Origin of the sequence: Bradyrhizobium sp. CCBAU 45384 (assembly GCF_028128665.1) — a bacterium.
GTDB classification, from domain to species: Bacteria; Pseudomonadota; Alphaproteobacteria; order Rhizobiales; family Xanthobacteraceae; genus Bradyrhizobium; species Bradyrhizobium manausense.
The window spans coordinates 225,186-281,662 of record NZ_LBIZ01000120.1; the positions used below are offsets into that span (position 1 = coordinate 225,186).

53 protein-coding genes and 1 other RNA gene (1 of these 54 only partly in view) are annotated in these 56,477 nt (G+C 64.5%); 21 read left to right on the forward strand and 33 right to left on the reverse strand.

All coding sequences use genetic code 11. The annotated features are described in order from the left end of the window. Positions 1-24 precede the first annotated feature (24 nt). From XH80_RS40815 to XH80_RS40825, 3 genes are all read right to left on the reverse strand, one after another. Positions 25-519, reverse strand: a complete 495-nt coding sequence (locus XH80_RS40815) for an HPr kinase/phosphorylase (protein WP_271603501.1) — start codon at positions 517-519, stop codon at positions 25-27. Continuing rightward, positions 516-2,306 (reverse strand): sensor histidine kinase, encoded by a 1,791-nt coding sequence (locus XH80_RS40820; protein ID WP_271603502.1) that lies wholly within the window; start codon positions 2,304-2,306, stop codon positions 516-518. Before XH80_RS40820 ends, XH80_RS40815 begins: the two co-directional genes overlap by 4 nt. Positions 2,307-2,418: 112 nt before the next feature. After that, the gene (locus XH80_RS40825; RefSeq protein WP_027535781.1) at positions 2,419-3,120 is read right to left on the reverse strand and encodes a response regulator transcription factor; all 702 of its coding nucleotides are present in this window, start codon (positions 3,118-3,120) and stop codon (positions 2,419-2,421) included. A gap of 239 nt (positions 3,121-3,359) precedes the next feature. Here XH80_RS40825 and XH80_RS40830 point away from each other — a divergent pair, with 239 nt between their 5' ends. From XH80_RS40830 to XH80_RS40840, 3 genes are all read left to right on the forward strand, one after another. Then, positions 3,360-4,106, forward strand: coding sequence for a HugZ family pyridoxamine 5'-phosphate oxidase (locus XH80_RS40830; RefSeq protein WP_271603503.1), 747 nt, complete (start codon positions 3,360-3,362; stop codon positions 4,104-4,106). A gap of 78 nt (positions 4,107-4,184) precedes the next feature. Further along, entirely contained in the window at positions 4,185-6,779 is a 2,595-nt protein-coding gene (locus XH80_RS40835; protein WP_271603504.1) for a CHAT domain-containing tetratricopeptide repeat protein, read from the forward strand. A gap of 280 nt (positions 6,780-7,059) precedes the next feature. Beyond that, positions 7,060-8,676: a phosphoenolpyruvate carboxykinase gene (locus tag XH80_RS40840; protein WP_271603505.1), complete on the forward strand. Its 1,617-nt coding sequence runs from the start codon at positions 7,060-7,062 to the stop codon at positions 8,674-8,676. Positions 8,677-8,850: 174 nt separating this feature from the next. Here the strand turns inward: XH80_RS40840 and XH80_RS40845 are convergent, their stop codons facing one another. After that, positions 8,851-9,666: an acyl-CoA thioesterase gene (locus XH80_RS40845; RefSeq protein ID WP_271603506.1), complete on the reverse strand. Its 816-nt coding sequence runs from the start codon at positions 9,664-9,666 to the stop codon at positions 8,851-8,853. Positions 9,667-9,859: 193 nt separating this feature from the next. After that, complete coding sequence (locus XH80_RS40850) at positions 9,860-12,385, reverse strand: glycogen/starch/alpha-glucan phosphorylase (protein ID WP_271603507.1); 2,526 nt, start codon at positions 12,383-12,385, stop codon at positions 9,860-9,862. 218 nt (positions 12,386-12,603) lie between these two features. Between XH80_RS40850 and XH80_RS40855 the strand changes: the two genes are divergently transcribed. Continuing rightward, a complete protein-coding gene (locus tag XH80_RS40855) occupies positions 12,604-12,837 on the forward strand; it encodes a hypothetical protein (protein ID WP_271603508.1) in 234 nt (77 codons plus the stop codon). Between the two features lie 63 nt (positions 12,838-12,900). Here the strand turns inward: XH80_RS40855 and XH80_RS40860 are convergent, their stop codons facing one another. Continuing rightward, a complete protein-coding gene (locus XH80_RS40860) occupies positions 12,901-13,194 on the reverse strand; it encodes a GIY-YIG nuclease family protein (RefSeq protein ID WP_271603509.1) in 294 nt (97 codons plus the stop codon). A 175-nt stretch (positions 13,195-13,369) separates the two neighbouring features. Between XH80_RS40860 and XH80_RS40865 the strand changes: the two genes are divergently transcribed. Next, a complete protein-coding gene (locus XH80_RS40865; RefSeq protein ID WP_057744520.1) occupies positions 13,370-13,801 on the forward strand; it encodes a hypothetical protein in 432 nt (143 codons plus the stop codon). A 112-nt stretch (positions 13,802-13,913) separates the two neighbouring features. On the opposite strand, the gene XH80_RS40870 is transcribed toward XH80_RS40865, so the two are convergent. Beyond that, entirely contained in the window at positions 13,914-14,675 is a 762-nt protein-coding gene (locus XH80_RS40870) for a DUF2865 domain-containing protein (protein WP_271603510.1), read from the reverse strand. 148 nt (positions 14,676-14,823) lie between these two features. Next, complete coding sequence (gene pyrE / locus XH80_RS40875) at positions 14,824-15,387, reverse strand: orotate phosphoribosyltransferase (RefSeq protein ID WP_057744523.1); 564 nt, start codon at positions 15,385-15,387, stop codon at positions 14,824-14,826. Between the two features lie 199 nt (positions 15,388-15,586). On the opposite strand from pyrE, the gene XH80_RS40880 reads away from it, so the two are divergent. Next, positions 15,587-16,213, forward strand: coding sequence for a glutathione S-transferase family protein (locus tag XH80_RS40880; RefSeq protein WP_057744525.1), 627 nt, complete (start codon positions 15,587-15,589; stop codon positions 16,211-16,213). A gap of 123 nt (positions 16,214-16,336) precedes the next feature. Here XH80_RS40880 and XH80_RS40885 read toward each other — a convergent pair whose 3' ends face one another. The 3 genes from XH80_RS40885 to XH80_RS40895 form a co-directional block, all read right to left on the reverse strand. Continuing rightward, positions 16,337-16,972, reverse strand: coding sequence for a LysE family translocator (locus XH80_RS40885; protein WP_271603511.1), 636 nt, complete (start codon positions 16,970-16,972; stop codon positions 16,337-16,339). A gap of 290 nt (positions 16,973-17,262) precedes the next feature. After that, a complete protein-coding gene (gene polA / locus XH80_RS40890) occupies positions 17,263-20,325 on the reverse strand; it encodes a DNA polymerase I (protein WP_271603512.1) in 3,063 nt (1,020 codons plus the stop codon). Positions 20,326-20,406: 81 nt separating this feature from the next. Next, positions 20,407-21,249: a LysR family transcriptional regulator gene (locus XH80_RS40895; protein WP_271603513.1), complete on the reverse strand. Its 843-nt coding sequence runs from the start codon at positions 21,247-21,249 to the stop codon at positions 20,407-20,409. A 96-nt stretch (positions 21,250-21,345) separates the two neighbouring features. Between XH80_RS40895 and XH80_RS40900 the strand changes: the two genes are divergently transcribed. Next, on the forward strand, positions 21,346-22,317 hold the full coding sequence (locus XH80_RS40900; RefSeq protein ID WP_271603514.1) for a quinone oxidoreductase family protein: 972 nt from the start codon (positions 21,346-21,348) through the stop codon (positions 22,315-22,317). Between the two features lie 107 nt (positions 22,318-22,424). Here the strand turns inward: XH80_RS40900 and XH80_RS40905 are convergent, their stop codons facing one another. Beyond that, positions 22,425-23,492: an acyltransferase family protein gene (locus XH80_RS40905; RefSeq protein ID WP_271603515.1), complete on the reverse strand. Its 1,068-nt coding sequence runs from the start codon at positions 23,490-23,492 to the stop codon at positions 22,425-22,427. A 193-nt stretch (positions 23,493-23,685) separates the two neighbouring features. Between XH80_RS40905 and XH80_RS40910 the strand changes: the two genes are divergently transcribed. The 6 genes from XH80_RS40910 (at position 23,686) to XH80_RS40935 (ending at position 30,569) form a co-directional block, all read left to right on the forward strand. Next, complete coding sequence (locus XH80_RS40910) at positions 23,686-25,002, forward strand: UDP-glucose dehydrogenase family protein (RefSeq protein ID WP_271603516.1); 1,317 nt, start codon at positions 23,686-23,688, stop codon at positions 25,000-25,002. A gap of 118 nt (positions 25,003-25,120) precedes the next feature. Beyond that, on the forward strand, positions 25,121-27,595 hold the full coding sequence (hrpB, locus tag XH80_RS40915) for an ATP-dependent helicase HrpB (RefSeq protein WP_271603517.1): 2,475 nt from the start codon (positions 25,121-25,123) through the stop codon (positions 27,593-27,595). A gap of 130 nt (positions 27,596-27,725) precedes the next feature. Further along, positions 27,726-28,226 carry a TIGR02281 family clan AA aspartic protease gene (locus XH80_RS40920; protein WP_442868651.1) on the forward strand — a complete coding sequence of 167 codons (501 nt, stop codon included), beginning with the start codon at positions 27,726-27,728 and terminating at the stop codon, positions 28,224-28,226. Positions 28,227-28,286: 60 nt separating this feature from the next. Beyond that, positions 28,287-28,583, forward strand: coding sequence for a nucleotidyltransferase family protein (locus tag XH80_RS40925; protein ID WP_271603519.1), 297 nt, complete (start codon positions 28,287-28,289; stop codon positions 28,581-28,583). After that, entirely contained in the window at positions 28,573-28,914 is a 342-nt protein-coding gene (locus tag XH80_RS40930; RefSeq protein WP_271603520.1) for a HepT-like ribonuclease domain-containing protein, read from the forward strand. Before XH80_RS40925 ends, XH80_RS40930 begins: the two co-directional genes overlap by 11 nt. Before the next feature lie 155 nt (positions 28,915-29,069). Further along, on the forward strand, positions 29,070-30,569 hold the full coding sequence (locus tag XH80_RS40935; protein WP_271603521.1) for a phosphomannomutase/phosphoglucomutase: 1,500 nt from the start codon (positions 29,070-29,072) through the stop codon (positions 30,567-30,569). A 183-nt stretch (positions 30,570-30,752) separates the two neighbouring features. Here the strand turns inward: XH80_RS40935 and XH80_RS40940 are convergent, their stop codons facing one another. The 9 genes from XH80_RS40940 to XH80_RS40980 all read right to left on the reverse strand — a co-directional run bounded on the left by XH80_RS40940 (position 30,753) and on the right by XH80_RS40980 (position 38,195). Further along, positions 30,753-31,262 carry an Lrp/AsnC family transcriptional regulator gene (locus tag XH80_RS40940; RefSeq protein WP_271603522.1) on the reverse strand — a complete coding sequence of 170 codons (510 nt, stop codon included), beginning with the start codon at positions 31,260-31,262 and terminating at the stop codon, positions 30,753-30,755. A gap of 99 nt (positions 31,263-31,361) precedes the next feature. Next, complete coding sequence (locus XH80_RS40945; RefSeq protein ID WP_271603523.1) at positions 31,362-32,282, reverse strand: sugar kinase; 921 nt, start codon at positions 32,280-32,282, stop codon at positions 31,362-31,364. Positions 32,283-32,290: 8 nt separating this feature from the next. Beyond that, positions 32,291-33,229 (reverse strand): NAD(+) diphosphatase, encoded by a 939-nt coding sequence (gene nudC, locus XH80_RS40950; RefSeq protein WP_057748375.1) that lies wholly within the window; start codon positions 33,227-33,229, stop codon positions 32,291-32,293. An 11-nt stretch (positions 33,230-33,240) separates the two neighbouring features. Beyond that, positions 33,241-33,660, reverse strand: coding sequence for an HIT family protein (locus XH80_RS40955; RefSeq protein WP_057748378.1), 420 nt, complete (start codon positions 33,658-33,660; stop codon positions 33,241-33,243). Positions 33,661-33,895: 235 nt separating this feature from the next. Further along, entirely contained in the window at positions 33,896-35,023 is a 1,128-nt protein-coding gene (locus XH80_RS40960) for a muconate cycloisomerase family protein (RefSeq protein WP_271603524.1), read from the reverse strand. Continuing rightward, entirely contained in the window at positions 35,020-35,775 is a 756-nt protein-coding gene (locus XH80_RS40965; RefSeq protein WP_271603525.1) for an SDR family NAD(P)-dependent oxidoreductase, read from the reverse strand. Before XH80_RS40965 ends, XH80_RS40960 begins: the two co-directional genes overlap by 4 nt. After that, entirely contained in the window at positions 35,775-36,569 is a 795-nt protein-coding gene (locus tag XH80_RS40970) for an amino acid ABC transporter ATP-binding protein (protein ID WP_271603526.1), read from the reverse strand. Before XH80_RS40970 ends, XH80_RS40965 begins: the two co-directional genes overlap by 1 nt. Continuing rightward, entirely contained in the window at positions 36,566-37,228 is a 663-nt protein-coding gene (locus XH80_RS40975; protein WP_271603527.1) for an amino acid ABC transporter permease, read from the reverse strand. Before XH80_RS40975 ends, XH80_RS40970 begins: the two co-directional genes overlap by 4 nt. A 112-nt stretch (positions 37,229-37,340) precedes the next feature. Then, positions 37,341-38,195, reverse strand: coding sequence for a transporter substrate-binding domain-containing protein (locus XH80_RS40980; protein WP_271603528.1), 855 nt, complete (start codon positions 38,193-38,195; stop codon positions 37,341-37,343). Between the two features lie 183 nt (positions 38,196-38,378). Here XH80_RS40980 and ffs point away from each other — a divergent pair. From ffs to XH80_RS41005, 5 genes are all read left to right on the forward strand, one after another. After that, positions 38,379-38,475, forward strand: an RNA gene (gene ffs, locus XH80_RS40985) — signal recognition particle sRNA small type. A 95-nt stretch (positions 38,476-38,570) separates the two neighbouring features. After that, positions 38,571-40,409: a DNA polymerase III subunit gamma/tau gene (locus tag XH80_RS40990; protein ID WP_271603529.1), complete on the forward strand. Its 1,839-nt coding sequence runs from the start codon at positions 38,571-38,573 to the stop codon at positions 40,407-40,409. Positions 40,410-40,433: 24 nt separating this feature from the next. Next, positions 40,434-40,754, forward strand: coding sequence for a YbaB/EbfC family nucleoid-associated protein (locus XH80_RS40995; protein WP_128949514.1), 321 nt, complete (start codon positions 40,434-40,436; stop codon positions 40,752-40,754). Position 40,755: 1 nt separating this feature from the next. Continuing rightward, complete coding sequence (gene recR / locus XH80_RS41000) at positions 40,756-41,358, forward strand: recombination mediator RecR (protein WP_271603530.1); 603 nt, start codon at positions 40,756-40,758, stop codon at positions 41,356-41,358. Between the two features lie 24 nt (positions 41,359-41,382). After that, positions 41,383-41,820 (forward strand): hypothetical protein, encoded by a 438-nt coding sequence (locus XH80_RS41005; RefSeq protein WP_271603531.1) that lies wholly within the window; start codon positions 41,383-41,385, stop codon positions 41,818-41,820. A 149-nt stretch (positions 41,821-41,969) separates the two neighbouring features. On the opposite strand, the gene XH80_RS41010 is transcribed toward XH80_RS41005, so the two are convergent. After that, the gene (locus tag XH80_RS41010) at positions 41,970-43,334 is read right to left on the reverse strand and encodes an AmpG family muropeptide MFS transporter (RefSeq protein WP_271603532.1); all 1,365 of its coding nucleotides are present in this window, start codon (positions 43,332-43,334) and stop codon (positions 41,970-41,972) included. 189 nt (positions 43,335-43,523) lie between these two features. Further along, entirely contained in the window at positions 43,524-44,723 is a 1,200-nt protein-coding gene (locus XH80_RS41015) for a DNA recombination protein RmuC (RefSeq protein ID WP_271603533.1), read from the reverse strand. 170 nt (positions 44,724-44,893) lie between these two features. Here XH80_RS41015 and def point away from each other — a divergent pair, with 170 nt between their 5' ends. From def to truA, 3 genes are all read left to right on the forward strand, one after another. Then, complete coding sequence (gene def, locus XH80_RS41020; protein ID WP_271603534.1) at positions 44,894-45,421, forward strand: peptide deformylase; 528 nt, start codon at positions 44,894-44,896, stop codon at positions 45,419-45,421. A gap of 128 nt (positions 45,422-45,549) precedes the next feature. Then, a complete protein-coding gene (gene fmt / locus XH80_RS41025) occupies positions 45,550-46,473 on the forward strand; it encodes a methionyl-tRNA formyltransferase (RefSeq protein ID WP_271603953.1) in 924 nt (307 codons plus the stop codon). Continuing rightward, entirely contained in the window at positions 46,473-47,210 is a 738-nt protein-coding gene (gene truA, locus XH80_RS41030; protein WP_271603535.1) for a tRNA pseudouridine(38-40) synthase TruA, read from the forward strand. Before fmt ends, truA begins: the two co-directional genes overlap by 1 nt. Positions 47,211-47,369: 159 nt before the next feature. Here truA and dapE read toward each other — a convergent pair whose 3' ends face one another. From dapE to rnpA, 10 genes are all read right to left on the reverse strand, one after another. Continuing rightward, positions 47,370-48,536, reverse strand: a complete 1,167-nt coding sequence (gene dapE, locus XH80_RS41035; RefSeq protein WP_271603536.1) for a succinyl-diaminopimelate desuccinylase — start codon at positions 48,534-48,536, stop codon at positions 47,370-47,372. Further along, complete coding sequence (locus XH80_RS41040) at positions 48,533-49,156, reverse strand: DUF805 domain-containing protein (protein WP_271603537.1); 624 nt, start codon at positions 49,154-49,156, stop codon at positions 48,533-48,535. The genes dapE and XH80_RS41040 overlap by 4 nt, the downstream gene beginning before the upstream one ends. A gap of 222 nt (positions 49,157-49,378) precedes the next feature. Continuing rightward, on the reverse strand, positions 49,379-50,224 hold the full coding sequence (gene dapD, locus XH80_RS41045) for a 2,3,4,5-tetrahydropyridine-2,6-dicarboxylate N-succinyltransferase (RefSeq protein ID WP_271603538.1): 846 nt from the start codon (positions 50,222-50,224) through the stop codon (positions 49,379-49,381). A 211-nt stretch (positions 50,225-50,435) separates the two neighbouring features. After that, positions 50,436-51,125, reverse strand: a complete 690-nt coding sequence (locus tag XH80_RS41050) for a pyrimidine 5'-nucleotidase (RefSeq protein ID WP_271603539.1) — start codon at positions 51,123-51,125, stop codon at positions 50,436-50,438. Between the two features lie 15 nt (positions 51,126-51,140). Then, positions 51,141-52,127, reverse strand: coding sequence for a DUF1036 domain-containing protein (locus tag XH80_RS41055; protein WP_333969083.1), 987 nt, complete (start codon positions 52,125-52,127; stop codon positions 51,141-51,143). Positions 52,128-52,360: 233 nt separating this feature from the next. Continuing rightward, positions 52,361-53,248, reverse strand: a complete 888-nt coding sequence (gene argB / locus XH80_RS41060; protein WP_057748412.1) for an acetylglutamate kinase — start codon at positions 53,246-53,248, stop codon at positions 52,361-52,363. Between the two features lie 211 nt (positions 53,249-53,459). Then, positions 53,460-53,819, reverse strand: coding sequence for a DUF423 domain-containing protein (locus XH80_RS41065; RefSeq protein WP_271603541.1), 360 nt, complete (start codon positions 53,817-53,819; stop codon positions 53,460-53,462). Further along, complete coding sequence (gene yihA / locus XH80_RS41070; protein WP_271603542.1) at positions 53,819-54,472, reverse strand: ribosome biogenesis GTP-binding protein YihA/YsxC; 654 nt, start codon at positions 54,470-54,472, stop codon at positions 53,819-53,821. Before yihA ends, XH80_RS41065 begins: the two co-directional genes overlap by 1 nt. 113 nt (positions 54,473-54,585) lie before the next feature. Then, positions 54,586-56,451, reverse strand: coding sequence for a membrane protein insertase YidC (gene yidC, locus XH80_RS41075; protein WP_271603543.1), 1,866 nt, complete (start codon positions 56,449-56,451; stop codon positions 54,586-54,588). Positions 56,452-56,467: 16 nt separating this feature from the next. Then, on the reverse strand, positions 56,468-56,477 hold the 3' portion of the coding sequence (gene rnpA / locus XH80_RS41080; RefSeq protein ID WP_271603544.1) for a ribonuclease P protein component. It continues 401 nt past the right edge of the window; only the last 10 of its 411 coding nucleotides appear in the window; its start codon lies beyond the right edge, outside the window — the gene reads right to left on this strand; its stop codon occupies positions 56,468-56,470.

Genomic DNA, 56,477 nt, shown 5'->3' on the forward strand with positions numbered 1-56,477 from the left:
ATCGGCTGAAGCGTTAGTCGAAGGTTAACTCTTGGTAGTAGTCAAGGCCGCAACAACCAAGGGAAGGGGCGAATAGCCGCGGCCAACAGGGATTCGCGGTATTTCGACACCGAAAATTGTGGTTTTCAGCGATTCCGGCGGCGGCAGTCGCTCGGCGTCTTCGGCGTCCAGATCGACCACAAGGCCGACCGTCGCATGCTCCACGAAGTCGCAGCAGCGGATTCCGAGCCCGCGAATCTCGATCAGGCCAGCCAGGACAGGGACGGGGCGCACTTCAATTTCCTGGCCAACTGTCGCCAGATGGACACGGTCGTCGCCGACCAGGACGGAGCTTTCGACCACCCCCGAACGGCCCGCCATGATCAAATCGAAGGCAAGGCGCGATTTGCCGGCGCCGGACGGCCCGCGGATCAGCACCGCCGACGACCCGACCTTGACCGCGGAGGCGTGAACGCTCGGCCCGCCGTTGTTCAACCTGCCTTCGTTCAAACTGCCTTCGTTCAGACTGCCTTGGCTCATAGCGCCGGCAGCCTCACCACGAAGCGCGCGCCGGCAACCGTCGGTGCGCCGTCTTCGTCGGCGGGGCCAGCGCGGTTCTCGGCCCAGATCCGCCCGCCATGGGCGTCGACGATCTGCTTCGAGATCGAGAGGCCGAGGCCGGAATTCTGGCCGAAGCCCTGGTGCGGCCGGTCGGTGTAGAAGCGCTCGAAGATGCGCTCCAGCGCGTCGTCGCGGATGCCGGGGCCGTCGTCGTCGACCACGATCTCGATTTCGCCGCGGACCCGGCGGCAGGTCAGGCGCACCTTGCTGCCGGCTTCCGAAAAGGATTGCGCATTGGAGAGCAGGTTGGAGATCACCTGACCGAGCCGCGAATCATGGCCGCTGACAGCGAACGTATCGGTCGGGCTGCGGCCCTCGAAGCGTGCCTCGACGGCGACGTCGTGGCCAAGTTTTGTTTCATTGGCAACCGCTACCAGCGTGCCGAGCAGCCGCTTGAGATCGACCGGGATCGCATCCTGGCGCTGCAATTCGGCATCGAGCCGGCTTGCGTCGGAGATGTCAGAGATCAGCCGGTCGAGCCGCTTGACGTCGTGCTCGATCACTTCGAGCAGGCGGGCGCGGCTGTTCTCATTGCGCGCCAGCGGCATGGTCTCGACCGCCGAGCGCAGCGAGGTCAGCGGGTTCTTCAGTTCATGAGCGACGTCAGCGGCGAACATCTCGATCGCCTCGATCCGCTTGTAGAGCGCGTTGGTCATGTCGCGCAGCGCGCCGGAGAGGTGGCCGATCTCGTCGCGGCGGCGCGTGAAGTCGGGAATCTCGACGCGGGTCTTGATGCGGCGGCGGACGCGTTCGGCACTGTCTGCGAGCCGGCGCACCGGGCCCGCGATCGTGCTCGCCAGCAGCAGCGACAGCATGATCATCACCGCCGCGGCGACACCGCCGACCTTGAGGATCGCGAGGCGCTCGGCCGTGACCATCTGATCGATTTCATCGCCCTGGGTCGATAGCATCAGCGCGCCATGAATGGCGCGCGAGCGCTGCACCGGGACGGCAACCGAGACGATCACCTCGCCGCGCGAATTGACCCGCACCATCGAGCGCTTCTGGCCCTGGAGCGCACCGGCGACTTCGACATAGCCATTGCCGTTTTCGCGCCCGAGCTCGCGATAGAGCGGCAAGTCGCCGCGGTTCAGCCAGGTGCGCACCGCGGCCTTGACGCGCTCGATCACGCCTGGTTTTTCCGACAGGGGCGGCAGCGGAAAGCCCCGAACGACATCGAGATCGCGGCTGTCGAGCAGCACGCTTCCGTTGGGATCGAAGATCCGCGCGCGGGTCTTGGTTGGCGAGATCAGCGTGCTCAACACCGGCGCCACGCGCTCGGGGTTGATCGGAAAATCCAGCGAATCATCCACTCCGCCGTAGCTCTCGCCCAGCTTCAGGTCGAGCAGCCGCTCGGGATCGACGGTGATCGCATTGGTCTGCACCGTTGCGGATGCCCCGATGGCGCCAGCGATGATCTCGGCTTGCACCAGGAGGCTCTGCGCGCGGGCGTCGATCAGGCCGGCGCGGAACTGCGACAAATACAGGATGCTTGCGACCAGCGCGACGAGGCCGGCAAGGTTGAGCGAGACGATGCGGCGGGTCAGGCTCGAGAACGACAGTGCGAAGAAGAACTGTCCGGCGCGCTTGAGCCAGTTCAGCGGCCCCCAGCCTCTTGCAACCGGCTTGTCCTCATGGTCCGAGGCGCCGTGGGATGCAATGTCCTCGGCGTTCGAACTCTGATCAGGCTGCGTTCGGTCAAGCAATGCTTACGCCCGCGTTAGGACAGCTCGTTGCGACGGTCCCGCATCCTAGAGCAAGCCCGGTCCCGATGGAATCAGAACCAGGCTTGAGCTCTTTGTGAAGGCGCGTAGCGCCTCAGGCTTCCTTGAAGCGGTAGCCGACGCCGTAGAGCGTCTCGATCATCTCGAAATCGTTGTCGACCACCTTGAACTTCTTGCGCAGCCGCTTGATGTGGCTGTCGATGGTACGGTCGTCGACATAGACCTGGTCGTCATAGGCGGCGTCCATCAGCGCGTTGCGGCTCTTGACCACGCCGGGCCGGGTCGCCAGCGCCTGCAGAATCAGGAATTCGGTGACGGTCAGCGTGACCGGCTCGTTCTTCCAGGTGCAGGTATGGCGTTCCGGATCCATGCGCAGCAGGCCGCGGTCGAGCGCCTTGGCGTCGTTCTCCTTCGGCGCGACGGTCGGATCCTTCGGCGCCGAGCGACGCAGCACCGCCTTGACGCGCTCGACCAGCAGGCGCTGCGAGAACGGTTTGCGGATGAAATCGTCCGCGCCCATCTTGAGGCCGAACAGCTCGTCGATCTCCTCGTCCTTGGAGGTCAGGAAGATCACCGGCAGGTCGGACTTTTGCCTGAGGCGGCGCAGCGTCTCCATGCCGTCCATGCGCGGCATCTTGATGTCGAGGATGGCGAGATCAGGCTGGGTGGTGCGGAAGCCGTCCAGCGCCGAGGCGCCGTCGGTGTAGGTCATGATGCGATAGCCTTCGGCTTCCAGCGCGATCGAGACGGATGTGAGAATGTTGCGGTCGTCGTCGACCAAAGCGATTGTGGGCATGAGCCTCTGCTTTCTGCTTTCCGTTTGGGTCGTGGCTTAAACGGCGAGCAATCCAGTGATGCGCCGCATACATGGGTGCCGAATTGGCATTCGAACCTTGTCACCGAGCAATGCAAGCTGGGCTGAAGTGTGACCAAGTTCCACGAAACACGGCGGATTCGCCGCATATCGACCCATAACCGGGCTCGGGTTTACCCGAAAAAAGGCCCGCCTTGCAACCACCTGAGCCGAGAAAGCCTATGCAACCGACCCCTGATTTTGTTCCCCAACAGCTCGCCAAATCGCTGCTGAGGCGCTCGCGGCAGGGCGCGCTCGCAACCCTCATGGCTGGCAGCGGCGATCCCTATTGTTCCCTGGTCAATCTGGCGAACCACCCCGACGGCTCGCCGATCCTGCTGATCTCTCGATTGGCGGTCCACACCAGGAATATCCTCGCCGACAACAGGGTCTCCCTGATGCTGGACGAGCGCGCCTCCGGCGATCCGCTGGAAGGCGCCCGGATCATGCTGTCGGGCCGCGCCGAGCAGGCCGAGAGTGAGAAGGATTTGCTCCAGCGGCGGTATCTCAATGCCCATCCGGCGGCAGAAGCCTTTGTTTCATTTAAGGATTTTTCGTTCTTCCGGATCATCCCCTCGGGCACCCATCTGGTCGCCGGGTTTGGCCGGATTGTCGATCTCAAGCCCGAGCAGTTCCTCACGGACCTCGCCGGCGCTGAGGACCTGCTGGCGGCGGAGGAGGGCGCTGTCGAGCATATGAATGCCGACCACCGCGAGGCCATGGGCCTTTATGCAACGAAGCTGCTGGGCGCGGCCGAGGGTGATTGGCGCTGCACTGGCTGCGACCCTGAGGGCCTCGACATGCAGGACGGCCAGACCGCGTTGCGGCTCGATTTTCCGGAGCGGGTCACTGATGGCACGGAGCTGCGCAAGATGCTGGTCCGCCTGGCGGGCGAAGCGCGCGCCAAGGTGGGCCAAAAAGCGGACTAGCTGCGACACATTTTGAACGTCGCCTCCCAACGCTGCGACCCAAGATCGTGATCGGTCCGAGGTTGGCAGCGAGGGTTCATGGTAAGTCGTCGTTTGGCATTGGTCGCGGGCCTCGCGCTTGCGATCGCCGCATCCCATGCCACGCCCGGCCTCGCCCAGACGGGCAGTCTGGCCGCGCAGAGCGCGCGCATCAATGCACTGAGAACCGCCGGCAAATATTCCGAAGCCTTGCCGCTGGCGCAGGCCATGGTGGCTGCGCTCGAGAAGACCAGCAATAACCGTGATCTCGCCGCCGCACTCAACAACCTCGCGCAGATCTATGCCGACCAAGGGCACGACGATCAGGCTGAGCCGATCTACAAGCGTGCCATCGCGCTGATGGAGAAGGGGACCGGCCTCGACAGCGTCGAGATTGCGCCCGTGCTGAACAATCTCGCCGCGCTCGATCAGCGGCAGGGCCGCTTTGCTGACGCCGAGCCGCTGTTCAAGCGCGCACTGGCCATCCGCGAGAAGGCGCTGTCGCGCGAGCATCCCGATGTCGGCCAGTCCCTCAACAATCTCGCCACGCTCTATGTGAAGCAGGAGCACTTTGCGGAGGCCGAGCCGCTGTTCCAGCGCGCGCTCGCGATCTATCAGAAAGTCGGCGGTCCCGAGCATCCCGCGGTCGCGACGCTGCTGAACAATCTTGGCCAGCTTGATCGCGATCTCGGCCGTGATGCCGAGGCCGAGGCCCCGATCAAGCGCTCGCTTGCGATCCGCGAGAAGGTGTTGGGAGTTGATCATCCCGACGTCGCGCGGTCCCTGAACAATCTCGCCGGACTCTACGAACACCAGCAGCGCTATGCCGATGCCGAGCCGCTGTATCGCCGCGCCCGCGCCATCCGCGAGCATGCGCTCGGGCCCGATCATCCCGATGTCGCGACATCGACCAGCAATCTCGCTTATTTCCTCTATGCATCAGGGCGAATTGCGGACGCATTGCCGCTCGCGGAAAAAACCCTCGCGGGCGATCGCGCGCAGCTGCGTGTGGTGCTGCCGATCCTGTTTGCCGCGCGCCAGCAAGCCCTGCTGGCTGATGACAAGGTGCTGGACGAGGCGCTGGCCGCGACCCAGCGTGGCACGCAATCGTCCGCCGCTTCGGCCGTGAACAAGCTTGCAGTAAGGCTTGCCGCAGGCACCGACCGGCTCGCCGAGCTGGTGCGCAAGGACCAGGATCTCGCGGCCGAATCCGACGCGCTCGACAAGGCGATCATCGCGGCCGTGTCGAAATCATCGGCGCAACGCGACGTCGCCTCCGAGCAGCGCAGTCGTGTGCGGATCGCGGCGATCGCGAGCGAGCGCGCGGCGTTGCAGAAGACGCTTGCCGTCGAGTTTCCCGACTACGCCTCACTCTCCAACCCGCTGCCCCTGACGATCAAGGACGTGCAGCCGCTGCTGTCTAGCGATGAGGCGATGGTGCTCTATTCCGTCGTCGACAAGCGCGGCTATGTCATCGCCATCACGCGCGAGAGCGCGGAGTGGAAAGAGATTCCGCTTGGCGCAGACGCGCTGGCCCAGAAGGTGAGCGCGTTCCGCAGAGGTCTCGATGTCGGCAAGGCCCGCGATGGCTCCGGCAAATCAGGCTTGTTCGACCTTGCGCTCGCCAACGAGCTTTATGTCACGCTGCTCGGTCCCGTTGAGGCGCTGATCAAGGACAAACGCAGTCTGCTCATGGTGCCATCGGGCGCCCTGACCGCGCTGCCGTTTCACCTGCTCGTCACGGAGCCGCCGCAAGCTGCGATCCCGGATACGCTTGAGGGCTATCGCAGCGCGGCCTGGCTGCTGCGGCGTCAGGCCGTCTCGGTGCTGCCATCGGTCGTCAGCCTGAAGTCGCTGCGGGCTTTCGCGCGCAAGGACGAGGGCGTCAAGCCGATGACCGGCTTTGGCGATCCCGTGTTCAATCCCGCCGTGGGCGCTCCTTCCGATCGGCGTGCAGCAAGCGGAAAAGTTGCCGCGCGCAATCTCGCGACATCAGCCTATACCGACTTCTGGCGTGGTGCAGGCGTCGATCGTGCGCGGCTCGCACAGGCGCTGCCGCAGCTTCCCGACACCGCAGACGAATTGGACGCCGTCGCGAAAGACGTCGGCGCGAGCGATGCCGACATCCATCTCGGTCGCGATGCCAGCGAGACGACGCTCAAGCGTGCAGCGCTTGCTCAATACGGCATCATTTACTTCGCGACCCACGGCCTCGTCGCCGGCGATATCAAGGGTGTAGGCGAGCCGTCGCTTGCGCTCTCGATTCCCGATCAGCCTTCCGAGCTCGACGACGGTCTGCTCACGGCGAGCGAGGTTGCGCAGCTCAAGCTCAATGCAGATTGGGTCGTGCTGTCGGCCTGCAACACCATCGCTGGCGACAAGCCCGGTGCCGAGGCGCTGTCTGGATTGGCGCGCGCCTTCTTCTACGCCGGCGCACGCGCGCTGCTCGTTTCGCATTGGGCCGTGGATTCAGAAGCTGCCACGCGCTTGACCACTTCGACTTTCGATCTGCTCAAAAACGAACCAGGAATCGGTCGAGCCGAAGCCCTTCGGCGCGCGATGTTAACCTATGCTGATGATCCTTCGTCGCCGCGCAATGCGTATCCCGCGATGTGGGGGCCATTCGCGCTGATTGGCGAAGGCGCGGTACGATAGAGCAGCACGGCATTGTGCATCGCAAAACATTCGATAACGCCGAAAGCGGCAATTGGTTGCGCGACCATTAGTGGATTTTCGATGCGCGCGTTCAGAGCTGACATGCGCGACGTTTGGCGCGGTCCTTGAATAAACCAAATCCTGCGGGATCAGCTTGGCAACGCCAGCGTTCATCAGTATTAGGTCATCCAACCGAGGCCAATCGGCCTATAATTCATGGTGACCGCGATGGCGCCAAGCTTGGTCGCGCAGTGTGTCGCGGGTTCTAGGAGGATTTTTCGTGCAAGAGACGGGCGTGCGCAACGGTGCCTTCGGCGCCGACAAGTTCGGCTTAAAGAATCTCAAGCAGGTTCACTGGAACCTCGGCGCGCCGCAACTCTATCAATACGCGCTCTCCGCGGGCGAGGCGGTGCTGTCCGCCGACGGTTCGCTCTGCGCTGATACCGGTGAGTTCACCGGCCGCAGCCCGAAGGACAAGTTCACGGTGCGTGACGCCACCACCGACAAGAAGATGTGGTGGGCCGGCAATCAGTCGATTACATCTGAGCAGTTCGAGACGCTGTATCAGGACTTCCTCAAGCATGCCGAAGGCAGGCGCCTGTTCGCGCAGGACCTCTATGGCGGCGCCGATCCGGCCTACCGCATCAAGACGCGCGTCTTCACCGAGCTCGCCTGGCACTCGCTGTTCATCCGCACGCTGCTGATCCGCCCCGAGGCGATCGAGCTGCCGACCTTCGTGCCGGAGCTCACCATCATCGACATGCCGAGCTTCCGCGCCGACCCCAAACGTCATGGCTGCCGCTCGGAGAACGTCGTCGCCATCGACTTCGCCCGCAAGATCGTCCTGATCGGCGGGTCTTATTATGCCGGCGAGATGAAGAAGTCGGTCTTCACCACGCTGAACTATTATCTGCCCGAGCGCGGCGTGATGCCGATGCACTGTTCGGCCAATGTCGGCCCCAAGGGCGACACTGCGATCTTCTTCGGTCTGTCGGGCACCGGCAAGACCACGCTCTCGGCCGATCCGAACCGCACCCTGATCGGTGACGACGAGCACGGCTGGGGCCCGAACGGCGTCTTCAATTTCGAAGGCGGCTGCTACGCCAAGTGCATCAAGCTCTCGAAGGAAGCCGAGCCGCAGATCCACGCGGCGTCGACCCGCTTCGGCGCTGTGCTCGAGAACTGCGTGCTCGACGAAGACACCCGCATGGTCGATTTCGACGACGGCTCCAAGACCGAGAACACGCGTTCGGCCTATCCGCTCGACTTCATCCCGAATGCGTCGCGTACCGGCCGCGCGCCGCAGCCCAAGAACGTGGTGATGCTCGCCGCCGACGCTTTCGGCGTGTTGCCGCCGATCGCAAAACTCTCGCCGGCGCAGGCGATGTATCACTTCCTCTCCGGCTATACCGCCAAGGTCGCCGGCACCGAGCGCGGCCTCGGCAACGAGCCGCTGCCGGAATTCTCGACCTGCTTCGGCTCGCCGTTCCTGCCGCTCGACCCGTCCGTCTACGGCAACATGCTGCGTGATCTCATCGCCCAGCACAATGTCGACTGCTGGCTGGTCAACACCGGCTGGACCGGCGGCAAGTACGGCACCGGTTCGCGCATGCCGATCAAGGTGACGCGCGCACTGCTGACTGCCGCGCTCGACGGCTCGCTTCGCAACGTCGAATTCCGCACCGACAAATATTTCGGCTTCGCGGTCCCGACCGCGCTGCCGGGCGTGCCCAGCGAGATCCTCAACCCGGTCAACACCTGGAAGGACAAGGACGAGTTCGACAAGACCGCCCGTGCGCTGGTCGGCATGTTCCAGAAGAACTTTGCCAAGTTCGAAGCCCAGGTGGATGCAGAGGTGCGTGCAGCTGCTCCGGATGTGAAGCTGGCGGCGGAGTAAGCTCTCAGCGTTTGAAGTGCAAAGGGGCGGCCGCGAGGCCGCCCTTTTGTTTTGTGTACGCTCTCTCCATTCGTCATTGCGAGCGCAGCGAAGCAATCCAGAATCCCTCCGCGGAGATAGTCTGTATTGCTTCGTCGCAAGAGCTCCTCGCAATGACGGAGTCTGCGGAAACAGCTACGCCTTGAAATACGCGATCTGCGTCGTGGTCGCGAGCAGCCGTCCGTTCGGCGACCACAGCTCGGCGTTCTGGTCGGCGTAGCTCTTGTGCATGATCTTCGAATCGGCCGTCGCTAGCACGCGCGTGATGTCCTCAGACGCGAGCTCCTCGCTGTCGGTGTGGAAATAGGTCGTCAGCGACACCGTGCCGAACGGCACCAGCTCGCGCCTGGCGTGGAAGATGCGGCCGAAGAAGGCGTCCGACATCGACGTCAGCGACAGCATGTCGAGCTTGCGCGGTCTGCGATCGCTGATCCAGATTTTCGAGTAGGTGCTGGCGAGCTCGGCCTGCGGCGGGCCGAGCCGCATCTCGCCCTCGACGAAACGAAATTCGTACTGGTTGGCCCAGGATGCCTGGATCTTCGGGAAGGGCAGCGTCTGCTCGAACGGCCTTGCGTCAGGGTATTGCGCCACCCTGTGCTCCCAGGACGGCCGGCGCTCGGCGAATACGGCAGTGGCGAGCGTTGCGACCTCGCCGCCGCCCTGCGACAGCTCGACGCTCCAGTGCTGGCTGGAGCGGTTGGCCTTCACCAGGCGGATGTCGAGATCGAACGGGCCCTTGGCGATCGGCGCGCAGTAATTGACGGTCAGCGCCAGCGGATCGCCTGCGGCTTGCGGATGCTCGATCAGGGCGCGCAGGATGGTTGCAGCGGTGGCGCCGCCGAACGGACCGACAAAGGCCCAATAGTCGTCGCTGGTGTGCCCTTGCCAGCTCGAGTCGCCCGCGGTGATGCGGGTGGCGTCGTCGAAGGGGTGTGGAAGTTTGGCGTGCATTGGTGGTCCTCGATGCCGACTCCCTCGTCATTGCGAGCGCAGCGAAGCAATCCAGAATCTTTCTGTTGAGGCAGTCTGGATTGCTTCGCTGCGCTCGCAACGACCGGTGGTCGAGATGACGATGATCATATCATCATCCTTCCCGCGAGATGCAATGACCTCGCGGTAACGCCGCTTCCACGCTGCGGAAATATCACCCCGTGGCGTCGCGCCGTTCCTCGGCAGTCTGGAACGGCGGCGTGACCGGATTGACCGGCACGTTCCAGATCTCTTCGGCATATTCGCGGATGGTGCGGTCGGAGGAGAACCACGCCATGCGGGCGACGTTGAGGATGGAGGCACGCGTCCAGGCCGGCGCCACCAGCCAGCGCGCATCGACCGCGCGCTGCGCCTCGTAATAGGAATCGAAATCGGCGCTGACCATGTAATGGTCGAGATAGCGTAGCGCATGCGCGATCGATTCGAAGCGGCCGGGATCGCCGGGCGAGAACTCGCCGGCGCCGATCGCGTTGATGGCGCGCTGCAGCTTCGGTGAATTGCGGATGACGTCGGAGGCATCGAGGCCCTGCTTGCGCCGGATCATCACGTCGCCGGCCTCCATGCCGAAGATCGCGATGTTCTCCGCGCCGACCTGGTCGCGGATCTCGATATTGGCGCCGTCGAGCGTGCCGATGGTGATGGCGCCGTTCAGCGCCAGCTTCATGTTGCCGGTACCGGACGCCTCCATGCCGGCGGTCGAGATCTGTTCGGAGAGGTCGGCCGCGGGAATGATCACCTCCGCGAGACTGACATTGTAGTCCGGCAGGAAGACGACCTTCAGCTTGCCGCCGATGGCGGGATCGTTGTTGACGACTTCCGCGACGTCGTTGATCAGCTTGATGATCAGCTTTGCGTAGCGGTAGCTCGCCGCCGCCTTGCCGGCGAAGATCTTCACCCGCGGCACCCAATTGCCGTTTGGATCGTCTCTGATCGACTGGTACAGCGCGACCGTCTCGATGATATTGAGGAGCTGGCGCTTGTATTCGTGGATGCGCTTGATCTGCACGTCGAACAGCGCGGTCGGGTCCACCTTGATGCCGAGCCGTTCGCCGATCAGGCGCGCCAGCGCGGTCTTGTTGTGGAGCTTGACGCTACGGAATTTCTTCTGGAATTCGGCGTCGCTGGCGCGGGCCTCGATCAGCGAGAGCTGGGTCGGATCATCCAGCACGGCCTCGCCGCAGGTCTCGCGCAAGAGCTCGGTGAGCTTCGGGTTCGCCAGCATCAGCCAGCGTCGGAAGGTGATGCCGTTGGTCTTGTTGGTGATACGGCCGGGATAGAGATGGTTGAGATCGTGGAATACGGTCTCTCGCATCAGGTCCGAATGCATCGCCGAGACGCCGTTGATGCGGTGCGAGCCGACGAAGGCGAGCTGGCCCATGCGCACGCGGCGGCCGCTCTTCTCGTCGATCAGCGAGACCGAGGCACGGAAATCGATGTCGCCGGGGGCGCGGGCTTCGGCGAGCGCCAGATGCTGCACGTTGATGCGGTAGATGATCTCGAGATGCCGCGGCAAGAGACGCTCGAACAGCTCGACCGGCCAGGTCTCCAGCGCTTCGGGCAGCAACGTGTGGTTGGTGTAGGACAGCGTCGCGACGGTGATCTTCCAGGCCTCGTCCCAGCGGAAATTATGGAGGTCGACGAGGATGCGCATCAGCTCGGTGACGGCAAGGCTCGGATGGGTGTCGTTGAGCTGCACCGCGACCTTGTTCGACAGGCTGCGCAGCTGGCCGTCGGAGGCGAGATGCCGCTTGATCAGGTCCTGCAGCGAGGCCGAGACGAAGAAATATTCCTGGCGCAGCCGCAGCTCGCGGCCCGCCGGACTCTCGTCATTCGGATAGAGGAATTTGCAGATCGCCTCCGCGCGCGATTGCTCGGCGCTGGCGCTGACATAGTCGCCCATGTTGAAGGCGTCGAGCTTGAGCGGATCGGGCGAACGCGCCGACCACAGCCGCAGCGCGTTGACGTGCTGGCCGCGCCAGCCGACGATCGGCGTGTCATAGGCGATCGCCTGCACGGTCTCACCCGGATGCCAGATCGCGCGGTCGCGGCCCTTGTCGTCGACATGCTCGACGCCGCCGCCGAAATTGACGTCGTAGATTACTTCCGGCCGCTGCAATTCCCAGGGATTGCCGAAGCCGAGCCATTCGTCCGGATATTCCTGCTGCCAGCCCTGATTGATGATCTGGCGGAACAGGCCGTAATCGTAGCGGATGCCGTAACCGATCGCGGGGATCGACAGCGTTGCCATGCTCTCCATGAAGCAGGCGGCGAGACGGCCGAGGCCGCCATTGCCGAGCGCCGCATCCGGCTCGCATTTGCGCAGCTCGGGCAGCGACACGCCGAGATCGCCGAGCGCGACCTCGAAGATCTTCAAGAGCCCCATATTGTTGAGCGCGTCGGTGAAGAGACGGCCGATCAGGAATTCGAGCGACAGATAATAGACGCGCTTGCGGCCCGCATCGTAACTGCGCTTCTCGGCCGAGAGCCAGCGGTGCACGATGCGGTCGCGCAGCGCCAGCGCCGCGGCCTGGTACCAGTCGTGCCTGGTCGCCATGCCCGCGTCCTTGCCGATGGCAAGACGCAGCTTCGCCAGGATCGCACCCTTGATCTCCGCCAGCGCGAGCTCGTCGATGGGCTGATCGGGGGCGGGGAAATTTGACTGGAACGATTGATCTTGCAAGGCCGTCACTTCCTGGTCGACAGAAACACCACTGAACCCTACGCAACCTGCCCTTTGCCGGAACCATGACTGGCGCGGCAATGCACTGCGCTGGCGCAAAATTATGCAAGGAACGGGCCGCTTTGGGAACCCGGACCAGCACGGAGAAACGCCGATTTGGTGCTAGACTGGGCGTAAATTCAGCCATCACTGTGGAGGAAGCGCCCATGAAGCCACTGATGCGACTGCTGATCGAAATCGCCGCCGCTGCTGTCCTCGTCGTCTGCATCACCGCTTCCGGCGCAGCCTTCGCCGCCGACAGGCCCGGCCGCAGCGCCGATGGCCTCAGCTGCGCCGTCTCGCTCCCACAAAACGCAACGCCTGCGCAGCGCTGCGCCGCCATCAAGCGCCAATGCGGCGGCAAGTTTTACGCGAGCGCGTGCGGGGACAAGTTGATGTCGGCGGCGAATTGAGCTGACCTGGTGCGACCTGAAGGGCGTCGTCCCGGCGAAGGCCGGGACCCATAAACACCACTGTCAGAGAAGATGGGACAGATCACGCCAATCCTGGTTTTCCTGCTCAATCAAGCGAATCTTCCACTCACGGCGCCATTCCTTCAGCGCTTTTCCGCGAGCAATCGCTTCGGACGGCGATGCGTACGTCTCGACATAGACCAGCCGTGTCACGCCATACTTCTTGACGAACTTCGAACCGCGTCCCGAGCGGTGCAAACCAAGTCGATTGCTGAGGTTGTTGCAGACGCCGATGTATAGCGTGCCGTAGCGTCGGCTCGCGAGGATGTAGGCGTAGTAGGCGGCTGGAACATTCATGGGCCCCATTTCCGAAAACGTCTGGCAGCGGTGGTTATGGGTCCCGGCCTTCGCCGGGACGACCTGGATTCATCAGAACAAATTAAGAACACTTTAGCAAGTCTTTGATATATCATTATGATTCGGCGCGTTGCCGACACAATATCTAGGGTCTGACGTCAGTCGCGAGGACTACATGTCCACCATTGCCTTCGATCAATTTGCCCTCACCCGGATCGCCGATTTTGCCCGGTCGCTGTCGCGGCTGCATCAGGCGGCGCGGCGCCAGAGGATCGACGACGACCAGTTCGACCGCGAGTTCAACGCGGTGTGCCAGTCGATCTGGGGCTACACCATCGACGATATCAGCGACGATCTGTTCTCGGTCGAGGATCATCATTTCCTCGACACGCTCGACGAAGCGCATGCGCGCATCTTCGCAGCCGAGCAGGGCTATGACCTCGTCAGCGAGACCGGCATGCTGACCGACTGGTGGGGTTTCTGCTGGATGATCCTGGCCGAGAAGCGCGGCCTGCTCACGGCCGAAAACCGCGCCGCCGCGCGCGCGGCAATCGAGGAGAAATATCTGGCCGCGCCGAATGTGATCGGAGTGATTATCGGGCGGTAGTGCAACATTCTCCGTCATTGCGAGCGCAGCGAAGCAATCCAGAATCCCTCCGCGAAAAGAGTCTGGATTGCTTCGCTGCGCTCGCAATGACGGCTTTAGCCGACAGTTGGGCCTAATCCAATCCCGCCCGCCTCGCCGGCTTCACCTTCGGCACCGCCACATCCGGCAGCGTCTCGCGCGCGATCTGGGCGGCCGGGGCATCGGCCGCCACAGTCTCCGCGCGCACCGGGGCCACCTTCATCTCGCCGAGCAGGGCGCGGACCTGGGCGGTGAGGCCGGGATAGGACGCAACCGGGGTGAACTCCGCGGTCTGCTCCTGGCCGAGGCGGATGCCGGTATAGGCAACGAGGCCGTCGCTGGTGGCGATGACATCGCCGGCCTTCAGCGAAGCGTCGAGGGTCAGATCGACGGGGGCGAGTCCGGCCGGCTCGCGGCCATTGCAGGTGCAGTCGGCGCGCAGCGCCTTGCGGTAGGCGAAGGCGTTCTCGCTGTCGGCATAGCGCTCGCCGGTCTGCGAATAAGCGCCGTCGATCGAGGAGCCGAAATACACCTTTGTCGCGCTGGCAGGACAGAAGGCCTGACACATTTGCGCCGGCGAAGCGAGGCCGCGCATCAGCGGAAAATATTTGCCGTCGCAGCTGCGCACGCAGAAGGCTGGGCCGGAGCCGCCGGCCGCAGCTGTGCGCGTCGGCGGCACATATTGCGACTGGCCGCTCTGACTGGCGAAGGGATCGACGAAGGGGCTTGCCTGCTGCGGCACATCGCGCTGAGGCCGCTGCTGCATTCCGCCGAAGAAGAAGTCGAACAGACCTTCGGCCGAAACCGGAGCCGGGGTCGCCAGCAGCGGGCTTGCGAGAATGGCGGCCACAAGCATCGCGCGACGCCGCGGGCGCGCATGGGACACGATTGTACGCAACGCTTACTCCACCGACGCTACTGAACCGGCCGCGACCATCAGGCCCAGCACATGATTCACCATAAGGCGGGATGGTAAATGAGCGGTTGAAGGGGGCGCAGCGCCGTCACGCCTTCAGGAATTCCGACGCCTTGTACAGCGAGCGGAACGGCAGGCCGGCCGCGCCGAACGTATCGGTGGCGCCTTCCTCGCGGTCGACCATGGTCAGCACCAGCACCACTTCGGCGCCGGTCTCGCGCACGGATTCCACGGCCTTCATGGCCGAGCCACCTGTCGTGGTGACGTCCTCGACGATCACGACGCGCTTGCCGGCAAGCGTCTCGCCCTTGGGCAGACCTTCGATCGCGAGCCTGGCGCCATGCTCCTTCGGCTTCTTGCGCACGAAGAACGCCGCGATCGGATGGCCCTTGATCCAGGAGATTTGCGCCAGCGCACCGGCGAGCGGCACCGCGCCCATCTCGAGCCCGCCGATGAAATCGAGATTGTCGTCCTTCAGCGTCTCATAGGTGAGCTCGGCGAGCAGCGTCGCGCCCTCGGGGTCGAGCATGGTCGGCTTCAGGTTGAAGTAGAAATCGCTCTTGCGGCCCGACGCGAGCGTAACCTCGCCGCGGCCGAAGGAGCGGCGGCGGATGATTTCGAACAGGCGGGCGCGGGAGGCAGATTTCGACACGGCGGTCCCTCGAACAGCATTTTGAGAGGAGGCGGAATTTATCCGCGACCGCGGCGACATTCCAGTGGGGGTGTCCACCGTCAACAGGGATCGGCCATCCCGCTCTGTCGGTTGTGGGGGGGCGGCCTCCTGGAGTAGGTGGATGCCGGACATGCCGGGCAAGAAAACGGGCAAGAAAATTGGGCAAGGAAACAGGCAAATGACCATCGAGCTGCACACCTGGAACACGCCGAATGGCCGCAAGATCTCGGTTGCGCTGGAGGAAATGGGGCTCCCCTACAAGGTGGTTCCAGTTAACATCACCAAGGGCGAGCAGATGGCGCCCGGGTTCCTCAAACTGTCCCCGAACAACAAGATCCCGGCAATCCTCGACCCCGAGGGGCCGGATGGCAGGCCCGTCAGCATCTTTGAATCAGGCGCGATCCTGCTCTATCTCGGTGAGAAGACCGGCAAATTCCTGCCGAAATCGCTGGGTGAGCGCATTCCGGTCTATGAATGGCTGATGTGGCAGATGGGCGGATTCGGCCCGATGCCCGGCCAGGTGCATCATTTCATTGCACTGGAGAACGAGCAGGACCGCGCCTACGGCCTGAAGCGCTACATGGCGGAGACGCGACGGCTCTATGGCGTGCTCGACCGCCGCCTCGACGGCCGCGAGTTCGTCGCCGGCGACCTCTCGGTCGCCGATTTCGCCATCCTCGGATGGGCCTGGCGCCATCCCCGCCACAAGGTGGATCTGGCCGACTTCCCCAACGTCAAGCGCTGGTACGAGGCGCTGATGGCGCGTCCGGCGGTGAAGCGCGGCATGGACGCGAAGCTGGATTGAAATGACGTTGTCGTCGCCCGGCTTGTCCGGGCGACCCAGTATTCCGGAGACGGCAGTGATTGAGCCGAGAGGCCACGGCGTACTGGATGCCCCGGTCAAGCCGGGGCATGACAGTGTGCCTTCTCACACCTTCTTCGCTTCCACCGCCATCCGCAGGGCGAGCCCCGCCAGCACGGTCCCCATCAGCCAGCGCTGCACCAGCATCCAGCTCGGCCGGCTCGCCAGGAACAGGGCGATCGATCCGGCGGCGAGCGCGATCATCGCGTTGACGCTGACGCTGATCGCAATCTGGATCGCGCCCAGCACCACCGACTGCATCAGCACGCTCCCGGCCATGGGATCGATGAACTGCGGCAGCAATGCCAGATACAGCATCGCGATCTTCGGATTGAGCAGGTTGGTGACGAGCCCCATCGTGAACAATTTGGGCGGGCTGTCGATCGCGAGCTTCTTCACCTGGAACGGCGAGCGGCCGCCTGGCTTCACCGCCTGCCAGGCCAGCCACAGCATGTAGCCGGCGCCGGCAAAGCGCAGCGCGTCGTAGGCGAAGGGGATCGCGAGCAGCAGCGCCGTGATGCCGAACGCCGCGCACAGCATGTAGAACACGAAGCCCAGTGCGACGCCGCCGAGCGAGACGATGCCCGCCGCCGGGCCCTGCGTGATCGAGCGCGAGATCAGATAGATCATGTTCGGCCCGGGCGTGAGCACGAGACCGAGGCAGACGAGTGCGAAGCCGAGCAGGGCGGATGTATGGGGCATGGATGAACCGGTGCGGGAGATGCAGCAGTTCTAATATGCGACGTAGAGCCGTTCCATCGCGCAATTGCACGGAGGACAATTCATAGGCGGGGTCTCACCTCAGGTCGTCCTGGCGAAGGCCGGGACCCATACCCCCAGGAAGAAGTTGTGACGCGAGATCGTAGTGGGCAATCTTCGCCTAACTCGATCCTGTGGTGATGGGTCCCGGCCCCCCGCGCGCAATTGCGCGCTAGGCCGGGACGACACCTGTACGTGGCGTCGGCCGACTGCAGGAGAGGTGAAGAAAGAGCTCAGTGCGCCTCGTCCCAATTATTCGCCGCCCGAGCGTCCACATGCAGCGGCACGGACAGCAGCACGGCCGGGAACGGCGCGTCCTGCATCACGTGCTGCACGACGGGAAGCGTCTTCTCGACCTCCGCGTCCGGCACCTCGAAGATCAACTCGTCATGCACCTGCAGCAGCATCTGGGCCGAGAGCTTCTTCTCGGCCAGCGCGTCCTCGACCCGCGTCATGGCGCGGCGGATGATGTCGGCGGCGGTGCCTTGAAGCCGCGCGTTGATCGCCGCGCGCTCGTTGAAGGCGCGCACCGAGGCGTTCGACGCCTTGATGTCGGGGTAGTGGCACTTGCGGCCGAACAGCGTGGTGACGTAGCCGTGGCTCCGGCAGAAGTCGCGCGTCTCGTCCATATAGGCGCGGATTCCGGGGAAGCGCTCGAAGTATTTCTTGATGTAGGCCGAGGCTTCCTCGCGGGCGATGCCGAGCTGGTTGGCGAGGCCGAACGCCGAAATGCCGTAGATGATGCCGAAATTGATCGCCTTGGCGCGGCGGCGGATCTCGCTCGGCATGCCCTTGATCGGAACGCCGAACATTTCCGACGCCGTCATCGCGTGAATATCGAGGCCGTCCTTGAATGCCTGCTTCAGCACGGGAATGTCGGCGATCTCGGCCAGCAGCCGCAGCTCGATTTGCGAATAGTCGGCGGAAACGAGCTTATGCCCCGGCGTCGCGATGAAGGCGCGGCGAATTTTTCGGCCGTCCTCGGTACGAACAGGGATGTTCTGCAGGTTCGGCTCGTTCGACGACAACCGGCCCGTGGTGGTCGCGGCCAGCGCGTAGGTCGTGTGCACGCGATGGGTCTGCGGATTGACATAGGTCGGCAGCGCGTCGGTGTAGGTCGATTTCAGCTTCGAGACCTGGCGCCACTCCAAAATCTTCCGCGGAAAATCGTGGCCCTGCTCGGCGAGCTCGTCGAGCACCTGCGCGGTGGTCGACCACGCGCCGGTTTTGGTCTTGGTACCGCCTGGCAGTCCCATCTTGCCGAACAGGATGTCGCCGATCTGCTTGGGGCTGCCGACATTGACGGGCTCGCCGGCGATCTGCTGGATCTCGGCCTCGACGCGCGCGGCGGTCTGAGCAAAGTCGCCTGACAGCCGCGACAGCACCTGGCGGTCGATCGAGATGCCGCGCCGCTCCATGCGCGCGAGCACCGACACCAGCGGCCGCTCCAGCGTCTCGTAGACCGTAGACATGTGTTCTGCGACCAAGCGCGGCTTCAGCACGCGCCAGATGCGCAAGGCGATATCGGCGCCCTCTGCCGACAGCGGCGCGGCCTTGTCGATCGGCACCTGGTCGAACGTGATCTTGCCCTTGCCGCTGCCGAGCAGCTCGCCCTCTTTCAGCATGGCATGGCCGAACCAACGTTCGGACAGCTGCTCCAGCGCGTGCGAGCCGCGGCCGGCATCGAGAACATAGGAGATCAACTGCGCATCATCGGTGTTGCGCAAGGTGATGCCGTGCTGCGCCAGCATCACGGCAGCGAATTTGACGTCGAAGCCGATCTTGAGGATGCCCGGTGATTCCAGCACCGGCCGCAGCGCGTCGATGGCATCGGCGTGCTTGACCTGATCCGGTGCGAGGCCGGCGTCGAACAGTCCGGCGCCGCCGCCGGACTGCTTGTGGGCCAGCGGCACATAGCAGGCCTCGTTCGGCGCCAGCGCCAGCGCCACGCCGCAGAGATCGGCCTGCATGGGATCGATCGAGTTGGCCTTGATCTCGATCGCGACCTGGCCGGCATCATGGATGCGTGCGATGAAGGCGTTGAGCTCTTTCAGCGACTTGATGTTTTCGTATTTGGCCCGGTCAACCGGAAGCCTGCGCAGCGCCTCCTCGCGCGCAGCGGCGAGCGAGATCGGCGCGCCCTTCGGGCTCGCGGCCTTGTCCTCCTTGCCGGCCGATGCGTTGCGCTGGCCCGGCCGCGCCTGTGCCGGCGTGCCTGTTCCCGGCGAGGGCACGACGTCGGAGGGCGGCAGCGTCGTGAATACGCTGGCGCCGCTGGCATAGCCGGGATCGGCATCGACATTGGAAGGATCGATCTGCGCATAATCGGCGACACGGCGTGTCAGCGTCGAAAATTCCATCGCCTTCAGGAAAGCGATCAGCTTGCGCGCGTCTGGCTCGTGGACCGCGAGGTCGTCGAGCGGCACTTCGAGCTCAACCTTGTCATCGAGCAGGACGAGCTGCCGCGAGATCCGCGCCTTCTCGGCGTTTTCGAGCAAGGCTTCGCGGCGCTTCGGCTGCTTGATCTCGGTGGCGCGGAACAGGAGCTGTTCGAGGTCGCCATATTCGACGATCAGCTGCGCCGCGGTCTTGATGCCGATGCCGGGCACGCCGGGTACGTTGTCGGTGGAATCGCCGGCCAGGGCCTGCACCTCGACGACCTTCTCCGGCGGCACGCCAAATTTCTCGATCACCTCAGGGATGCCGATGCGGCGATCCTTCATGGTGTCGTACATCGTGACCTTGTCATCCACGAGCTGCATCAGATCCTTGTCCGAGGATACGATGGTCGTGGTGGCGCCGCGTTCGCTCGCCTGCCGCGCATAGGTAGCGATCAGGTCGTCAGCCTCGAAGCCGGTTTGTTCCAGACAGGGGAGATCGAAGGCGCGCACCGCCTCGCGGATCAGGGCGAATTGCGGGATCAGATCGTCAGGCGCCGGCGGCCGGTGCGCCTTGTAGTCGGGATAGATCCTGTTGCGGAAGGTAATTTCCGACTTGTCGAACACGATCGCCAGATGCGTCGGCCGGTTGTCCTCGGGCATCTCGCGGAGCAGCTTCCACAGCATGTTGCAGAAGCCGAGCACGGCATTGACCTGCAAGCCGTCGGACTTGCGGTTCAGCGGCGGCAGCGCGTGATAGGCGCGGAAGATGTAGCCGGAACCGTCGACCAGAAAGATATGGTCGCCTTTTCCTGCCGCCTTGGCCGCGACCGGTTTGGCAGCAGCTGTCGCCGCAGCGGGCATGGTGTCGGCTTTGGCTGAGGTTTTCGGGGATGTCTTTTGGGAGCTCTTGGGCATGGCCGCAATGTATGAATTTTTGCGGCAAAAGACAGCCTCGGGGGATCGCTATTTTGCCGACTCGCACAGCAAATCGCGGCATCAGGCCAGGCAGTCCTCGATGAAACCTGCAACAATGCGCACCGTGGGCGTGCGGCGCAGGTCGCGATGGACGACTAGCCAGACCTCGCGCCCGACGGGACGTCCGCCGATATCATGGCGCTCCAGCCGTGGATCGGCCTCGCCAAGGAATTTTGGCAGGGCGGCGAGTCCCATTCCCGTCCGCGCGGCCGCCGCCTGGTTCTCCAGGTCGTTGCTGCGAAGCACGATCTCGCGTGAGGCGGAAAAGCGCATCAGCCATCGTTGTTGCGGAACATCATCCATGCTGGAATCGTAGGCGATGAATGCGAAAGCATGCGGTGGCGTCGTCTTCAAATAGTCGGGCGAGCCGTAGAGGGCGAACTCGAAATAGCCGATCTTGCGGGCAATCAGCCCGGGCTCCGTCGGACGCGACAGCCGAAGCGCCAGATCCGCTTCGCGACGGTTGAGCGAGGCCGTGCGCTTCTCGCCGATCAGCTTGATCTTGATACCGGGATGCTGTTGTCGCAGCCGGATCAGCTTCGGCGCGATCAGGACGTTGGCGAGCGAAGGTGGCGCGCTGATCGTGATATCGCCGCCGATGCCGGATTTCGAGGCCTGCACGGCGCGCTCCACCGCAAATGCCGTGTCCGTCATCGGCGCTGCGATCTTGGCGATGCGCTTGCCGTCCTCGGTGAGCTCGTAGCTGCGCGGCCTGCGGTCGACGAGCCTGAGCGACAAGGATGCTTCCAGGGCGGCGACGCGGCGCGCCACGGTGACGTGGTCGACATTGAGGCTCCTCGCCGCGGCGGACAGGGTGCCCTCGCGTGCGAGCGCCAGGAAATGCTGCAGGTCGGTCCAGTCCATTTGTGCAAATTCTCACAACGACATCTCAATCTTGAGCAGTTTCGCAGATTTTCGCGTCATTCCATAGTCCTCCGTCATCGACAGGAGGATCCCGATATGGCCGTGATCGTGAGATTGAAGAGTCCGGGCGGCGCAGACCAGCTCGAGCTGGCGAGCGCTGATTTGCCGCCACCAGGCCGCGGCGAAATCCGGTTGCAGCAGAGCGCGATCGGCGTGAATACCATCGATATTTATCAGCGCATGGGTCTCTACGCGCTTCCACCCGATCGCATTCCCGGCGTCGAGGCGGTGGGCGTTATTGCGGCGTTGGGTCCGGAGGTGAGCGGCCTCGAAATCGGCGACCGCATCGCCTATGCGGGCACTCCCGTCGGCGCCTATGCGTCCGAGCGCAATTTGCCAGCCTGGCGCTGCGTCAAGCTTGCCGCCGGCATTCCGGACGAGGCGGTCGCGGCAGTGTTCGTCAAGGGCATCACGGCCGACATGCTGCTCAATCGTGTTTTCCCGGTTGGCCCCGGCACGACAATTCTCATCCATAGCGCGGCAGGAGGACTCGGACAGCTCCTGACGCGCTGGGCCAGCGTAACAGGGGCGACCGTGATCGGGACCGTCGGATCATCGGCCAAGGCCGAGATCGCCCGTGCTGCCGGTGCGTCGCATGTGATCATTGGGCGGGATGCCGATTTTGCCGCAGCCGTCGCCGACGTCACCGCCGGTCGCGGCGTCGATGTCGCCTATGACGGCGTCGGCGCGACGACGTTGCAGAAGACGCTGGGCTGCGTGCGACCGTTCGGCGTCGTCGCAAGCATTGGCCAGTCGGCCGGGCCGATCCCATCAATCGATGTTCACGATCTCGGGCCGCGGCGCAGCCTGATGCTGGCGCGGCCGAGCGTCATGGCCCACATGAGCGATGCCGATGCCTATCACCGTTCTGCCGCGCGGGTGCTCGCCGCAATGACCGACGGCGTGCTGCAGGTCAGCGGCACAGCCTACAGCCTGCGGGACGCGGCGCGGGCTCAGGCCGACCTCGAAGCCGGGCGTACGACGGGAGCTTTGTATCTGCGCCCCTAAAGCATGATCCGGAAAAGTGCGAAGCGGTTTTCCGAAAAGATCATGCTCAAACAATAACCTAAAGCGCGATGGCGATTCATCTTAGTCTCATCGCGCTCTAGAACGGTCTATTCCGCCGCTTGCAACACCGGCCCGGCCTTCCTCGGCGCGATCCAGAACGCGGCGGGCCGTTCGAACAGGAAGTCGGCGTGGAGCAGCAAGGCGGCCTGCCAGATCGCGAGCGATCCGAGCACGCCGACGATGGTCACGATCAGCGACATCAGGCCGATATCGGAAATGACAGATGTGTGCAGCAGCAGCGTTCGCGTTGCCGCCATCGGCAGGAAGAAGGCGAGATAGATTACGATCGAATGCTCGCCGCAGAAGCGCAGGAAATTGCACCATCCAGCGCGCGCCAGCAGCGTGCCCGATGTGATGACGGCGCCTGCGCCGGCGAAGCCGAGCAGGAGCGAGACGATCTTCCACTCGCTGGCGCCTGATGCGACGAGGCCGGCATTGACCAGCGCCCAGGTCGTGAGCGCCGCGAGTGCAAGCGCGGGGCGGCTTCGTGCGCGGTCCGACAGTGCGAACACATAAGGCGCGAACAGATAGCCGGAATAGAAGTAGACGAAGCGCGCGCAGAATTCGTCGATCGCGGTCCAGCCTGTCGTGACGCGGGCCGTCTCCAGCGCGGCCGCGATCAGCCAGATCGCGAGCGGCGGCCATCTGCGTGTCAGTTTTGTGACGATGAAGAACACCGGCAGCAGATAGATGAACCAGAGCGTGCCGAAGGGCTCGATGAAAGATTCCAGATACAGCAGGCCAACGTCGCGCCAGCCGGTTACGGCTGCGAACGCAGGCGCCTTGAAGCCGAACTGGATTGTCACCCAGACGATATAAAAATAGGCGAAATGCACTGCCTTGCGGTCGAGATAGGTTCGCCAGTCCCGATCGATCACCAGCGGCAGGAACAGGCCCGAAATCAGGAAGAAGTCCGGCATCCGGAACGGCTTTGCGAAGGCCACGAGCAGATGCATGAACCCCGGTTCGCCGGCGGCGAGCTCGACCCCCAGTACCGAATGCATCATCACGACCATGATGATGCAGATGCCCTTGGCGTAATCGACCCAGTCGACACGCGCGGCGTCCGGGGCTTTCGATCCCCCGGTCGCGGCGATAGTGCCTGGTGATGCCATGGTGTCCCTTTTCGAGGCGTATTCCGCCCGGCTCTGTGCGGGCGTGGGGCAGTTTGCCACCTTGTGGCTTAGGATTTCTTTACCTGTACAATTCGCATGCCTGATTTCGCGCCGGATGGTTTTCTTCTGCCGGGAAAATGCTAAACCGCCCCGTATCAGGGGTTTCGTTAACCAAGCCAAAGCAGGGATTTTCATGCGAATCGCGATGATCGGAACGGGCTATGTCGGACTGGTGTCTGGAGCCTGCTTTGCGGATTTCGGTCACGACGTTACCTGCGTCGACAAGGACGAGAAGAAGATCGCTAGCCTGCATCGCGGCGAGATCCCGATCTATGAGCCGGGCCTGGACGAGCTGGTGGCCAACAACGTCAAGGCCAAGCGGCTCGATTTCACCACCGACCTGTCGAAGCCGGTTGCGGATGCCGACGCCGTGTTCATCGCGGTCGGCACGCCGTCGCGCCGCGGCGACGGTCACGCCGATCTGTCCTATGTCTACGCCGCGGCGAAGGAGATCGCGCAGTCGCTCTCCGGCTTCACCGTGGTGGTGACGAAGTCGACCGTGCCTGTCGGCACCGGCGACGAGGTCGAACGCATCATCCGCGAGACCAATCCGTCAGCCGATGTCGTGGTCGCATCCAATCCGGAGTTCCTGCGCGAAGGCGCCGCGATCCGCGATTTCAAATTCCCTGACCGCGTCGTGGTCGGCACCTCCGACGAGCGCGGCCGCAAGGTGATGGGCGACATCTATCGCCCGCTGTCATTGAACCAGGCGCCGCTGATGTTCACCGCGCGCCGCACCGCCGAGATGATCAAATACGCCGCCAACGCCTTCCTCGCGACCAAGATCACCTTCATCAACGAGATCGCGGATCTTTCCGAGAAAGTCGGCGCCAATGTGCAGGAGGTCGCCCGCGGCATCGGCCTCGACAACCGCATCGGCACCAAATTCCTGCACGCCGGTCCCGGTTTCGGCGGTTCCTGCTTTCCGAAGGACACCAAGGCGCTGATCAAGATCGCGCAGGACTATGACGTCAATCTGCGCATCGTCGAATCCGTGCTCGCGGTCAACGAGAACCGCAAGCGCGCGATGGCGCGCAAAGTAAGCCAGGCGCTCGGCGGCTCCTTGCGCGGCAAGACCATCGCGGTGCTCGGCCTGACCTTCAAGCCCGATACCGACGACATGCGCGATGCGCCGTCGATCCCGCTCGTCACCGGTCTGCTCGACATGGGCGCGAAGGTGAAGGCATTCGACCCTGTCGGCATGGAGCAGGCGAAGAGCGAGCTGCCCAGCATCACCTATTGCGAAGATGCCTATTCCTGCGCGCAAGGTGCCGATGCGGTCGTCGTCGTCACCGAATGGACCCAGTTCCGCGGCCTCGATCTCGATCGGCTGAAGGCGGCCATGGCCCAGCCCGTCGTCGTCGACCTCCGCAATATCTTCCGCCCCGAGGACATGGCTACGGCCGGCTTCACCTATGAGAGCGTCGGCCGCCCGCCGGTACAGGGCTGAGATAAGTCGTAATAGACTGAAACCGTCATGGCCGGGCTTGTCCCGGCCATCCACGTCTGTTTTCTAGTCCAAGACGTGGATGCCCGGGACGAGCCCGGGCATGACGAGTGGATAGGCCTTGCCCCGCAACTTCGACACGCCCCTCCCGATCGATGCCGTGCTCGACGACCTCTCGCGCACGCTGGGTCAGCACAACGCCGCCGTGCTGGTGGCGCCCCCCGGCGCCGGCAAGACCACGCGGGTGCCGCTGGCGCTGCTCGATGCGCCCTGGGCCAAAGGCAAGAAGATCATCGTGCTGGAGCCGCGCCGCATCGCGGCACGGGCCAGCGCCGACCGCATGGCCAAGTCGCTCGGCGAGCGCGCTGGCGAGACCGTGGGCTATCGCGTCCGCTTCGGCTCGAAGATCTCGCGTGCAACCCGCATCGAGGTCGTGACCGAGGGCATCTTTACCCGGCAGATCCTCGACGATCCTGAGCTTTCCGGTGTTGCCGCCATCCTGTTTGACGAATTCCACGAGCGCTCGCTCGATGCAGATCTCGGCCTTGCGCTGGCGCGCGATGCGCAGCTCGGCCTGCGCGAAGATCTGCGCATCCTGGTGATGTCAGCGACGCTTGATGGCGCGCGTGTGGCAAGGCTGCTCGGAGAAGCGCCGGTCGTCGAGAGCGAGGGCCGCGCCTTTCCGGTCGAGACCCGTTATCTCGGCCGCAAGGCGGATGCGCCGATCGAGCGGCAGATGGCGGATGCCATCGCATCGGCACTGCGCGCCGACAGCGGCTCGGTGCTCGCCTTTCTGCCGGGTGCCGCCGAAATCCGTCGTACCCAGAATTTCCTGGCCGAGCGCGTGCAGGACGCCAGTATCGAGATCGTGCCGCTGTTCGGCGCGCTTGATGCCGCCGTGCAGGATCGCGCCATCGCACCGGCGCCGAAGGGCACGCGAAAAGTGGTGCTCGCGACCTCGATCGCGGAGACCTCGCTCACCATCGAAGGCGTGCGCATCGTCGTCGATTCCGGCCTTGCCCGGGTGCCGCGCTATGAGCCCGATATCGGCCTGACGCGGCTCGAGACGGTCCGCGCCTCGCGCGCGGCGGTGGATCAGCGCCGCGGCCGCGCCGGCCGCACCGAGCCTGGCGTCTGCTACCGGCTCTGGGACGAGCCGCAGACGGCCTCGCTGGCGCCCTATACGCAGCCGGAAATCCTCAGCGCCGATCTCTCCTCGCTGGTGCTTGATCTCGCGCAATGGGGCGTCGCCGATCCGGCCGCGCTGTCGTTCCTCGACCCGCCGCCACAGCCGGCATGGAAGGAAGCCAAAAGCCTCCTCGCCGAGCTCAACGCGCTCGATCGCGACGGCCGCATCACCGCCGAGGGCAAGAGCCTGCGCGCACTGGCGCTGCCGCCGCGGCTGGCGCGCATGATCGTGGATTCGCATCGCGCAGGGTGCGGCGAGGAAGCGGCCGAGATCGCGGCGATCCTCACCGAACGCGGGCTCGGCGGCGACAGCGCCGATCTGGAGCACCGGCGCGACCAGTTTCGCCGCGACCGTTCGCCGCGAGCGGCGAGCGCGCGCGATCTGGCGCGGCGATGGGCCTCGCAAGTGGCAGCGTCGGAGAAGCCGGGACCGCAGGAGGATCTCTCGACCGGCCTGATGCTTGCTTATGCCTTCCCGGACCGCGTGGCCCGCAACCGCGGTAATGGCAGTTTTGTACTCGCCAACGGTCGCGGCGCCGCAGTGGAGCAGACCTCGTCGCTGGCCCGCGCGCCCTACATCGCGATCGGTGAAATGACCGGCACGGCCGCAAGCGGTCGCATTCTGCTGGCAGCGCAAATTGCTGAAGAAGATATCGAGCGACATTTTGCCGAACATATCGACACCACCGACGAAATCTCCTTCGACCGCGGCGCGATGGCGCTGCGCGCGCGGCGCAAGCGCGTGCTGCACGCGATCACACTTTCCGAAACAACGCTTGCGGTGTCGCCCTCGGAAGACACCGCGCGCATTTTTGCCGATGGTCTGATCGCCGCAGGTCTCGACCGACTGCCCTGGTCCAAGGCCGCAAAGCAATGGCGCGACCGCGTGATGTTCCTGCGCAAGGCCGAGGGCGACAATTGGCCCGACCTGTCGGACGACGGGTTGATCGCGCGGCGCGACGATTGGCTGGTGCCCGCGCTCTACGGCAAGATCGCGCTGAAGGACGTCTCCGCCGGTGATCTCTCCGATGCGCTGATGGCGCTGTTGCCCTGGGACATGCGCGCGCGGCTCGACCGCGAGGCGCCGACACATTTCGAGGCGCCGACGGGCAGCGTGCTGGCGATCGATTACGAGGCCGAGCAGGGGCCGACCATCGCCGTGCGGCTGCAGGAATTGTTCGGCCTCAACACCCATCCCTCGATCGCCGCCGGCAAGGTGCCGCTGGTGCTGGAGCTGCTGTCGCCGGCGCAGCGTCCGGTGCAGGTGACGCGCGATCTCCCCGGCTTCTGGCGCGGCAGCTACGCCGCGGTGCGCTCCGACCTGCGCGGCCGCTATCCGCGCCATCCCTGGCCGGACGATCCGGCGACCGCGCTGCCGACCCGGCGGGCGAAGCCGCGCGGGACGTGAGGCGGTATTAACCGTTCGCTCATCCTTTTCGTCAAAATGACCCGGGCCCTGCCGCGGCGTCGCTCGCAGACGGGCGCGCCGCGTGGTGAAATCGAGCGTTCGGCTCGGAAGTGGTGTGATGCGTAACATTATGATCTTCGCGGCCGTGATGATCGGTCTCGGTACATTCATGGCGCAGATGGCGGACAGGATGAGTTCCGCCTCCGCCACGTCAGCGCCGCACCCGACGGTCGCAGTTGCGACCACCGCGCCGGCCGGCAGCCGCAGCCTCAACATTCCCCGGGATGTCCGCGGTCATTTCCAGGCCGAGGGCCGCATCGACGGCCAGCGCATCGGTTTCATGGTCGACACCGGAGCTTCCGTGGTGGCGCTGAACGAGACCTCGGCCGCCCGCTTCGGCCTGCGTCCCTCCCGCAACGAGTACAGCGCCACGGTCACCACTGCGAACGGCACCGTCAAGGCCGCGCGCACCCGGATCGCGATGCTTGAGGTCGGCGACCTCGTCGTGCGCGATGTCGATGCCATGGTGCTGCCGGACGCTGCACTGTCCGAGAACCTGCTCGGCCTCTCCTTCCTGTCGCGCCTGAAGCGCTTTGAGTACGCCAACGGCCAGATGGTGCTGGAGCAGTAGATCCACTCTAATTGGTCGGTGGGCCTCCCTTAAGGGCAGACGGGGTGCTATATTCCGTCCATGAACAGCCCCGAGGCGATCGACATCCTCCGACAATCCGAGCCCGCGCTACGCGAGCGAGGCGTCTTGCATGCCGCGTTGTTCGGCTCGGTGGCGAGGGGTGAAAATCGCCCTGACAGCGATGTCGATATTATGGTCGAGATCGATCCGGAGGCGCGGATCACGGTCTTCGACTACATCGAACTCAAGGAATATATCGCCAACCTTTTTGACGGGCGGGTCGATATCGTCAATCGCGACGGTCTGAAATCATACGTTGCGCCCGCCGCGACAGCCGATGCTGTCTATGCCTTCTGATCGCATCGACGGAGTCCTTCGGGACATCTTACATCACATCGATTTGGCGACCGAGTTCGCCGTAGATCTGGATCGCGAGGCATTCGCGACGGATTTACGGACGGTCTACGCTGTTACGCGATGTTTGGAGATCATTTCGGAGGCGTCTCGCCGTCTTCCAGAGGAACTGAAGGCGAGGCACCCAGCGATCGCATGGAGGCAGATGGCGGCTGCAGGCAATGTCTATCGCCACAACTATGAGGACGTCGCAGCCCGCCTTGTCTGGGAGACCGTTCAGCAGGCACTGCCATCTCTCAGGGCAGCCGTCGAAGACGAACCGGCACGCCGATAGCCGATGCGCCAGAAGCGCGGATCTCTCTCGGCGCACCATTTCCCGTTACCAAACTGCCGCAATTATCGGCCATAAGCCTTCATTCCCGCCTTCCGCCGCGCCCTGGCATTCGCTAAGGCTGCATCAATTCCCGTCATTTTCACGAGACCACCTCAATGTTCCCCAAGCCGAAATCCGTCTTGTTGCCCAACACCTACGCCTTCGAATCCGAGCCGATGGTGAAGCCCACGGGTTTCCGCGAATACGACGCGCGCTGGTTGTTCCAGAAGGAAATCAACCTGATGGGCGTGCAGGCGCTCGGCATGGGGCTCGGCGCACTGATCGCCGAGCTTGGCGTCAGCCAAGAGATCGTCACCGGCCATGATTTCCGCGGCTATTCGGCCTCGATCAAATATGCGCTGATCTCCGGCCTGATGGCGGCGGGCTGCAAGGTGCACGATATCGGTCTTGCGGTGACGCCGATGGCCTATTTCGCGCAATTCGATCTCGACGTGCCCGCCGTCGCGATGGTCACGGCCTCGCACAACGACAATGGCTGGACCGGCGTCAAGATGGGCGCCAACCGTCCGCTGACCTTCGGCCCCGACGAGATGACGCGGCTGAAAGAGATCGTGCTCAATGCCGAGTTCAAGAACAAGGCGGGCGGCTCCTACCAATTCCACGAGAACTATCCGGCACGCTATATCGCCGATCTCACCAACCGTCCGAAGCTCAAGCGCAAGCTCAAGGTCGTCGCGGCCTGCGGCAACGGCACCGCCGGCGCATTCGCGCCGCAGGTGCTGGAGGCGATCGGCTGCGAGGTGATCCCGCTCGACACCGAGCTTGACCACACCTTCCCGAAATACAATCCGAACCCTGAGGACATGGAGATGCTGCACGCGATCCGCGACGCGGTGCTGCATCACAAGGCCGATGTCGGCCTTGGCTTCGACGGCGACGGCGACCGCTGCGGCGTCGTCGACAACACCGGCGAGGAGATCTTTGCCGACAAGGTCGGCGTGATGCTGGCGCGCGACATGTCGGCGATCCACAAGGATGCGCAGTTCATCGTCGACGTGAAGTCGACCGGTCTCTTCATCACCGATCCCGTGCTGCAGAAGCAGGGCGCCAGGACTGCCTATTGGAAGACCGGCCATTCCTACATGAAGCGCCGCACCAACGAGACCGGTGCGCTCGCCGGCTTCGAGAAATCAGGCCATTTCTTCTTCAACAAGCCGTATGGGCGCGGCTATGACGACGGCCTCGTCTCGGCGATCGCGATCTGCGACATGCTCGACCGCGCCCCCGGCAAGTCGATGGCGGACCTTAAGGACGCACTGCCAAAAACCTGGTCGTCGCCGACCATGTCGCCGCATTGTGCCGACGAGGTGAAGTACGGCGTCATCGACGCCGTGGTGAAGCACTTCGAGGGATTGCAGGCCAAGGGCGCCAAGATCGGCGGCCAGGTGATCCGCGATCTCGTCACCGTCAACGGCGTGCGCGTCACCGTCGAGGACGGCAGCTGGGGCCTGGTGCGAGCCTCCTCGAACAAGCCCGAGCTCGTGGTCGTGGTCGAGAGCCCGGTCTCCGAGCAACGCATGCACGACATGTTCGAGATGGTGAACAGCGTGCTCCGGACCCATCCCGAGGTGGGAGAGTACAACCAGAAGATTTGAGGAGCGCCCTTCGCGGAGCACTGGAGGCCGCCACGCACGCCACCGTCATGCCCCGCGAAGGCGGGGCATCCAGTACGCCGCGGCCTATCGATATCCGACTGGCGTCTCTGGAATACCGGATCGTCCGCCTTCGCGGACGATGACAGCCTTGGTGGGGCGAAGGATCGCCCTCATCGAAATGTCTTAAGCCGCCACCACCGCCGGAATCGGCAGCGCCGTCACTGACTTGATCTTCTCCATCGCAAAGCGCGAGGTGACGTTCTTCAGCGGCACGGCGCTGATCAGCTTCTTGTAGAAGATGTCATAGGCCTGCATGTCGGCGACCACGACGCGCAGCATGTAATCGACGTCGCCGGCCATGCGGTAGAATTCCATCACTTCGGGCATGGCGCTGACCGCTTCGGCAAACTTCTTCAGCCAGGCGTCGGAATGATCGGAGCTCTCCACCGACACGAACACGGAGATGCCGAGCCCGATCTTGTTCTGATCGACCAGCGCCACCCGCTTCAGGATCACGCCGTCGGCCTCGAGGCGCTGGATGCGCTTCCAGCAGGGGGTCGAGGACAGTCCGACCCGGTCGCCGATTTCGGCAACGGACAGGGAGGCATCCTCCTGGAGGACCATCAGGATCTTGCGGTCGATGGCGTCCAGGCGGCGGCTGATCTCGGGGATTTGGACAGCGAGGTCGGTCATTTGAAGAACTTTGTTCCATTTCAGGGGCTGATTTCCCTGATATAGAGAAAATCATTCTATAGCAAGCCCATAATCTCGGCGGCGGGCTGGCGCAGCGTCTCAGACGCTGCGCAAAAGCTCTTCAACTTCAACACGTTGCGGTGCGGCCAGGCCGCCACCATGGCGGGTGCATTTCAGCGCCGCAGCGGCCGCGGCGAATCGCAGCGCCTCGCGCAGGCCTCCGCCCTCAGCGAGCCGGAGGGTGAAGGCGCCGTGGAAGACGTCGCCAGCGCCAAGCGTATCCACCGCCTCGACCGGGAAGGCGGGTGTTTCCTCCAGCTGGCCTGCCTCGTTCAGCCAGATCGTGCCGTGCGGGCCGCGGGTGGCGGCGAGGAATGCGGGCGTGAGCTTGGCGAGCCGCTTCAAGGCCTCGCCGTCCTCAGTGATGCCAGCGGTCTCCTGCACCTGCTCGCTGGCGAACAGCAGATGCGAGGCGGCTGTGAGCAGATCGTCGGCCAGCGCCATCGCACGATCGACGCCGACAATGACGGGGATGCCGCGCCGGCGCGCCTCGGTGCAGAGATCAATGCAGAAGGCGCCGCAGCGGCTCTCGACGAGAACCGCCTGGCAACAAGCGAGCAATTCGTCGGCGTCAGACAGCTTCACGCTCCACAGCGCGGGATCGCGGTAGATCGTCAGCGTTCGTTCGCCTGATGCGTCGATGATGATCGCCGAGACGGGCGTGGCCGCGCCCGGAACGCGCACGATGCGCCCGACATCAATCCCCTCGGCAGCCATCCGTTCGAGAATGAAGCCGCTCGACGTCTCCTGCGGATCGCCCATGGGACCTGCGAACGCGACGCGGCCGCCAAGTCGTGCCATCGCGATCGCGGCATTGAGCGCATTGCCGCCGCTTATCTCGGCAAGATGTGTCGCGTTCGCCTTGCTGCCGCGCTCCGGCACGGCCTCCACCCGGAAGGTGAGGTCGCGCACGGGAATGCCGATGCACAGGATGCGCGGCGCGATCGCAGAGTGCGCCATCGGCAGCCTCAGCTCCTGTCGTGCACCCAGCGGCCGAGCAGATGATGTGCGATCGCAAACGGATGCGGCCCGGCTAACCCGTCCGGATGCGTCCGTTTCAGCATCAGCGCCGCCTCATCGCGCGTGAACCAGCGTGCGTCCTCCAGCTCGGAATGATCGACGACGATGTCCTCGTTCAGCGCCCGCGCGCTGCAGCCAATCATCAGCGACGACGGATAGGGCCAGGGCTGCGACATGTAATACTGCACGTCGGTGCAGCGAATGCCCGACTCTTCGAGGATTTCACGGCGCACCGCATCCTCGATGGTTTCGGCGGCCTCGACGAAGCCGGCGAGGCACGAAAACATGCCGGGCGGAAACTGCTTCTGGCGGCCGAGCAGGCACTTTTCGCCCGATGCCACCAGCATGATCACGACAGGATCGGTGCGCGGAAAATGCTCGGCCTTGCACGCCGGGCAGTCGCGCTTCCAGCCGCCTTCCTTCATCGCGCTGCGGGCGCCGCAATTGGCGCAATAGCCGTGGCGCTGATGCCAGCTGACCATCGACTTCGCCATCGCGATCGCCGACAGCTGGTCGGGCGGGATCGCGCCCTGCATCGCCATGCCGCGCAGCTCGGTGACGGTGTAGTCGTCACGACCGATCAGCTTCTCGGCTGCGGCTTGCGCCAGGCCCATGCCGAAGATCGCCGCGCCGTCGCGCAAGCCCAGAAAGATCGTGCCGGGATTGGCGCCGCATTTCAGCGCCTCGTCGATCGAGAGCAGCGCACGCACCTTGTCGCCCTCGCGCTTCACCAGCAGCGAGTCGCGGTAGACGACATAGGCGCGCGACGACGGTTTCTGTTCCAGTGCAAACAGCTTTTCGTCATCGCGGCGCAAATGCGCGGCGCGGTCGAGGACGTTGGTGACGAAGGCCGGCTGCCCCAAGGGAAACGAGTCGAATGCTGACATTTCTTGTTCTTTCAACCCAACCAGATTTTCTTGCGAAGCGCGCTGATGAAATTCTGTACCTCGGCCGCGTCATGCGCCAAGGGTTTCATCACGCCCCAGACCGGCCGCGGCCATGCGGCGTCACCGGTGCGGCGCGCGATGATATGAATATGAAGCTGCGGCACGAGATTGCCGAGCGCCGCGACATTGAGCTTGTCGCATCTGGTGATCTCCTTCAGCGCGCGTGAGACGCGGGAGATCTCGGTCATCAGCTGTGCCTGCTGCACCTCGTCGAGATCGATGATCTCGACCGCATCAGGCCGCCGCGGCACCAGCAGCAGCCAGGGATAGTTGGCGTCCTTGATGACCAGCACCTTCGACAGCGGCAGGTCGCCGATGTCGATGGTGTCCTCTTTCAGGCGGGAGTGCAGCGACCAGGCGGGTTCGGGCATGAAGGTTTCCGGATGGCCCGATGGGGTCGGGCGTGTTGGGCCAGACCATACGATAGGAGGTCAGTAAGGGAAAGGATGGCAACCGCATACGCGATCGTCGTCCTGGACAAGCGAAGCGCAGATCCAGGACCCATTACCCCAGGGAGCCGTTTTGTGAAGATTCGCGGTGACCAGCTCGGGTCGCGACTCCTGTCTGGGGTAATGGGTCCTGGCTTTCGCCAGGACGACCAAAAAACTACCCCTCCGCCAGCACCCGCGCATTGGCGCGAATCGAGGCTTCGCTGACGCGGATGCCCAGGCCCGGGCCGTCGGGCACCACCACATGTCCGGCGCGATTGGCAACGCGCTCCTCCAGCACGTCTTCGGTCAACACGTGATGCGGCATGTAGAATTCGCACCCGAGCGAGATGCCCGGTGTCGCCGCGATCAGCTGCGTGCCGGCGGCGAGGCCAATGCCGCCTTCCCACAGCGTGCCGCCATAGCCGGGCAGGCCGGCGATGTCGGCGATCGCCATGATCGCCTGCGCCTCGTACAGGCCGCCTGATTTCATCAGCTTGATCGAGACGGCATCGGCCGCCTCGCGGCGCACGACCTCCATCATGTCACGGCGATCGAAGCAGCTCTCGTCCGCGAGCACTGGCGTTTCCAGCGCCGCGGTGAGCTGCGCCATCACGTCGAGAAACTTGCGCGGCACTGGCTGCTCGATGAAGGTCGGCGCAAATTCCTCGACATCGCGCAGGATCTTGATGGCGCCGAACGGCGCCAAAGCCTGGTTGTAGTCGACGCGCAGATCGACCTTGTCGCCGAACTCTTTCCGGATCGCTTCGAGATGATCGAGGTCCTCGCGATGCGGTTTTACGCCGGTCTTGACCTTGTAGATGACATTGCCCTCAGGAACCATTTTTCGCATGCGCTCGAGATCGGCGGCGAAGTCAGGATCGGCGATGGAGAACGACAGCGGGATGGTGTCGCGCACGCGGCCGCCGAGCAAATCGGCAACCGAGAGTCCCGACGATTTGCCGACGATGTCGAGCAGCGCCATCTCAATCGCAACTTTTGCTTCGGCGTGCCCAACCAGCGCGCGGTCGAGCTCAGCCATCAGCGCGCGGATGCGGCGCACGGATTTGCCGATCACGATCGGCCGCAAATAAATGTCGAGCGCCGCGAACGCAGCTTCCGGTGTTCCCGTGAACACCTCCCACGGCGCAGCTTCGCCCCAGCCGATCACGCCATCGCTCGAGGTCAGCTCGAGCAGCACGCGCTTCACGGTGCCCTTGACGTTGCCGACGCCCTGCAGGCGCGCCATCTTGATCGGGCTTTCGATCAGGAATAGGCGGAGACGCTGGATGGTTGCTTCGGTCATGTCAGGCCCCCATTGACGTGCCAGACCTGACCGGTGACGTAGGATGCTTTCGGGGACGCCAGAAAGGCGATGATCTCGGCAACTTCTTCCGGCCGCCCGCGGCGGCGCATCGGGATCAGCGCTTCCGTTGCGGCGATCTGCTCGGGCGACAGCCGGCTCTCGCCCGGCTTGTCCTTGACGATCAGGCCGGGCGACACCGCGTTGACGGTGATGCCGTCTTTTGCAAGCTCCATCGCAGTGAGCCGCACCAGCGCTTCCAGCGCGGAGCGGCTCGCGGCCGTCGCTGCGAACGGCGCGAATTCGGGCCGGATCGCGTGTGCGACGAAGGAGGACACCGCGACGATCCGCGCATCATTGCCGGCCCGCAGCAGCGGCAGTGCAGCCTCGACCATCCGTGTGAAAGCCAGCGCCGATTCGTCCATCGCCTGCCGGAACTGATCCGCCGGGGTGCCGATCGCGCTGCCGCGGCGGGCATGGCCGCCGACGAGAACCAAGCCATCGAGCCGGCCGAAAGCCGATTGCACGGCGGCGATGGCACCGGTCGCGGCTGTTTCCTCGGCGAGATCGCCAAGGCATTTGGCGACCGCGGCGCCCTTTGCTTCGGCTTCCGCTGCCGTGGCATCGAGGCCCGTGGCGTTCGAGCGCGTGTGCAGCAGAAGCGCCGTGCCGGGTGCGGCAAGCAGCTTTGCCGCGGCACGGCCGATGCCGCTGGCGGCGCCGGTGACGAGATAGACGCGATTGATCTCAGGCATCACGATGTCGCGTTGGCCGGCGGCAGCGCGCCGGTGCGGTGGAAATGGCTGAGGAAGGCGCGCGTTGCGGCTTCCCTGGGATTGTCGATCACCTGCCGCGCCGGGCCTTCCTCGACCACGACACCGTCGCGCATGAAGATCAGGCGGTCGGCGACCTCGCGGGCAAAGGCGATCTCGTGGGTCACGATCACCATGGTCATGCCTTCGGAGGCGAGCTGCTGGATCACGTTCAGCACCTCGCCGACGAGCTCCGGATCGAGCGCCGAGGTCGCTTCGTCGAACAGCATGACGTCAGGCTCCATCGCCAGCGCGCGTGCGATCGCGACGCGCTGCTTCTGGCCGCCTGACAGCGTTGCCGGATATTGGTCCGCCTTCTCCGCGAGCCCGACCTTGGCAAGCTGCGCCCGCGCGAGCTTTTCGGCGTCGGCCTTGGCCATGCGCCGCACGGTGACCGGCCCCTCCATCACGTTCTGGAGTGTCGTCATGTGCGGGAACAGGTTGAAGTGCTGGAACACCATGCCGGTGGTGGCGCGGAATTTTGCCAGGCTCTTTACGTCGGGGAGCTTTGTGCCGTCGCCGAACGCAAAGCTGATATCACCGACGCGCACGCTGCCGCCGTCGGGCACGACCAGAAGATTGATGCAGCGGAGCAGCGTCGACTTGCCGGAGCCTGAAGGCCCGATCAGCGCGACGACGCCGCCCTTGGCGACGTCGAGATTGATGTTCTTCAAAACCTCGTTGCTGCCAAAGCTCTTGCGTAAGGCCCGGATCTCGATTTTCGACGCCTCGCTCATTCGCTGACCGCCAGGTGCTTCTCGCCGCGGCGGACGATGATGGTGAGCGGGATCAGGATCGCCGCATAGGCGACCGCAACCGCGGTGTAGGTCTCCAGCGGCCGGTAGCTGTCATGAGCCGCGACCTGGCTCTGATACACGAGGTCGGGCACCGCCAGCACCGAGACCAGCGACGTGTTCTTGAACTGGATGATCGACTGGTTCATCAGCGCCGGGATCATGCGCTTGATCGCCTGCGGCAGCACGATGCGCCGCATGCTCTGGCCTGGGGTCATGCCGAGCGCGGCACCGGCTTCCGACTGGCCCTTGTCGATCGAGATGATGCCGCCGCGGATGATCTCCGAATAGAACGAGCCGCCGTAGAGCGAGAGCGCCAGCGCCGAGGCCGTAATCGGCGTCATCTCGACGCCGGCGAGGATCGGCAGCGCGTAGTAGAACCAGATCAGCTGCACCAGGATCGGCGTGCAGCGGAACGCCTCGATGAAGGCGAGGGCGACGAGCCTCACCGGCTTCAAGCGCGACAGGCTGCCGAAAGCGCCGAACAGGCCGAACACGAGGCCGAGCAGCACGATCACCACGGTGAAGCCGACGGTGACGCCAAGCCCGTTGAGAAAGAGCCAGCGATAGCTCCAGAGGATGCCGAAGTCCCACTGATACATGTGTGCGATTACTCGTCTCGTACTGTCATTCCGGGGCGCCCGGAGGGCGAGCCCGGAATCTCGAGATTCCGGGTTCGATGCTTCGCATCGCCCCGGAATGACAGCGTTGCTCTTACAGCGACACGCCCGGCGGGATGTCCGCCTCGGTCACGCCCACCAGCTCCATATTGGTGATGATGGCGTTGCGGATGAAGCCGAGGCCCCTGTTGAAGTCGATCCAGGTGTTGACGTAGTCACGCCAGGTCTTGTCGTTCTCGCGGCGGAAGCCGGCATTCGACGTCGTCGCGAAGATCGGCGTCGGCAGTACGAACTGGCCGAGCGAGGGGTTCTTCTTCAGCACGGTCAGCGACAGCATCGTGATCAGGCACTGCGCGTCGACGCGGCCGGTCTGCAGCGCGGCGGTGGCGTCGTCGGCGGTCTTCAGCCGCGAGATCTGCGCCTTCGGCGTCAGGCGGCTGACGACCTGGTCGTGGGACGAGCCCTGGTCGACCGCGATCTTGATATCGGGCGAGTTCAGCTCGGCCCAGCTCTTCGGCTTGAAGTCCTTCTTGCAGAGAATGCCGAAGGCGTTGTTGAAGACAGGCACCGAGAAGTCGACCACCAGCGCGCGCTTCGGCGTCGGGTTCAGGCCGAAGAAGATGTCGATCTTGTTGGACTGCAGATCCAGCACCGAATTGCCCCAAGTCGTCTCGGTGATCTCGAGCTCGGCCTCCATGTCGTCGGCCAACGCCTTGGCGATGTCGATGTAGAAGCCCTTCCACTGGCCGCTGGAAAGATCCTTCATGTAATAGGGCGCGCCGCCGCCGACGGCACCGATCCGCATCTTCTTGGTGCGGCGGATGCGGGCGAAGGTCGATTCGTTGGGATCGGCCGCCTGGGCCACGGCCTTCGAGGCCAGCGCGCTCGCGGTCACCGCGCCGACGGCGCCAAGTCCGACAATCGATGCAACATCACGACGTGTAACCATTGGGATCAATCGCTTTTCTGGTGAGGTGGAGTTCCGGCAGCGTTCTTACCAAGGCGGCCCTGGTAGCGAAAGCACAGCCTATCGGCTGGGCAGGTCAGGAATTGCCCGGATGCTGGGCAAGATCAAGTTGGCCGATATGATACCCGCTTGCTTTCCCGCTCCTTTGGCCCCAAATAGGGACCGGGAGATTGGCGGTGGACGAGCCACTCGCCAACCGGGTCAGGTCCGGAAGGAAGCAGCCCTAACGAGGTCCGGATCGGGTCGCTCGTCAGTCTCCTACCTGTTTTTTCGAGCGAACCAGCGCCGGCGGGCCTCCCGCTGGCGCGCTCCTGTCCGCAAAAGCCAGCCGAGAGACATTCCATTGCGGATTGACCGATGACCGACGCTGGCGCCCCTCCACCTCCTGATAGCGCCGGCCCGGCCGGCAACGCGCCCTATCGGGTGCTGGCGCGGAAATACCGTCCCTCGAGCTTCGACGATCTGATCGGCCAGGAGGCGGTGGTCCGCACCGTCTCCAATGCGTTCGAAACCGGCCGGATTCCGCAGGCCTGGATCCTCACCGGCGTCCGCGGCGTCGGTAAGACCACCACTGCGCGCATCCTCGCCCGTGCGCTCAACTACGAGATGCCGGACGGTTCGGTGAAGGGCCCGACCATCCACATGCCGACCCTTGGCGTGCATTGTCAGGCGATCATGGAAAGCCGGCATATGGACGTGCTGGAGATGGATGCGGCCTCGCACACCGGTGTCGACGACGTCCGCCAGATCAATGACAGCGTGCGCTACGCTCCGGCCAGTGCCCGCTACAAGGTCTACATCATCGACGAAGTCCACATGCTGTCGACGGCGGCGTTCAACGCCTTCCTGAAGACGCTGGAGGAACCGCCGGAGCACGCCAAGTTCGTGTTCGCCACCACCGAGATCCGCAAGGTCCCGGTCACGGTGCTGTCGCGCTGCCAGCGCTTCGACCTGCGCCGCGTCGAGGCCGACGTGCTGATGAAGCATCTCGCCAACATCGCCGCGAAGGAACATGTCGAGATCGAGCCGGAGGCGCTCGGGATCATCGCGCGCGCGGCCGAAGGCTCGGTGCGCGATTCGCTGTCGCTGCTCGACCAGGCCATCGCCCATGCGGCGGGCCGGGTGAAGGCCGATGCGGTCAGGCAGATGCTGGGCCTTGCCGACCGCACCCGTGTCATCGATCTGTTCGAGTCGCTGGCACGCGGCGACATCGCGGCTGCGTTCAAGGAGTTCCGCGATCAGTACGATGTCGGCGCGGATCCGATCGTGGTGCTGTCGGATCTCGCTGAATTCGTCAATTTCGTCACCCGCGTGAAGATCGTGCCGGCGACGGCCGACAACGTCGCCTATGGCGAGACCGAGCGCGTGCGCGCGAAGGATTTCGCCTCAAGGATCTCGATGCGCGTGCTGTCGCGGATGTGGCAGATGCTGCTCAAGGGCATCACCGAGGTACAGGGCGCGACGCGCCCGGCCGCAGCCGCCGAGATGGTGCTGGTGCGCATCGCCTATGTCGCCGATCTGCCGACGCCGGACGAAGCGATCCGGTTGCTGGAGCAGAATGGCGGCGGCTCACAGGTCGTGGGCGGCGGTGCCGCGCGCAGCAGCGCGCCGGCGGGGCCGACGGTCTCCGCGGCGCCGGCCCCGCCGGCCGCGCCGGTTCGCATGCCGACCTCGTCGCCATCGGCGTTCGGCGGCGGCGCGCGGCCGCAGATGGCGGCGCCCGCGCCGGATCCGCAAGGCGCAACACCTCAGCTGCGTGTCACCAGCTTCACCCAGCTCGTCGCGCTCGCGGGCCAGAAGCGCGACCTCATGACCAAGAGCGCGCTGGAAGGCGACATGCGGCTCGTCCGTTTCGAGGAGGGCCGGCTGGAGGTCGCGCTCGAGCCGAACGCCTCCAAGACCATGATCTCGGAGCTTGCGAAGAAGTTCGAGCTGTGGACCGGCCGGCGCTGGACCATGATCGTTTCCAACGAGCAGGGCCAGCCCACGCTCCGTTCGGTGAACCAGGCCGCCAAGCAGGAACATGCGCGCAACGCAGAGGCCGATCCGCGCGTGCAGGAGGTGCTGTCGCGCTTCCCCGGTGCGAAGGTCATCGAGGTCCGCAGGCTTGCCCCGGAGACGCCGGAGTCCAATATTAACGCTGACTACGGCTCTGACGATCCGCCCGACGGTTCCGACGCCGACGACGATCTCTGAGCCTATCTTTGAGGACGAAAACCCATGGCTGATTTTCTCGGCATGATGAAGCAGGCGGCGCAGCTGCAATCCAAGATGCAGGAGATGCAGGAGCAGCTCGGCAATGTGGAGGTCGAGGGTATCTCCGGCGGCGGCCTCGTCGCCGTGCGCATGACCGCGAAGATGGACGTCAAGGGCGTCAAGATCGATCCCTCGCTGATGAAGCCGGAAGAACGCGAGGTGCTGGAAGACCTGCTCGTCACCGCGCTCGGTGACGCCCGCCGCAAGGCCGAGACCGCGATGCAGGAGAAGATGCAGTCGCTGACCGGCGGGCTCGGCCTGCCGCCGGGGCTGTTCGGCCAGTAAGATGGGCGCGGTTGCAGGTCCTGAAATCGAGCGGCTGGTCCAGCTTCTCGCGCGGCTGCCCGGTTTGGGCCCGCGCTCCGCGCGTCGCGCGGCGCTGCATCTGATCAAGAAGCGCGAAGCGCTGATGATGCCGCTGTCATCAGCCTTGCAGGTCGCGCTGGACAAGGTCCAGGTCTGCAAGACCTGCGGCAATATCGATACGCAAAATCCCTGCACGGTCTGCACCGATGCGAAGCGCGATGGCGCCATCATCGTCGTCGTCGCCGATGTCGCCGATCTCTGGGCGCTGGAGCGGGCCAATGCAACCCAGGGCCGCTATCACGTGCTGGGTGCGACCCTGTCGCCGCTCGACGGTGTCGGCCCGCAGGACCTCACCATCGACGCGCTGGTCGCGCGCGCGCACGCACCCGAGGTGCACGAGGTCATTCTGGCGCTGAATGCGACTGTCGACGGCCAGACCACGGCGCACTACATCACCGACCTGCTTCAGGACGCCAACGTTAAGGTCACCCGGCTGGCTCATGGTGTGCCTGTCGGCGGCGAGCTTGATTATCTCGATGAGGGCACGCTATCGGCCGCCATGCGGCAGCGCACCCTGTTCTAGCCACAGACCCGCGGAACGGACGACATGACGAAACTTTTCGCCACACGATCGGCTTTGGTCGCGACGATACTGCTGCTGGTGACGCCGGCCATCGCCGCCGCGCAGCAGGAGAGCGAGGCGCCGCCGCCCTCGAAGCCCGGCAAGCCGATCAGCGCCGGCGAGGTGCTCTCGGGCGAGCTCAACGCCATGAAGATTCGCGACGCCAAGAACGCGGGCAAGCGTGTCGCGATGTACCAGATCACCTCCGAGCCGCGCCGCCTGCCGGCGCCGAACGGGCTGTGCGACCTCGAGACCGGGCCCGAGACCTTCCAGCTCGTCACCTCCAGCGACGCGCAGGCCTCGCAGCTGAAATCCTTCGTCGGCAAGGAGATCTCCGTGAAGGTAGATGAAGTCGCCTGCGCCAGCGATCCCGGCCAGATGAGCGAGGCTGTCGTGACGAAATGGAGCCTGGTGAAGAAGTAAGGGCGGCAGGCGAGGTGCCGTAGCGAGCTGCCGTAGGGTGGGCAAAGCGAAGCGTGCCCACGCACTGTTGACGACCGAGAGAGATGGTGGGCACGGCGCGTTGCGCCTTTGCCCACCCTACGGCATTGCGGCTGCGGCACGTGCTCGCCCTACACCCTCACCGGCCCCAGCGTCTCGAAATGCCCGCGCTTCTGCAGCCAGGTGAGCAACACCAGGCTCGGAATCGCCACCAGCACGCAGATCACGAAGAACAGCGGCCAGCCGGTCGCGCTGGCGACGAAGCCTGCCCCGGACGACAGGTACGTCCGTCCCACCGCCGCAAGCGCGGTGAGCAGCGCATATTGCGTCGCGGTGTGCCGCGGGTTTTGGCACAGCGCCGAGAGATAGGCGACGAAGATCACCGTGCCGATGGCGCTGGTGAAATTCTCGGCGCAGATCGCAAGCGCCAGCGCCCATTGATTGGTGCCGACCAGCGCGAGCCAGGAGAAGGTGAGGTTGGCCAGCGCCTGCACCACGCCGCCAATCCACAGCGAGGTCGCCAGCGAGTAGCGCCGCGCGACGAAGCCGCCGGCAAAGCCGCCGATCAGCGTCGCGGCAAGGCCGACGCCTTTCACGATCGCCGCATAATCGTTGCGAGTGAAGCCGAGATCGATCACGAACGGCGCCGTCATGGTGCCGGAGAACGCGTCGGTGAACTTGAACAGCACCACGAAGGCGAGCGCTGCGAGCGCGTCCTTGCGCGACAGGAATTCCGAGAAGGCGCCGATCGCCGCGTGCAGCACCCGCGTGAATGCGGTCTCGGTTTGCGTCGCAGCTTCCGCCCGCACCGACTGCTCGGGCTCGGTCGCAACAAGCGCCGTGATCGTCCCGATCAGCACCATCGCCGCCATCACCACATAGCCCCACATCCAGGCCGCGCTGCGCGTGATGCCGGTGCTCTCGAAGCCGGAGACGATGAACAGCGCGCCCGCGGTCGAAACCAGCATGCCGATGCGATAGGCCGCGACATAGGCCGCCATGCCGGCCGCCTGCTCGCTCTCCGGCAGGCTCTCGACGCGGAAGGCGTCGACCACGATGTCCTGGGTCGACGACGTCGTCGCCACCAGCAGCGCACCGAGCGCGACGTAGAACGGCGACCGCGCCGGATCGGTCATCGCCAGCAGCAGGATCGAAATGATTAGCAGCAGCTGCGAGAACAGCAGCCAGCCGCGCCGCCGTCCGAAGGCGCGCGTGAACAGCGGCACGTGCAGCGCATCCACCAGGGGCGCCCACAGGAACTTCAGCGTATAGGGCGTGCCCACCAATGCAAACAGCCCGATGGTCTTGAGATCGACGCCGGCCTCGCGCATCCACACCAGCAGCGTCGAGCCCGACAGTGCCAGCGGCAGCCCTGACGAAAAGCCGAGGAACAGCACGATCAGCACCCGCGGTTGCAAGTACACAGCCAGGCTGTCGCGCCAGGAGGTCGCGGGGGCGTCAGTGCCGGCGGGGGACGTCGTGTCGGGTGCGGTCATGGGGCGGTGTTAGCAGATTCCGGGGGAAAAGACTCGCGGCAGCCGTGTGGCGGGAATGCCTTCGGCCCCCTCAATGTCATCGTCCGCGAAGGCGGACGATCCAGTAGTCACCAGCACCTCGATTCAATCACTGCTGCCGCGGCGTACTGGATACCCCGCCTTCGCGGGGTATGGCAGTGTGCCCATATCCTATTCCCCCGCTTGCAGCTTCTTCGGAAACAGCTCGCCCGCGCCCGTCGTCACCAGCCGCGGGCCTTCCGGCGCATCGGTCTTGCTGAAATCGAGCTCCTCGATTCGTCCCGCCCGCTTCTCGATCTTGTCGGCGGAGATCAGGATCTGCCGGACGTCTTCGTTGGCGTCGGCAAAGTGCTTCTGCAATTTCAACACACGGTCGCGCAGGCGGCCGAGATCGTCGCCGAGCTTGATCACCTCGGTCTGGATCTGGTCGGCGGCATCGCGCATGCGCGCGTCCTTCATGATCTGCTGCATCACCTGGATCGCGAGCATCAAGAGCGAGGGCGACACCAGCACGACGCGGGCGCGATAGGCCTTCTGGATCACGTCGTCGAAGCCGTCATGGATTTCGGCGTAGACCGATTCCGACGGCACGAACATCAGCGCCATCTCCTGGGTCTCGCCGGTGACGAGGTATTTTTCCGCGATGTCGCTGACATGCTTCATCACGTCGCTGCGCAGCCGCTGCGTGGCGAGGCGCTTCTCCTCGTCGGTGCGGGCATCGTGCAGCGCGGTCATCGCCTCCAGCGGGAATTTCGCATCGATGCAGAGCGGGCGCTGGTCGGGCAGGAACACGACGCAGTCGGGCCGTTTTCCGGTCGAGAGCGTGAACTGGAATTCGTAGGACCCCTTCGGCAGACCGTCCTGGACGATCGCCTCCATCCGCGCCTGGCCGAAGGCGCCGCGCGACTGCTTGTTGGCGAGCACGTCGCGCAGGGTCGTCACCTGCGTGGTGAGGTCGGTGAGGTTCTTGTGGGCAGAGTCGATGATGCCGAGCCGCTCGTGCAGCGCGCGCAGGCTCTCCATGGTGTTGCGGGTCGAGTGTTCCATGGACTGGCCGACCCGATGGGTCACCGAATCCAGCCGCTCGTTGACCGCCCGCGCCATTTCGGCCTGGCGGCCGGCCAGCGCCTGGGTCATGGCGTCGACCCGGCCGGAGGCCTCGCTCTGCGCGTGCAGCACCTGGGCGAGCCGCTCCTCCAGCTCGTCGGCCCGGATCGCGCTCGCCATCGCGAGTTCCGCGCCGCGCCGCCCCGAGCGCGCGATCACGACGGCAATCACCACCAGCAGGATGAGGACGAGGGCGCCGAAGCCAATCAGCGCATCGATGGTGCGCACCGGCCAGTCGCCCAGCATGAAAATGATCTCGTTCATGTCGCCCTTCTAGCCGATTCGCGAGCCAGAGCGAACGAAGAGAGAACGATGGGCCTAACCGCCCCCCTCATTTTTATGGTTACCGAAAGGCGAAGTTTTATGGTTAGCGGAGGGTTGACGCGTTCCCGGCCGCATTGACCGCTTCTCGTGCGCAGCTTAAATCGCCCGCCATGGCCCTCAGAGAAATCATCATCCTGCCCGACAAGCAGCTGCGTCTGGTCTCCAAGCCGATCGAGAAGGTCACGCCGGAGATCCGCAAGCTTGCCGACGACATGTTCGAGACCATGTACGACGCGCCCGGCATTGGCCTCGCTGCGATCCAGATCGCGCAGCCGCTGCGGCTGATCACCATGGACCTCGCCAAGCCCAACCCGGACGGCGAGACCAAGCCGGAGCCGCGCGTCTTCATCAATCCGGAGATCATCGCCTCGTCCGAGGAGCTGTCCACTTACGAGGAAGGCTGCCTGTCGATCCCCGAATATTACGAGGAGGTCGAACGCCCGGCCAAGGTGCGCGTGCGCTTCACCGATCTCGACGGCAAGCTGCACGAGGAGGACGCCGAAGGCCTCTACGCCACCTGCATCCAGCATGAGATCGATCATCTCAACGGCGTGCTGTTCGTCGACTATCTGTCGAAGCTCAAGCGCGACCGCGTCATCAAGAAGTTCGAGAAAGCCGCCAAGCGCGCGGCGGAGTAGGTCTTTCTGTCGTTGTTCCGGGGCGATGCAAGGCATCGAACCCGGAACCTCGAGATTCCGGGTTCGGCTCTTCGAGCCGCCCCGGAATGACGGTCACATTAATTGCGTCCTTCGCAGGTTTTTCCCCGATGCCGCTCCGCCTGATCTTCATGGGCACGCCCGATTTCTCCGTGCCGACGCTGCTCGAGCTCGTCGCGCACGGCCACGAGATCGTGGCCGTCTATACCCGCGCGCCGAAGCCGGGCGGGCGGCGCGGGCTGCAGATGCAGCCGACGCCGATTGAAGAGGCCGCGCGAAAGCTCGGCGTCCCGGTGCTGACGCCGAAGACGTTGAAGACGCCGGAGGCGCTGGAAGAGTTTCGCGCCTTCGACGCCGATGCCGCTGTCGTCGTCGCCTATGGCATGATCCTGCCGCAGGCGATCCTCGATGCGCCCCGGCTCGGTTGCTACAACCTTCACGCTTCGCTGCTGCCGCGCTGGCGCGGCGCCGCGCCGATCAACCGCGCGATCATGGCCGGCGATGCCGAGAGCGGCGTCATGGTGATGAAGATGGATGTCGGCCTCGATACCGGCGACGTCGCCATGGCCGAGCGGCTTCCGATCACCGACAACATGACCGCGGCCGATCTGCACGATCGCCTCGCCCGTCTCGGCGCCGACCTGATGGTGCGCGCCATGGCGGCGCTTGACCGCGGCGGGTTGCAGCTGAAAAAGCAGCGCGAGGACGGCGTCACTTATGCCGCCAAGATCGACAAGGCCGAGGCGCGGATCGACTGGAGCAAGCCCGCCCATGCGGTGCTGCGCCATATTCATGGCCTGTCGCCGTTTCCCGGCGCCTGGGCCGAGCTTGAGAATGCGCGGGTCAAAATCCTGCGCTGCGCGCTTGCCGAAGGTTCCGGCGCGCCGGGCGCAGTGCTGGACGATCAACTCACCATCGCCTGCGGCGAGGGCGCCATCCGCATCCTCGAGCTGCAGCGCGAGGGCAAGGGCCGGATGCAGGCGGCAGACTTTTTGCGCGGCACGCCTGTGAAGCCGCCGATGCGGCTCACCTAATGCCGCGCTACAAGCTCACCATCGAATATGACGGTGCCCCGTTCTTCGGCTGGCAGATCCAGGACACGCTGCCCTCGGTCCAGGGCGCCCTGGAAGCAGCGGTGAAGGCGATGACGGGCGCCGATCTGCGCGTGCACGGTGCCGGCCGTACCGATGCCGGCGTGCATGCGCGCGGCCAGGTTGCGCACGTCGATGTCGAGAAGCAGTTTCCGCCCGGGCGGTTTCGCGACGGGTTGAATGCGCATTTGCGCCCGCATCCGATCGCAGTGCTCGAAGCCGAGATCGTGCCCGATCATTTCGAGGCCCGCTTCTCGGCGATCAGGCGCCACTATCGCTACCGCGTCATCAACACCCGCGCCAATCTCGCGCTCGACGCCGGCCATGCCTGGCGCGTGCCGCGCCGGCTCGACGCTGACGCGATGCATGCGGCCGCCCAGCGCCTGCTCGGCAAGCACGATTTCACGACGTTCCGCGACACCGAGTGCCAGGCGAAATCGCCGGAGAAGACGCTCGATCAGCTCGACGTCTTTCGCGATGGCCGCGAGATCACCATCCTCACCTCGGCGCGCTCGTTCCTGCACAGTCAGGTGCGCTCGATGGTGGGCTCGCTGGTCTGGGTCGGCGAAGGTCGCTGGAGCGCGGACGATCTCTCCGCAGCGCTTGCCGCCCGCAACCGCGCCGCCTGCGGCATCGTCGCGCCGCCGGAGGGGCTGTATCTGATGAAGGTGGATTATTAGGCGAGAGGCGCGCGGCCGTTGCCTCATCAGCGGTGTCATGCCCCGGCTTGACCGGGGCATCCAGTACGCCGCGGCCTCTCGTCCTATCGCTGGCGTCTCTGGAATACTGGATCGCCCGGTCAAGCCGGGGCATGACAGCGGAGAATGGGGCGTTGAGCGTTAAACAAAATACCTAGTCAGAATCCCGCGATACACCTTCGTCAGCTTCTCCAAATCCACCACCGGCACGCGCTCGTTGACCTGGTGCATGGTCTGGCCGACCAGGCCGAACTCGATCACCGGGCAATAGCTCGAGATGAAACGCGCATCGGAGGTGCCGCCTGAGGTCGACAGCTCCGGCTTGCGACCCGTCACCTCTTCGATTGCGGACACCGCGAGGTCAGTGAACGGGCCGGGCTTGGTCACGAACACGTTCGAGTTCGATGGCTCCCAGACAATACGGGCCTTGATGCGGTTGCCGCAGGCTTTGGCGAGACGGGTCTCGACCAACTCGCGCAAGGATGCCTGGGTGTGGTTGTCGTTGTAGCGGATGTTGAATTTGGCGCGGGCTTCGCCGGGGATGACGTTGAAGGCCTTGTTGCCGACGTCGACCGAGACGAATTCGAGATTGGACGCCTGGAATTGCGCGCTGCCATGATCGAGCGGCTCGTCCGAGATCGCCACGATCAGGCGCGAGATGTCCGGCACCGGATTGGAGGCGCGATGCGGATAGGCGACGTGGCCCTGCACGCCGTCGACGACGAGCGTGCCCGACTGCGAGCCGCGGCGGCCGACCTTGATGGTGTCGCCGAGCGTCTCGACATTGGAGGGCTCGCCCAGCACGCAATGATCGAACTTCTCGCCGCGCTCGGCGGCCCATTTCAGCAGCTTGATGGTGCCGTTGATCGAGACGTCTTCCTCGTCGCCGGTGATCAGGAACGAAATCGAGCCCTTTCCGTCCGCGCGCGGCTTGCCGCCATTGGCGGCGAGATGCTCCAGCACCGCGGCCACCGAGCACGCAATGCCGCCCTTCATGTCGACCGCGCCGCGGCCGTGCAGAAAACCGTCCTTCACCTCGCCGGAGAACGCGCCAACGCTCCAGGCGCTCTCGTCGCCTGCTGGCACGACGTCGGTGTGGCCGGCAAAGGTGATGTGCGGGCCTTCGGTGCCGATCCGCGCGTAGAGATTGTCGACGTCGGCGGTGCCGTCCTCACTGAAGGTCACACGGTGGCAAATGAAGCCGGCTGCGCCCAGCGCTTTCTCAAGCACGCCGAGCGCGCCGGCGTCTTCAGGGGTTACCGAGGGGCAGCGGATCAGGTCGCGGGCAAGGGAGAGGGCATCGGTCATGCGCCCCGCTTAACATGCATGCCGCCGGGCGGGCTAGCGCTGGGCGGGACAATTTCGAGCTCGCGGCTCTGGTCCCAGCTTTTCGCAGGGGAGGCAGCATCGTCCGCCTCTTCGGCCTCCGGGTCCGGACCATACCGGTTCGGCCCGATGGTGCCGCGCAGAAAGCCGGTCTCGACAAAGGCCGAGAGGGTGAGGACGGCGCTCGCCAGCGCGAGCGGCAGCACCCAATAGCTGTCCGGAAGGCGCTCCTCGAACTGCTTGTAGAGGCCCGGCAGCACGAAATAAGCGAGCAGCCACCAGGCGCTCTTGTCGCGGTCATGCAGCCGCTTCACCACGATCGCGAGATAGATCCAGAGCAACAGTCCGGTCGCGGCAAGCTTGAGCAGCAGCAGCGGCACATGGTCCAGCAGCGACCATCGATAGGTGGAGGGATCGACAATCGCGAAGACGTCGTCGGCATTCAGCTCGAACGATCCGATCTTGCCGCTGAACGCGACCATGACGCCCGCGCAGAGGAACAGCAGCAGGATCATGCCGCACAAGACAAAGATCAGGCTACACCAGAACCCGGCACGGCCAATGCGGCCGTCGAAGCGGAACAGGTACCAGATCCAGTTCATGCGAGAGGCTCCGGGCAGGAAGGGTCGCCCGGATCTTGGTCGCGATGGAGGGAGAGGGGGTTCGATCGCTCCTCGGCGTCGTCCCGGCGAAGGCCGGGACCCATCCCGCGAGGTCTATCGGTCTTGAGCGGTGCCCGTCTCGAAGACCACTTCCAATCTTCGCCCAACTGAGCCCTGTGGCTATGGGTCCCGGCCTTCGCCGGGACGACGATGCAGGCCGCTTTAATCCCGCAGCAGCTCGTTGATGCTGGTCTTCGAGCGCGTGCGCTCGTCGACGCGCTTGACGATCACGGCGCAGGCGGTGCTCGGGCCGATCTGGCCGTTCTTCATCGGCTTGCCGGGCAGGGCGCCGGGCACCACGACGGCATATTCCGGCACCTCGCCCATGAAGACCTCGCCGGTCTCGCGGTCGACGATCTTGGTCGAAGCGCCCAGGAACACGCCCATCGACAGCACCGCGCCCTTGCGCACGATCACGCCCTCGGCGACCTCGCTGCGCGCGCCGATGAAGCAATCGTCCTCGATGATCACGGGCTCGGCCTGCAGCGGCTCGAGCACGCCGCCGATACCGGCGCCGCCGGAGATGTGCACGCGCTTGCCGATCTGCGCGCAGGAGCCGACGGTGGCCCAGGTGTCGACCATGGTGCTCTCATCGACGTAAGCGCCGAGATTGACGAAGGACGGCATCAGCACGACGTTCCTGGCGATGAAGGCCGAGCGACGCACCACGGCGCCAGGCACCGCGCGAAAACCGGCATCGCGGAAACGGTTCGGGCCCCAGCCTTCGAACTTCGAGGGCACCTTGTCCCACCAGTTGGCCTGGCCCGGGCCGCCGGCGATTACGTCCATGTCGTTGAGACGGAACGACAGCAGCACCGCCTTCTTCAGCCACTGATTGACCTTCCACTTGCCGTCGGCCCCGCGCTCGGCCACGCGCGCCTCGCCCTTGTCCAGGGTCTCCAGCGCCTGGTTCACGGCATCGCGGACTTCGCCCTTGGTCGAGGTCGAGATGCCGTCACGCGCCTCGAAAGCGCTGTTGATGGTGGATTCCAGGGCGGACAGGGACATCGGGATTTCCTCTTGGGAGCGGGGAATTTGATGGATTGGGGCGCTTTTTCGGGATTCGGAAAGCTCAAGTCAAGCGCACAATCGTGTTTGCTGGGCTTGTCTTGGCCATCCTCAACGGTCATTCCGGGGCGATGCGAAGCATCGAACCCGGAATCTCGAGATTCCGGGTTCGCCCTTCGGGCGCCCCGGAATGACGGCGGCCGCTACGTCTTCACCGCGACAACCCCGCCAAAAACCCCGCCAGGTCCTCCGTGACGTGGTCGACATGGGCCGCATCGCGGCCCTCCAGCTCCCAATCCTCGCGCACCACGTCCTTGGTGCCGTCAGGCACCACCAGCACCGTGGTCATGCCGAGCTGGTGCGGAACGGTGAGGTTGCGGGCGAGATCCTCGAACATGGCGGCCTTGGTTGCGTCGACCGCGTGCAGATCGAGGAATTTCCGATAGGTCTGCGCCGCCGGCTTGGGCTCGAATTCGGCGGCGATGATGTCGAACACGCCGTCGAAATGCGAGCTGAGGCCGAGTCGCGCCAGCACCGCATCGACATGATCGACCGAGCCGTTGGTCAGGATCAGCTTGCGTCCCGGCAGCTTTGCGATGGCCGCGCCGAGCGCCGGATTCGGCTCCAGCGGCGAATGGTCGATCTTGTGCACGTAAGCGAGATAGTCGTCGGCGCGCACGCCATGCAGGGTCATCATGCCGCGCATGGTGGTGCCGAAGCGCCGGTAATAGTCCTTCTGGATGTTGCGCGCTTCCGCGGGCTTCACGTTCAGCCAGTTGCACACGAACTCGCCGATTCTAGCATCGACCTGCTGCCACAGATTGACGTGGTGCGGATAGAGCGTGTTGTCGAGGTCGAACACCCAGGTGTCGATATGGCTGAAGGCGCGGGGGGATTTCATCACAATTCCCTCAAATCACGGCAACGCAAAGCGCAGCGTCTTGCCGCCACTGCTCATATCCACCACGCCAAATCCCGTCGCCACAAATCCGCGCGCACCGCAATCGGTCTGCTCATTGGTCTCGAACTTGGTCTCGCGCGTGCAGAGCTGCTTGCCGCCGCCCCAGTTCAGTGGCTTGTCCTTCAGCCTGATGGCGCGGTTGTCGCTGTCCACGGCTTCCGCGAAGCTGAAGATCTGCTTGGGCTGGCCTGATACATCAGGATGCAGGCAGGTCTTGGGATCGATGCGATACCAGCCGCGGCTGGTGACGGACTTGCCGTCATCGGTCGCGATTGCCGCCATCACCTTGTGCGGCGTGTCGTTGCACCAGGTGAGACCGCTGGTGGACGGCGTCTGCGCCGCATCGACCAGGGTCTTGAAGAAGCCTGGCGAAGAGACCGTGTCGGACGACAGTCCGCGGCTCTTCAGGAACGCGGCGAGCGCTCCTTGCGTCTTCGGCCCGTCGACGCCGTCGATGGCGCCGATGTCGTAGCCTGCGATCACCAGCAGCCGCTGGATGCCGGCCAGTCGCGCCTGCTCGTCGTCATATTCGGAATCCTCGGCGAGATAGGCGACGAGATTGCCGTCGTCGGCTTGCGTCGGCGTCACTTGCGTGAACGCCGCCTGGGTCTGGCCGCTGCGGCATTGCCGCGCGGCGGCGATGACGAAATTTTCCTGCGCCACGCACAGCATGTCGTGGCCGTTCTGCGGGATCGGCGAGGCGCCGTAGACGCCGAGCGCGCGGGCGTGAAGCAGGATGCGGTCGGCGGTGAGCGTGCCCTGCACCACGACGCGGCAGGTGGCGGGATCGATCCTGAACCAGCCGCGCGTCGCGGTCGCCGCCTTGTCGTCGATGCCGATCGCGGCCTCGACCACGTAGGACATGCGGTTGCAGATCTTGAGGTCGGCGAAAGCAGGCGCGGAGGAGAAGACAAACGAGATGGCCGCGGCCGGCAGCGTCATCAGGAAACGGGTGAGGGCCGAGCGGCGTTGTTTCACCTTCGTCATTCCGGGATGGTCCGAAGGACCAGACCCGGAATCTCGAGATTCCGGATTCGCCCTGCGGGCGCTCCGGAATGACGACGCGAGGCGAGAGCTTTGGATGCCCGGGCCTTCGCCTCGCCGAAGCGGCTTCGGCCGCGCAGGCGGGTCAAGCCCGGGCATGACAAGCTTTTTCCGCTGGTCCTGCTCGCTCATCACTTGTGGATCAGCGTCCCCGTGCCTTGGTTGGTGAACAGCTCGAGCAGCACCGCGTGCTGCATCTTGCCGTCGATGATGACGACGCCCTCGACGCCCTGCTCCAGCGCGTAGATGCAGGTCTCGACCTTCGGGATCATGCCGCCGGAAATGGTGCCGTCGGCGATCAGCTTTCGCGCGTCCTTCACCGAGAGCTGGGGGATCAGCTTCTTCGATTTGTCGAGCACGCCGGGCACGTCGGTAAGCAGCAACAGGCGTTTGGCCTTCAGCGCGCCCGCCACGGCACCGGCAAAGGTGTCCGCGTTGATGTTCAGCGTCTGGCCCTCCTTGGAGGTCGCGAGCGGCGCCAGCACCGGGATCAGCTCGTAGCCGATCAGCTGGTTGAGCAGCGTCAGATCGACCTTCTCGGGGTCGCCGACGAAGCCGAGATCGATTGCCTTTTCGATGTTCGAGTCCGGATCGATGATGGTGCGCGTCGTCTTCGACGCCTTCACCATGTTGCCGTCCTTGCCTGATAGCCCCACGGCCTTGCCGCCGGCCTCGTTGATGTAGCCGACGATCTGCTTGTTGACCGACCCGGCCAGCACCATCTCGACGATCTCGATGGTGGCGGCGTCGGTGATGCGCAGGCCGGCTGCGAATTCCGAGACGATGCCGAGGCGCTTGAGCATGGTCGCGATCTGCGGCCCGCCGCCATGCACCACGACCGGATTGATCGCGGTCTGCTCGAGCAGCACGATGTCGCGGGCAAAATTCTTCGCGGTCTCCTCGTCGCCCATGGCGTGGCCGCCATATTTGATGACGATGGTTTCTTCGTCGTACTGCTGCATGTGCGGCAGCGCTTCGGACAGGATGCGGGCCTGGTCGAGCGGGGAGATGTCGGTCATGTCACGGATCTCGCTGGCGGGACTAACGCGGGTTCGCGTTCTATCTGATTGGCGGGCGAGGCGCAAAGTGGGGCTGGCATGCGGGACTTGTAGCCCGGATGGAGCGAAGCGTAATCCGGGACCGGTGCCCCGCGGAAAGAACCCCGGATTGCGCGGAGCCTGTCATCGGGCGCGCATTCGCGGGACCCGTTGGCTGCATCCGGGCTACGGTTCAGCGCGCAGGCACCACCGCTGCAATCGTCACCACCAGCCAGCTCAAGATCATCAGCGTTCCACCTGTCGGCGCGGCCATCGGAAACAGCGCGTGCCCCGCATATTGCCGCAGGGTGAGATCGCCCGCGAACAGCATAGCGCCGATCACGAAGCCGAATGCGGCGATCAGGCCAATTCCGCCGTGCAGAAGGCCGCGCGCGAGCAAGGCTACCACCGCCAATATGGCAGTTGCATGAAACAGCAGCATGGCGCTGGCGGAGGCAAGCCGGCTGGCATCCGTGCCGTGGGCGGCGGCCGCAGCCAGCGCCACGCCGGCGGCGCCCATCAGACCGGCGAGGGCGAGCTGCAGGCGGAGCATCACGCGCTCCGCTCTTCGAGCAGCTTGGCCATCGCGGCACGCAATTCAGCCATGCCGGTCGATGAGCGCGACGAGGTCGCGATCACGTTCGGAAACGCCGCCGGATGTTTTGCCAATGCAGCTTCCGTCTCGGCGATGCGCGCTTGCAGCTCGGAGGCCTTCACCTGGTCGGCTTTGGTCAGCACGACCTGGTAGCTGACGGCGGAGCGGTCGAGCGTCTTGAGTACGTCGAGGTCGACATCCTTCAGCCCGTGCCGCGCATCGATCAGCACATAGACGCGCGCGAGCGAGGCCCGCCCCAGCAGGAATGTGTGGATCAGCTCGGTCCAGGACGCGACCTGGCTCTTCGGCGCCTTGGCATAGCCATAGCCGGGCATGTCGACGAGGCGCAGGTCGGTCTTGCCGGGGACCTCGAAGAAGATCAGCTCCTGGGTGCGGCCCGGCGTGTGCGAAGTGCGCGCCAGCGCGTTACGCCCCGTGAGTGCGTTGATCAGGCTCGATTTGCCGACATTGGAGCGCCCGGCAAAGGCGATCTCCGGCCCCGCCATCGGCGGCAGCGTCTGGATCGAGGGGGAGGCCCAGATGAATTGCCAGTCGCGGGCGAACAGCTTTCGCCCGGCCTCGATCAGCTTCGCATCGATGTCGTCGGTCATGCGAAGCTCTTTTGTTGCACCGTCATTCCGGGGCGATGCGAAGCATCGAACCCGGAATCTCGAGATTCCGGGTCTGGTGCTTCGCACCATCCCGGAATGACTGTGTGTGAGAGTTACGTCGCCTTCTTCGCGAACGTCGCCTTGAGATTATCGAACAGCTCCACCTTCACGCCGTTGCGACGCATGATGAAGCTCTGCTGGATCACCGAGAGCGTGTTGTTCCAGGCCCAGTAGATCACGAGGCCCGCCGGGAAACCTGCCAGCATGAAAGTGAAGATCAGCGGCATCCAGTTGAAGATGATCTGCTGCGTCGGATCCGGCGGCGTCGGGTTCAGCTTCATCTGGAACCACATCGTGATGCCCATGATGATCGGCCAGATGCCGAGTGCCAGATAGTGGCCGAACACCGGGATGGTGGTCGGGTCGAACGGGATCAGCCCGAACAGGTTGAAGAGGTTGGTCGGATCGGGTGCGGAGAGGTCCTTGATCCAGCCGTAGAACGGCGCGTGCCGCATTTCGATGGTGACGAACAGCACCTTGTAGAGCGAGAAGAACACCGGGATCTGGATCACCACGGGAAGACAGCCGGCGACCGGATTGATCTTCTCCTTGCGGTAGATCTCCATCATCTCCTGCTGCTGCTTCACCTTGTCGTCGGGGTAGCGTTCCTTCAGCGCCTGAAGCTGCGGCTGGATCGACTTCATCTTCGCCATCGAGGCGTAGGACTTGTTCGCCAGCGGGAAGAACAAGAGCTTCACGATCACGGTCACGAGCAGGATCGAGATGCCGAAATTGCCGAAGAAGCGGTAGAAGAAGTCGAGGCCGAGGAACATCGGCTTGGTGATGAAGTAGAACCAGCCCCAGTCGATCAGGAGATCGAACTTGTTGAGGCCGAGCGCCTTGTTGTAGCCGCCGAGGCCGGCGAGCGGGAAATTGATGCCGACCACGCCGGCTTCCTTGGCGCCCGCGAACAGCCGCGCATTTGCGGTCGCGGTGCCGCCGATCGCGACGGTAACAGGGTCGAGCAGATAGTCGGTCTGGTAGGTGTGGACGTTGCCGACGAGGTTCGAGGAGAACTTGGCCTGAAGCTGCGCACTGGTGTCGGGCAGCAGCGCCGAGGCCCAGTATTTGTCGGTGATGCCGAGCCAGCCATTGGTGGCCTTGAAGTCGACCTTCTTGGCTTCGTCGATCTTCTTGTAGGCGTACTCCTGCAGGCCGTGCTCGCCGAGATAGCCGATCAGGCCTTCATGCAGGATGTAATAGCCCGAAACCTGCGGCGTGCCGTGGCGCGAGATCAGCGCGAACGGATAGAGCGTAACGGGCGCGTTGCCGACATTGCTCACGTCGTCCTTGATGGAGAAGAGATAGTGGTCGTCGACCGAGATGGTGCGGCGGAAGCTGAGGCCATCGCCATTATCCCACTTCAGGACGACAGGCGTTGATGGCGTCAGGCTGCCGCTGCCGTCCTGCTGCCAGACGGTCTGGGCATCAGGCATTTTCGACGTCACACCCGTGGCCGCCACCCAGCCGAACTCGGCGTAATAGGGCTCTGCGGTGCCCGAGGGCGAATAAAGAATGATCGGCGGCGATTTCGGATCGACCGTCTCGCGATATTGCACCAGCGCCAGATCGTCGATGCGGCCGCCCTTCAGCGAGATGCTGCCGACGAGCCGCGGCGTGTCGATCTTCACGCGCGGGCTCGATGCAATCGCGGTGTCGCGGGCGACGACCGGCTGGGCCGGCTGGTTCGCCCCTGGCGCGGTGGTCGGTGTCGTCGAGCCCGCCTGCGGCGTGGCGCCCGGCGTGGCCGAGGCCGTCGGCTGCGGATTGACCTTCTGCAGCTCGGCTTGGGCCTGCTGCTGGGCCTGCTGCTGGGCGCGCTGCTTCTCCATCGCCGGCACGTTGTAGAAGTACTGCCAGGCGATCAGCACCAGGCCGGACAGAATGACGGCGAGGATGGTATTGCGATTGTCGGTCATCACTATGGTCTCGTCATCAATCCGGT

Excerpts from the sequence above, each read along its gene's own strand:
- XH80_RS40965 (WP_271603525.1), bottom strand. The coding sequence starts at position 35,775 with ATGCCTGAGATCAATCGCGTCTATCTCGTCACCGGCGCCGCCAGCGGC.
- XH80_RS40925 (WP_271603519.1), top strand. The coding sequence starts at position 28,287 with ATGAACAGCCCCGAGGCGATCGACATCCTCCGACAATCCGAGCCCGCG.
- XH80_RS40830 (WP_271603503.1), top strand. The coding sequence starts at position 3,360 with ATGCAACCGACCCCTGATTTTGTTCCCCAACAGCTCGCCAAATCGCTG.
- XH80_RS40825 (WP_027535781.1), bottom strand. The coding sequence starts at position 3,120 with ATGCCCACAATCGCTTTGGTCGACGACGACCGCAACATTCTCACATCC.
- XH80_RS40920 (WP_442868651.1), top strand. The coding sequence starts at position 27,726 with ATGATCTTCGCGGCCGTGATGATCGGTCTCGGTACATTCATGGCGCAG.
- XH80_RS40975 (WP_271603527.1), bottom strand. The coding sequence starts at position 37,228 with ATGTATCAGTGGGACTTCGGCATCCTCTGGAGCTATCGCTGGCTCTTT.
- XH80_RS40970 (WP_271603526.1), bottom strand. The coding sequence starts at position 36,569 with ATGAGCGAGGCGTCGAAAATCGAGATCCGGGCCTTACGCAAGAGCTTT.
- recR (WP_271603530.1), top strand. The coding sequence starts at position 40,756 with ATGGGCGCGGTTGCAGGTCCTGAAATCGAGCGGCTGGTCCAGCTTCTC.
- XH80_RS40945 (WP_271603523.1), bottom strand. The coding sequence starts at position 32,282 with ATGGCGCACTCTGCGATCGCGCCGCGCATCCTGTGCATCGGCATTCCC.
- truA (WP_271603535.1), top strand. The coding sequence starts at position 46,473 with ATGCCGCGCTACAAGCTCACCATCGAATATGACGGTGCCCCGTTCTTC.
- XH80_RS40880 (WP_057744525.1), top strand. The coding sequence starts at position 15,587 with ATGACCATCGAGCTGCACACCTGGAACACGCCGAATGGCCGCAAGATC.
- polA (WP_271603512.1), bottom strand. The coding sequence starts at position 20,325 with ATGCCCAAGAGCTCCCAAAAGACATCCCCGAAAACCTCAGCCAAAGCC.
- dapD (WP_271603538.1), bottom strand. The coding sequence starts at position 50,224 with ATGTCCCTGTCCGCCCTGGAATCCACCATCAACAGCGCTTTCGAGGCG.
- XH80_RS40935 (WP_271603521.1), top strand. The coding sequence starts at position 29,070 with ATGTTCCCCAAGCCGAAATCCGTCTTGTTGCCCAACACCTACGCCTTC.
- XH80_RS40980 (WP_271603528.1), bottom strand. The coding sequence starts at position 38,195 with ATGGTTACACGTCGTGATGTTGCATCGATTGTCGGACTTGGCGCCGTC.
- XH80_RS40955 (WP_057748378.1), bottom strand. The coding sequence starts at position 33,660 with ATGCCCGAACCCGCCTGGTCGCTGCACTCCCGCCTGAAAGAGGACACC.
- def (WP_271603534.1), top strand. The coding sequence starts at position 44,894 with ATGGCCCTCAGAGAAATCATCATCCTGCCCGACAAGCAGCTGCGTCTG.
- XH80_RS41050 (WP_271603539.1), bottom strand. The coding sequence starts at position 51,125 with ATGAAATCCCCCCGCGCCTTCAGCCATATCGACACCTGGGTGTTCGAC.
- XH80_RS41010 (WP_271603532.1), bottom strand. The coding sequence starts at position 43,334 with ATGACCGCACCCGACACGACGTCCCCCGCCGGCACTGACGCCCCCGCG.
- XH80_RS40885 (WP_271603511.1), bottom strand. The coding sequence starts at position 16,972 with ATGCCCCATACATCCGCCCTGCTCGGCTTCGCACTCGTCTGCCTCGGT.
- yihA (WP_271603542.1), bottom strand. The coding sequence starts at position 54,472 with ATGACCGACGACATCGATGCGAAGCTGATCGAGGCCGGGCGAAAGCTG.
- XH80_RS40990 (WP_271603529.1), top strand. The coding sequence starts at position 38,571 with ATGACCGACGCTGGCGCCCCTCCACCTCCTGATAGCGCCGGCCCGGCC.
- XH80_RS40865 (WP_057744520.1), top strand. The coding sequence starts at position 13,370 with ATGTCCACCATTGCCTTCGATCAATTTGCCCTCACCCGGATCGCCGAT.
- XH80_RS40835 (WP_271603504.1), top strand. The coding sequence starts at position 4,185 with ATGGTAAGTCGTCGTTTGGCATTGGTCGCGGGCCTCGCGCTTGCGATC.
- XH80_RS40940 (WP_271603522.1), bottom strand. The coding sequence starts at position 31,262 with ATGACCGACCTCGCTGTCCAAATCCCCGAGATCAGCCGCCGCCTGGAC.
- XH80_RS41005 (WP_271603531.1), top strand. The coding sequence starts at position 41,383 with ATGACGAAACTTTTCGCCACACGATCGGCTTTGGTCGCGACGATACTG.
- dapE (WP_271603536.1), bottom strand. The coding sequence starts at position 48,536 with ATGACCGATGCCCTCTCCCTTGCCCGCGACCTGATCCGCTGCCCCTCG.
- XH80_RS41055 (WP_333969083.1), bottom strand. The coding sequence starts at position 52,127 with ATGACGCTGCCGGCCGCGGCCATCTCGTTTGTCTTCTCCTCCGCGCCT.
- XH80_RS41065 (WP_271603541.1), bottom strand. The coding sequence starts at position 53,819 with ATGCTCCGCCTGCAGCTCGCCCTCGCCGGTCTGATGGGCGCCGCCGGC.
- XH80_RS40860 (WP_271603509.1), bottom strand. The coding sequence starts at position 13,194 with ATGAATGTTCCAGCCGCCTACTACGCCTACATCCTCGCGAGCCGACGC.
- XH80_RS40900 (WP_271603514.1), top strand. The coding sequence starts at position 21,346 with ATGGCCGTGATCGTGAGATTGAAGAGTCCGGGCGGCGCAGACCAGCTC.
- XH80_RS40895 (WP_271603513.1), bottom strand. The coding sequence starts at position 21,249 with ATGGACTGGACCGACCTGCAGCATTTCCTGGCGCTCGCACGCGAGGGC.
- XH80_RS40815 (WP_271603501.1), bottom strand. The coding sequence starts at position 519 with ATGAGCCAAGGCAGTCTGAACGAAGGCAGTTTGAACGAAGGCAGGTTG.
- XH80_RS40855 (WP_271603508.1), top strand. The coding sequence starts at position 12,604 with ATGCGACTGCTGATCGAAATCGCCGCCGCTGCTGTCCTCGTCGTCTGC.
- XH80_RS40845 (WP_271603506.1), bottom strand. The coding sequence starts at position 9,666 with ATGCACGCCAAACTTCCACACCCCTTCGACGACGCCACCCGCATCACC.
- argB (WP_057748412.1), bottom strand. The coding sequence starts at position 53,248 with ATGACCGACATCTCCCCGCTCGACCAGGCCCGCATCCTGTCCGAAGCG.
- fmt (WP_271603953.1), top strand. The coding sequence starts at position 45,550 with ATGCCGCTCCGCCTGATCTTCATGGGCACGCCCGATTTCTCCGTGCCG.
- XH80_RS40905 (WP_271603515.1), bottom strand. The coding sequence starts at position 23,492 with ATGGCATCACCAGGCACTATCGCCGCGACCGGGGGATCGAAAGCCCCG.
- XH80_RS41040 (WP_271603537.1), bottom strand. The coding sequence starts at position 49,156 with ATGAACTGGATCTGGTACCTGTTCCGCTTCGACGGCCGCATTGGCCGT.
- XH80_RS40930 (WP_271603520.1), top strand. The coding sequence starts at position 28,573 with ATGCCTTCTGATCGCATCGACGGAGTCCTTCGGGACATCTTACATCAC.
- XH80_RS40870 (WP_271603510.1), bottom strand. The coding sequence starts at position 14,675 with ATGCTTGTGGCCGCCATTCTCGCAAGCCCGCTGCTGGCGACCCCGGCT.
- XH80_RS40960 (WP_271603524.1), bottom strand. The coding sequence starts at position 35,023 with ATGACCGAAGCAACCATCCAGCGTCTCCGCCTATTCCTGATCGAAAGC.
- XH80_RS41015 (WP_271603533.1), bottom strand. The coding sequence starts at position 44,723 with ATGAACGAGATCATTTTCATGCTGGGCGACTGGCCGGTGCGCACCATC.
- yidC (WP_271603543.1), bottom strand. The coding sequence starts at position 56,451 with ATGACCGACAATCGCAATACCATCCTCGCCGTCATTCTGTCCGGCCTG.
- XH80_RS40910 (WP_271603516.1), top strand. The coding sequence starts at position 23,686 with ATGCGAATCGCGATGATCGGAACGGGCTATGTCGGACTGGTGTCTGGA.
- nudC (WP_057748375.1), bottom strand. The coding sequence starts at position 33,229 with ATGTCAGCATTCGACTCGTTTCCCTTGGGGCAGCCGGCCTTCGTCACC.
- XH80_RS40995 (WP_128949514.1), top strand. The coding sequence starts at position 40,434 with ATGGCTGATTTTCTCGGCATGATGAAGCAGGCGGCGCAGCTGCAATCC.